This window comes from Halobacillus sp. B23F22_5 (genome assembly GCF_043497085.1).
Lineage (GTDB): Bacteria > Bacillota > Bacilli > Bacillales > Halobacillaceae > Thalassobacillus.
The window spans coordinates 1-57671 of sequence record NZ_JBIEKI010000017.1 but is presented as its reverse complement, the minus strand read 5'-3'; the positions used below and the strand labels follow the sequence as shown (position 1 = coordinate 57671).

General features: G+C 39.5%; 66 protein-coding genes and 1 pseudogene (1 of these 67 running past the window's edge). 23 read left to right on the top strand and 44 right to left on the bottom strand.

All coding sequences use genetic code 11. The features are described 5' to 3' along the window. From ACGTN9_RS17415 to ACGTN9_RS17370, 10 genes and pseudogenes are all read right to left on the bottom strand, one after another. Positions 1–1077 (bottom strand): annotated as a pseudogene (locus ACGTN9_RS17415) (VirD4-like conjugal transfer protein, CD1115 family); its annotated part reaches 1102 nt to the left of the window's first position; the annotation flags it as partial. A 12-nt stretch (positions 1078–1089) separates the two neighbouring features. After that, positions 1090–2058 carry a hypothetical protein gene (locus tag ACGTN9_RS17410; RefSeq protein ID WP_499595147.1) on the bottom strand — a complete coding sequence of 323 codons (969 nt, stop codon included), beginning with the start codon at positions 2056–2058 and terminating at the stop codon, positions 1090–1092. 152 nt (positions 2059–2210) lie between these two features. Continuing rightward, positions 2211–2474 (bottom strand): hypothetical protein, encoded by a 264-nt coding sequence (locus ACGTN9_RS17405; RefSeq protein ID WP_499595144.1) that lies wholly within the window; start codon positions 2472–2474, stop codon positions 2211–2213. Beyond that, positions 2475–2681: a hypothetical protein gene (locus ACGTN9_RS17400; RefSeq protein WP_499595142.1), complete on the bottom strand. Its 207-nt coding sequence runs from the start codon at positions 2679–2681 to the stop codon at positions 2475–2477. A gap of 64 nt (positions 2682–2745) precedes the next feature. Next, positions 2746–3183, bottom strand: a complete 438-nt coding sequence (locus tag ACGTN9_RS17395; RefSeq protein ID WP_499595140.1) for a hypothetical protein — start codon at positions 3181–3183, stop codon at positions 2746–2748. A 428-nt stretch (positions 3184–3611) separates the two neighbouring features. Next, entirely contained in the window at positions 3612–3848 is a 237-nt protein-coding gene (locus tag ACGTN9_RS17390; protein WP_499595138.1) for a hypothetical protein, read from the bottom strand. 24 nt (positions 3849–3872) lie between these two features. Then, entirely contained in the window at positions 3873–4892 is a 1020-nt protein-coding gene (locus ACGTN9_RS17385) for a DnaD domain-containing protein (RefSeq protein ID WP_499595136.1), read from the bottom strand. A 36-nt stretch (positions 4893–4928) separates the two neighbouring features. Next, a complete protein-coding gene (locus ACGTN9_RS17380; RefSeq protein ID WP_499595134.1) occupies positions 4929–5441 on the bottom strand; it encodes a helix-turn-helix domain-containing protein in 513 nt (170 codons plus the stop codon). 64 nt (positions 5442–5505) lie between these two features. Next, positions 5506–5697 carry a helix-turn-helix domain-containing protein gene (locus ACGTN9_RS17375; protein WP_499595133.1) on the bottom strand — a complete coding sequence of 64 codons (192 nt, stop codon included), beginning with the start codon at positions 5695–5697 and terminating at the stop codon, positions 5506–5508. Beyond that, positions 5690–5935 carry a helix-turn-helix transcriptional regulator gene (locus ACGTN9_RS17370; protein ID WP_499595132.1) on the bottom strand — a complete coding sequence of 82 codons (246 nt, stop codon included), beginning with the start codon at positions 5933–5935 and terminating at the stop codon, positions 5690–5692. The genes ACGTN9_RS17375 and ACGTN9_RS17370 overlap by 8 nt, the downstream gene beginning before the upstream one ends. A 151-nt stretch (positions 5936–6086) precedes the next feature. Between ACGTN9_RS17370 and ACGTN9_RS17365 the strand changes: the two genes are divergently transcribed. After that, a complete protein-coding gene (locus ACGTN9_RS17365) occupies positions 6087–6494 on the top strand; it encodes a helix-turn-helix domain-containing protein (protein WP_499595131.1) in 408 nt (135 codons plus the stop codon). 391 nt (positions 6495–6885) lie between these two features. Here the strand turns inward: ACGTN9_RS17365 and ACGTN9_RS17360 are convergent, their stop codons facing one another. The 4 genes from ACGTN9_RS17360 to ACGTN9_RS17345 all read right to left on the bottom strand — a co-directional run bounded on the left by ACGTN9_RS17360 (position 6886) and on the right by ACGTN9_RS17345 (position 11428). Then, complete coding sequence (locus ACGTN9_RS17360; protein WP_499595129.1) at positions 6886–7167, bottom strand: glutaredoxin family protein; 282 nt, start codon at positions 7165–7167, stop codon at positions 6886–6888. 54 nt (positions 7168–7221) lie between these two features. After that, positions 7222–9678, bottom strand: coding sequence for a heavy metal translocating P-type ATPase (locus ACGTN9_RS17355; RefSeq protein WP_499595126.1), 2457 nt, complete (start codon positions 9676–9678; stop codon positions 7222–7224). A gap of 24 nt (positions 9679–9702) precedes the next feature. Then, the gene (locus tag ACGTN9_RS17350; RefSeq protein WP_499595123.1) at positions 9703–10158 is read right to left on the bottom strand and encodes a CopY/TcrY family copper transport repressor; all 456 of its coding nucleotides are present in this window, start codon (positions 10156–10158) and stop codon (positions 9703–9705) included. Positions 10159–10909: 751 nt separating this feature from the next. Continuing rightward, complete coding sequence (locus ACGTN9_RS17345) at positions 10910–11428, bottom strand: hypothetical protein (protein ID WP_499595120.1); 519 nt, start codon at positions 11426–11428, stop codon at positions 10910–10912. Between the two features lie 344 nt (positions 11429–11772). Between ACGTN9_RS17345 and spoIIP the strand changes: the two genes are divergently transcribed. Continuing rightward, positions 11773–12936: a stage II sporulation protein P gene (gene spoIIP, locus ACGTN9_RS17340; protein ID WP_499595118.1), complete on the top strand. Its 1164-nt coding sequence runs from the start codon at positions 11773–11775 to the stop codon at positions 12934–12936. 59 nt (positions 12937–12995) lie between these two features. On the opposite strand, the gene ACGTN9_RS17335 is transcribed toward spoIIP, so the two are convergent. Both ACGTN9_RS17335 and ACGTN9_RS17330 read right to left on the bottom strand, forming a co-directional pair. Beyond that, on the bottom strand, positions 12996–13253 hold the full coding sequence (locus tag ACGTN9_RS17335) for a hypothetical protein (RefSeq protein WP_499595115.1): 258 nt from the start codon (positions 13251–13253) through the stop codon (positions 12996–12998). A 354-nt stretch (positions 13254–13607) separates the two neighbouring features. After that, positions 13608–14732, bottom strand: a complete 1125-nt coding sequence (locus tag ACGTN9_RS17330; protein ID WP_499595112.1) for a cell wall-binding repeat-containing protein — start codon at positions 14730–14732, stop codon at positions 13608–13610. 141 nt (positions 14733–14873) lie between these two features. Here ACGTN9_RS17330 and ACGTN9_RS17325 point away from each other — a divergent pair, with 141 nt between their 5' ends. From ACGTN9_RS17325 to ACGTN9_RS17315, 3 genes are all read left to right on the top strand, one after another. Next, a complete protein-coding gene (locus ACGTN9_RS17325) occupies positions 14874–16319 on the top strand; it encodes an MATE family efflux transporter (protein WP_499595109.1) in 1446 nt (481 codons plus the stop codon). A 189-nt stretch (positions 16320–16508) separates the two neighbouring features. Beyond that, positions 16509–17063 (top strand): thiol-disulfide oxidoreductase ResA, encoded by a 555-nt coding sequence (gene resA / locus ACGTN9_RS17320; RefSeq protein WP_499595106.1) that lies wholly within the window; start codon positions 16509–16511, stop codon positions 17061–17063. Then, positions 17056–17766 carry a cytochrome c biogenesis CcdA family protein gene (locus ACGTN9_RS17315; RefSeq protein WP_499595103.1) on the top strand — a complete coding sequence of 237 codons (711 nt, stop codon included), beginning with the start codon at positions 17056–17058 and terminating at the stop codon, positions 17764–17766. The genes resA and ACGTN9_RS17315 overlap by 8 nt, the downstream gene beginning before the upstream one ends. A gap of 274 nt (positions 17767–18040) precedes the next feature. Here ACGTN9_RS17315 and ACGTN9_RS17310 read toward each other — a convergent pair whose 3' ends face one another. Further along, the gene (locus tag ACGTN9_RS17310) at positions 18041–18385 is read right to left on the bottom strand and encodes a four-helix bundle copper-binding protein (protein WP_499595101.1); all 345 of its coding nucleotides are present in this window, start codon (positions 18383–18385) and stop codon (positions 18041–18043) included. Positions 18386–18553: 168 nt separating this feature from the next. Here ACGTN9_RS17310 and ACGTN9_RS17305 point away from each other — a divergent pair, with 168 nt between their 5' ends. Together ACGTN9_RS17305 and ACGTN9_RS17300 are read left to right on the top strand one after the other, a co-directional pair. Beyond that, positions 18554–19213, top strand: a complete 660-nt coding sequence (locus ACGTN9_RS17305; RefSeq protein WP_499595098.1) for a DUF4396 domain-containing protein — start codon at positions 18554–18556, stop codon at positions 19211–19213. Between the two features lie 86 nt (positions 19214–19299). Beyond that, complete coding sequence (locus ACGTN9_RS17300; RefSeq protein WP_499595096.1) at positions 19300–19596, top strand: hypothetical protein; 297 nt, start codon at positions 19300–19302, stop codon at positions 19594–19596. A 98-nt stretch (positions 19597–19694) separates the two neighbouring features. On the opposite strand, the gene lgt is transcribed toward ACGTN9_RS17300, so the two are convergent. From lgt to ACGTN9_RS17270, 6 genes are all read right to left on the bottom strand, one after another. Then, positions 19695–20507 carry a prolipoprotein diacylglyceryl transferase gene (lgt, locus tag ACGTN9_RS17295; RefSeq protein ID WP_499595094.1) on the bottom strand — a complete coding sequence of 271 codons (813 nt, stop codon included), beginning with the start codon at positions 20505–20507 and terminating at the stop codon, positions 19695–19697. Positions 20508–20845: 338 nt separating this feature from the next. After that, positions 20846–21256 carry a potassium channel family protein gene (locus ACGTN9_RS17290; protein ID WP_499595093.1) on the bottom strand — a complete coding sequence of 137 codons (411 nt, stop codon included), beginning with the start codon at positions 21254–21256 and terminating at the stop codon, positions 20846–20848. 175 nt (positions 21257–21431) lie between these two features. Then, positions 21432–22532, bottom strand: a complete 1101-nt coding sequence (locus tag ACGTN9_RS17285; protein WP_499595091.1) for a multicopper oxidase family protein — start codon at positions 22530–22532, stop codon at positions 21432–21434. 339 nt (positions 22533–22871) lie between these two features. Beyond that, the gene (locus tag ACGTN9_RS17280; protein ID WP_028784583.1) at positions 22872–23549 is read right to left on the bottom strand and encodes a response regulator transcription factor; all 678 of its coding nucleotides are present in this window, start codon (positions 23547–23549) and stop codon (positions 22872–22874) included. After that, positions 23524–24933: a sensor histidine kinase gene (locus tag ACGTN9_RS17275; protein WP_499595089.1), complete on the bottom strand. Its 1410-nt coding sequence runs from the start codon at positions 24931–24933 to the stop codon at positions 23524–23526. Before ACGTN9_RS17275 ends, ACGTN9_RS17280 begins: the two co-directional genes overlap by 26 nt. A gap of 28 nt (positions 24934–24961) precedes the next feature. After that, positions 24962–25693 (bottom strand): urease accessory protein UreH domain-containing protein, encoded by a 732-nt coding sequence (locus tag ACGTN9_RS17270; protein WP_499595087.1) that lies wholly within the window; start codon positions 25691–25693, stop codon positions 24962–24964. A gap of 238 nt (positions 25694–25931) precedes the next feature. On the opposite strand from ACGTN9_RS17270, the gene ACGTN9_RS17265 reads away from it, so the two are divergent. Continuing rightward, complete coding sequence (locus tag ACGTN9_RS17265; protein WP_028784586.1) at positions 25932–26924, top strand: F510_1955 family glycosylhydrolase; 993 nt, start codon at positions 25932–25934, stop codon at positions 26922–26924. A gap of 45 nt (positions 26925–26969) precedes the next feature. Continuing rightward, positions 26970–27587, top strand: coding sequence for a class I SAM-dependent methyltransferase (locus ACGTN9_RS17260; RefSeq protein WP_499595085.1), 618 nt, complete (start codon positions 26970–26972; stop codon positions 27585–27587). A 160-nt stretch (positions 27588–27747) separates the two neighbouring features. Here the strand turns inward: ACGTN9_RS17260 and ACGTN9_RS17255 are convergent, their stop codons facing one another. Continuing rightward, positions 27748–29280: a multicopper oxidase family protein gene (locus ACGTN9_RS17255; RefSeq protein ID WP_499595083.1), complete on the bottom strand. Its 1533-nt coding sequence runs from the start codon at positions 29278–29280 to the stop codon at positions 27748–27750. A gap of 384 nt (positions 29281–29664) precedes the next feature. Between ACGTN9_RS17255 and ACGTN9_RS17250 the strand changes: the two genes are divergently transcribed. Next, on the top strand, positions 29665–30975 hold the full coding sequence (locus ACGTN9_RS17250; protein ID WP_499595081.1) for an APC family permease: 1311 nt from the start codon (positions 29665–29667) through the stop codon (positions 30973–30975). 168 nt (positions 30976–31143) lie between these two features. On the opposite strand, the gene ACGTN9_RS17245 is transcribed toward ACGTN9_RS17250, so the two are convergent. Beyond that, the gene (locus ACGTN9_RS17245; RefSeq protein ID WP_499595079.1) at positions 31144–32034 is read right to left on the bottom strand and encodes a plastocyanin/azurin family copper-binding protein; all 891 of its coding nucleotides are present in this window, start codon (positions 32032–32034) and stop codon (positions 31144–31146) included. Positions 32035–32310: 276 nt separating this feature from the next. Here ACGTN9_RS17245 and ACGTN9_RS17240 point away from each other — a divergent pair, with 276 nt between their 5' ends. Beyond that, entirely contained in the window at positions 32311–33435 is a 1125-nt protein-coding gene (locus tag ACGTN9_RS17240) for a YncE family protein (protein ID WP_499595077.1), read from the top strand. A 92-nt stretch (positions 33436–33527) separates the two neighbouring features. Continuing rightward, positions 33528–33857 carry a four-helix bundle copper-binding protein gene (locus ACGTN9_RS17235; RefSeq protein ID WP_499595075.1) on the top strand — a complete coding sequence of 110 codons (330 nt, stop codon included), beginning with the start codon at positions 33528–33530 and terminating at the stop codon, positions 33855–33857. A 268-nt stretch (positions 33858–34125) separates the two neighbouring features. On the opposite strand, the gene ACGTN9_RS17230 is transcribed toward ACGTN9_RS17235, so the two are convergent. From ACGTN9_RS17230 to ACGTN9_RS17215, 4 genes are all read right to left on the bottom strand, one after another. Further along, the gene (locus ACGTN9_RS17230) at positions 34126–36273 is read right to left on the bottom strand and encodes a heavy metal translocating P-type ATPase (RefSeq protein ID WP_499595073.1); all 2148 of its coding nucleotides are present in this window, start codon (positions 36271–36273) and stop codon (positions 34126–34128) included. Between the two features lie 20 nt (positions 36274–36293). Further along, positions 36294–36530, bottom strand: coding sequence for an SHOCT domain-containing protein (locus ACGTN9_RS17225; RefSeq protein ID WP_499595071.1), 237 nt, complete (start codon positions 36528–36530; stop codon positions 36294–36296). 163 nt (positions 36531–36693) lie between these two features. After that, on the bottom strand, positions 36694–37818 hold the full coding sequence (locus tag ACGTN9_RS17220) for an MBL fold metallo-hydrolase (protein WP_499595069.1): 1125 nt from the start codon (positions 37816–37818) through the stop codon (positions 36694–36696). Between the two features lie 358 nt (positions 37819–38176). Further along, a complete protein-coding gene (locus tag ACGTN9_RS17215; RefSeq protein ID WP_499595067.1) occupies positions 38177–38563 on the bottom strand; it encodes a DUF302 domain-containing protein in 387 nt (128 codons plus the stop codon). Positions 38564–38837: 274 nt separating this feature from the next. Here ACGTN9_RS17215 and ACGTN9_RS17210 point away from each other — a divergent pair, with 274 nt between their 5' ends. The 8 genes from ACGTN9_RS17210 (at position 38838) to ACGTN9_RS17175 (ending at position 43209) form a co-directional block, all read left to right on the top strand. Further along, complete coding sequence (locus ACGTN9_RS17210; protein WP_499595065.1) at positions 38838–40232, top strand: sensor histidine kinase; 1395 nt, start codon at positions 38838–38840, stop codon at positions 40230–40232. 3 nt (positions 40233–40235) lie between these two features. Beyond that, positions 40236–40907 (top strand): response regulator transcription factor, encoded by a 672-nt coding sequence (locus ACGTN9_RS17205; protein WP_499595063.1) that lies wholly within the window; start codon positions 40236–40238, stop codon positions 40905–40907. A gap of 81 nt (positions 40908–40988) precedes the next feature. Then, entirely contained in the window at positions 40989–41150 is a 162-nt protein-coding gene (locus ACGTN9_RS17200) for a hypothetical protein (RefSeq protein ID WP_499595061.1), read from the top strand. A 689-nt stretch (positions 41151–41839) separates the two neighbouring features. Further along, positions 41840–42034, top strand: coding sequence for an SHOCT domain-containing protein (locus ACGTN9_RS17195; protein ID WP_499595058.1), 195 nt, complete (start codon positions 41840–41842; stop codon positions 42032–42034). Positions 42035–42061: 27 nt separating this feature from the next. Beyond that, positions 42062–42433, top strand: a complete 372-nt coding sequence (locus tag ACGTN9_RS17190) for a hypothetical protein (protein WP_499595055.1) — start codon at positions 42062–42064, stop codon at positions 42431–42433. A 12-nt stretch (positions 42434–42445) separates the two neighbouring features. Further along, on the top strand, positions 42446–42640 hold the full coding sequence (locus ACGTN9_RS17185; RefSeq protein WP_499595052.1) for an SHOCT domain-containing protein: 195 nt from the start codon (positions 42446–42448) through the stop codon (positions 42638–42640). A gap of 31 nt (positions 42641–42671) precedes the next feature. After that, on the top strand, positions 42672–42968 hold the full coding sequence (locus ACGTN9_RS17180; RefSeq protein WP_499595049.1) for an SHOCT domain-containing protein: 297 nt from the start codon (positions 42672–42674) through the stop codon (positions 42966–42968). Then, positions 42907–43209, top strand: a complete 303-nt coding sequence (locus ACGTN9_RS17175; RefSeq protein WP_499595046.1) for an SHOCT domain-containing protein — start codon at positions 42907–42909, stop codon at positions 43207–43209. Before ACGTN9_RS17180 ends, ACGTN9_RS17175 begins: the two co-directional genes overlap by 62 nt. Before the next feature lie 237 nt (positions 43210–43446). On the opposite strand, the gene ACGTN9_RS17170 is transcribed toward ACGTN9_RS17175, so the two are convergent. The 4 genes from ACGTN9_RS17170 to ACGTN9_RS17155 all read right to left on the bottom strand — a co-directional run bounded on the left by ACGTN9_RS17170 (position 43447) and on the right by ACGTN9_RS17155 (position 44894). Further along, entirely contained in the window at positions 43447–43584 is a 138-nt protein-coding gene (locus tag ACGTN9_RS17170; RefSeq protein WP_499595220.1) for a putative glycolipid-binding domain-containing protein, read from the bottom strand. Then, on the bottom strand, positions 43571–43945 hold the full coding sequence (locus ACGTN9_RS17165; RefSeq protein ID WP_499595217.1) for a putative glycolipid-binding domain-containing protein: 375 nt from the start codon (positions 43943–43945) through the stop codon (positions 43571–43573). Before ACGTN9_RS17165 ends, ACGTN9_RS17170 begins: the two co-directional genes overlap by 14 nt. Before the next feature lie 158 nt (positions 43946–44103). Next, positions 44104–44424: a hypothetical protein gene (locus tag ACGTN9_RS17160; RefSeq protein ID WP_499595044.1), complete on the bottom strand. Its 321-nt coding sequence runs from the start codon at positions 44422–44424 to the stop codon at positions 44104–44106. Positions 44425–44534: 110 nt separating this feature from the next. Then, entirely contained in the window at positions 44535–44894 is a 360-nt protein-coding gene (locus ACGTN9_RS17155) for a hypothetical protein (protein WP_499595043.1), read from the bottom strand. 338 nt (positions 44895–45232) lie between these two features. Here ACGTN9_RS17155 and ACGTN9_RS17150 point away from each other — a divergent pair, with 338 nt between their 5' ends. Next, entirely contained in the window at positions 45233–46435 is a 1203-nt protein-coding gene (locus ACGTN9_RS17150) for an IS110 family RNA-guided transposase (protein ID WP_499595214.1), read from the top strand. Between the two features lie 179 nt (positions 46436–46614). Here the strand turns inward: ACGTN9_RS17150 and ACGTN9_RS17145 are convergent, their stop codons facing one another. From ACGTN9_RS17145 to ACGTN9_RS17095, 11 genes are all read right to left on the bottom strand, one after another. Next, positions 46615–46884, bottom strand: a complete 270-nt coding sequence (locus ACGTN9_RS17145; protein WP_499595041.1) for a hypothetical protein — start codon at positions 46882–46884, stop codon at positions 46615–46617. A gap of 695 nt (positions 46885–47579) precedes the next feature. Next, positions 47580–48089: a GNAT family N-acetyltransferase gene (locus tag ACGTN9_RS17140; protein ID WP_499595037.1), complete on the bottom strand. Its 510-nt coding sequence runs from the start codon at positions 48087–48089 to the stop codon at positions 47580–47582. A gap of 173 nt (positions 48090–48262) precedes the next feature. Further along, positions 48263–49045, bottom strand: coding sequence for an MBL fold metallo-hydrolase (locus ACGTN9_RS17135; RefSeq protein WP_499595034.1), 783 nt, complete (start codon positions 49043–49045; stop codon positions 48263–48265). A 173-nt stretch (positions 49046–49218) separates the two neighbouring features. Then, on the bottom strand, positions 49219–49410 hold the full coding sequence (locus tag ACGTN9_RS17130; protein WP_499595032.1) for a hypothetical protein: 192 nt from the start codon (positions 49408–49410) through the stop codon (positions 49219–49221). Positions 49411–49625: 215 nt separating this feature from the next. Then, positions 49626–49808, bottom strand: a complete 183-nt coding sequence (locus ACGTN9_RS17125; RefSeq protein ID WP_499595029.1) for a hypothetical protein — start codon at positions 49806–49808, stop codon at positions 49626–49628. Positions 49809–49969: 161 nt separating this feature from the next. Then, a complete protein-coding gene (locus ACGTN9_RS17120; protein WP_499595026.1) occupies positions 49970–50323 on the bottom strand; it encodes a hypothetical protein in 354 nt (117 codons plus the stop codon). 85 nt (positions 50324–50408) lie between these two features. Beyond that, the gene (locus tag ACGTN9_RS17115) at positions 50409–50735 is read right to left on the bottom strand and encodes a hypothetical protein (protein ID WP_499595024.1); all 327 of its coding nucleotides are present in this window, start codon (positions 50733–50735) and stop codon (positions 50409–50411) included. Positions 50736–50951: 216 nt separating this feature from the next. Continuing rightward, a complete protein-coding gene (locus tag ACGTN9_RS17110; RefSeq protein WP_499595022.1) occupies positions 50952–51329 on the bottom strand; it encodes a hypothetical protein in 378 nt (125 codons plus the stop codon). A 555-nt stretch (positions 51330–51884) separates the two neighbouring features. Continuing rightward, on the bottom strand, positions 51885–54041 hold the full coding sequence (locus ACGTN9_RS17105; protein WP_499595019.1) for a heavy metal translocating P-type ATPase: 2157 nt from the start codon (positions 54039–54041) through the stop codon (positions 51885–51887). 3 nt (positions 54042–54044) lie between these two features. Continuing rightward, positions 54045–54419, bottom strand: a complete 375-nt coding sequence (locus ACGTN9_RS17100) for an ArsR/SmtB family transcription factor (protein ID WP_153464098.1) — start codon at positions 54417–54419, stop codon at positions 54045–54047. A 175-nt stretch (positions 54420–54594) separates the two neighbouring features. Next, positions 54595–55452 (bottom strand): cation diffusion facilitator family transporter, encoded by an 858-nt coding sequence (locus tag ACGTN9_RS17095; RefSeq protein ID WP_161993087.1) that lies wholly within the window; start codon positions 55450–55452, stop codon positions 54595–54597. Between the two features lie 358 nt (positions 55453–55810). On the opposite strand from ACGTN9_RS17095, the gene ACGTN9_RS17090 reads away from it, so the two are divergent. Next, positions 55811–56308, top strand: coding sequence for an ImmA/IrrE family metallo-endopeptidase (locus ACGTN9_RS17090; protein ID WP_499595015.1), 498 nt, complete (start codon positions 55811–55813; stop codon positions 56306–56308). A 23-nt stretch (positions 56309–56331) separates the two neighbouring features. Continuing rightward, the gene (locus tag ACGTN9_RS17085; RefSeq protein WP_499595012.1) at positions 56332–57558 is read left to right on the top strand and encodes a tyrosine-type recombinase/integrase; all 1227 of its coding nucleotides are present in this window, start codon (positions 56332–56334) and stop codon (positions 57556–57558) included. The last annotated feature ends 113 nt before the right edge of the window (positions 57559–57671 follow it).

Below are 57671 nucleotides of genomic sequence, written 5' to 3'. Positions count from 1 at the left end.
TTCACTCATGGTAAATTTCGTCAATCCATTCATAGCAGTTGTAAAAATGCTTGACCTGGTGTTCCCTTTGGAGAAGTTACTCGTTGCATACTGTTCTTTAGCTACATGTGATTGAGGCAATGCCTGAAAATACTGATCCAACGTATTGTATTCTTGGCCGTTTTCATCCATTTCATTTTTTGTTCCCAGTTCAGATAACATATTCGCGACCGTATACATTGTAATCCTTTCTTCCGTTCCTTCTTTAATGCTTTTCTCCGTAATCGCCAGAATCATAGCATTTACTAGGGATTTGGCTGAATCATCCCACATCGGCTCCTTTGCTTGCGGGTTATGATAGAGCATGTGTGTAATTGTTTCGCATAATGTTTGGGCTGTGGAGTAATCGCCATCTTGATAGGCTTGTTTAACTAGTTCTAACAAGTTAAAGCTCATGCTTTGCATCGGATTCATTAAATTCAGCACTTCTACCTCATAACCTCTTTCTTCAAGGGTTTCACGACTTGAGGCAAACAGCTCCCCCTTGGGATCATTGATGATTAAAGAGGGCTGCTTCTCTGCACGGGAGTAGGCATCAATTGTAGGAATCACATAGGTTTGTCCTTTCCCACTTCGTGTTGTCCCTATGATTAAATTATTTACTGGGGAGGGATCAATATAGGCTTTCTCTCCCTTTCGTGCTAATACAGGGCCGCCCCGACCAGGGTATTTTTGCTCCCGATCAGGAATGGCCTTATATTGTTGATGAATTTCTTTCCGTGTAGCAAAACGCTGGGATCCTTTTTCGTCAGTCCCAACGGGTTTAAAGTTGCTTCTTAGTTTATAAATCATGTGGGCTATACCTAGAAAGCCAGTCAAAGCTACTAGCCCATAATAATATGGTTGTTCTTTAAGATGGAAATCCGTAAAGTATGATGCTTTTACAACAAGTGGTTGGCTAAACTCTGGAAAAGTTTGAATTGTCACCCACATAGCAAGACCTAAATTCCAAATAAATGTGGCCATAGTCATTGTCACTATAAAAAAACAGATGCTTAAGGGAATAAGCACCTGCTTCTTAGTGATGATCGACTTCAAATCCATCACCTCCTATATATTGTCTATTTGATTTTTGATGTCATTTTCTTGTTTCTTTAACGAGTCAATCTTATCTTGGTTTTTGTCTTTAGACTGTTTCTCCTTTTCGATTTCCTCTTGAAGGGTGTTCAACTGATCCTTAAGCTTTTCATAGTGATTAATTTTTTCATTCAATTCATCACTTTTAGCTTCGGAAGCCATTTTTTTCGCCTCTTCTACCTGGTCGAGTTTCAAATAAGAAAGTCCTTTTTCTTTATAACGTTCTGCGGACATCGGAACATCTTTTACAGCAATAACCTCGTCATAATTCCCGGAATGGTATGCTATTTCAAACTCGCCTACGGCACTCGGGTAAGAGTTTTGAAAGCTTTTAAGTTCTTCCATTCCGTGTATTTGCATAACTTGCCTAGCTAGTAGAGAAACATTATCTTCCCCGACACGTTTTAAAGCTTCTTCATAATTTTTATTCGTTACAAAGAGATGAATCAATGCATCTTGCTCAGATGCGTTAAGATTTTCTTTTCTCTTTATACGATCCACTGCCTCTTCGATGTCACCATTCAATGCTGTTTGGTATGCTTGTTTCATGGTTTTCGCATTTGCCAATTCTCCTTTCATTGTATTTAATGCCTGCGCCTGACTCGCTGCTATCATTGCTAGGGTAATGGATGAAGCTAAAGCAACCCCAAGTAAGCCAATAACCGAAATGAGAAAAGTTTTACCGCGCTTGCTTAATTTTTTCCATCCTGCAGATCTTTCTCTTTTCTGTTTCAATTGTTTTGTTATATCAACCTGATAAGAAGCCGGGGTATGAGAGGTTAATTTTTGTAAAAACCTATCTCTTTCTGTTTCTTGTTGTTGATCTTTAATTGGAGTTTGTAAGAGCTTCTGGCATATATGATCATAGATATTTGTGGTTTCTTTGGACCCTACAACGTACGTGCCATTATACAACTTATCGCCTTCCTCATTAAAAATCATGAAGTCTAGAGGCACCGGCTCTGCATTTTTCTTTTTCCATTTTGTATCTAGTTCCTCTGTCTTTTCTACAATGTCTTGGAAGGAATAAGGATGGAAACTTATGATTTCTCCATCGATTTTTGACGTGAACAGTACATTCATTTATACGCCCCCTAAAAAACTACCTGGCTGTCAATATATTCAGCAATGGCGGTAGCCCCCATCAGTACTACCAGCCCCACGGCTCCGCCAATAAACCATACTATAGAACTTTGGCGGCCTCGAACACCTCCCCATATGAGGTGATAAGCTCCTATTCCGAAAGCAATCGATGCGGAAATAATACCTAGTAATTGCATTGCCGTAAGAATAGAAGCACCTGTTGATTGGAGATTACTTATAGCAGACAGTAAAACAAAATCGGTTAGTTTCATCATTTACTCACTCCTCTTAAAAGTTTTATCTTCCTTCTCTTCACTCATCCCTTTGTAATGCAGCAATGATTTCATGACTACATCTTGATTCTCTTGAATATATTCTTGATGTTTGCCATGTAACCAATCATTGTAAGAAAGATCTTGAATAGTTAAAAGCGTTTGGACTAAATCTTTGGATTGTTTGATTTCACGATTCGTAGCTCCCATTTGGATCACCTCCTTCAATGATTTTAAACATAAAAAAAAGCGATCTTTTTTAAGATCACTTTTCTTAGGAAGCTGTTTCCTCTATAAATTCTTGCAATGCTTTCTCTTTTTCATCTTCTGAAGAATGGTCAACACTTCTTAAGGAAACGTATTCTGTTAAAGTTCCATTTTTATAAACGCCCAATGTTCCAAATTGAATATCTTTTAACCCCAAGTCCTTTAATTCCAAATTGTTCTCAAGCATCTCGGGTGATTGAGCATTAATTTCTTTCACTTTAATATTTTTAATATTTTTTTCTACCAAGTTAATACTAGCCTTTCGTTCTTCTTCATTTTCAGTACTATTAATCAAGATATAAGCTGAATCGTTATTCTCAATAAAAGTTTTCATTTCTTCTGGTGATAAAGACTCGACTTGACCAGTGGCTCCCTGAGCTCCGCAGCCTACAAGACCTATGGCCAATATTAATCCAGCCAAACCACCGATCCAATGTCTTTTCATCAGATCCTTCCCTTCTAGAGTGATTTGTATAACGATTCTAACACCTACTTAAACATAAATCCACATTGTGGAAAGAAATATAAGAGATTCATTCAATTGTTTTATAATAGATTGTTTATGGCTAGATACAATCAACCCTATGCAGAGACTTTATAGCGTTCTGCAATGCACAACGTTTCTAGCATATACGAAGAACTTTATGTATCTAGGTCATGCTATTCAAAGTTTCATCGACAATAGCCTCACAATAAATAGAAAAACCATTATTGATACAACGCTTTACCGGTCACTTGGTGCGTTTCACGTCACACGCACCGAACGCTCATCGACTATTAGGAAAGTTCTGTGACCTTTCTTTTCCTAACATAGATATGTAATTTTCAATGTTCAATAGGTGCTGTTCAAGCACGTATTAAAATCGTTATATTTTATCTTACTGGTTTCAATTCACTCATAGGGTTTTTCCGTTTAGCAATTGTCTTGAAATCTTCATTTTTCACGGTACGAATTCGATAATAGATACTGGATAGCTTTTCAGTAGCGCCATTTTTATCTATCGCCCAAATGCCATGAACATCATATACTTTTCCTTCAAAAGTTTTTATATTATCTGCTTGTGAAGCAATATCATAATAGGCGATACGGTGTGTACGGGATGTCTTCATATAACTTCCTCCCTTTAATTAATTTCATGTATCTACCACTACCCTCAAATTCGTTTTTTCTAATAATACATCTTTAGCAGAGTATTCATTTTGTCGAATGGATTCAATGTCGTTTTCAGAAAGGTTATATCTACCATTAATTGTTTCAATGATCTCTTTACTAGACTTATTTAGCTTAATTCCTAACTCAATAGTTCTTGCTGTATCTTCAAAGCTTGGTTGTTTTTTCTTTTGGCGTCCTTCGTGCTCATCCCGTTCTTTAAACCAATCAGGCAAAACTTCTTGTTTAGTCGAACCTTTAGATGATTGTTCTCTATATCGCGTTTTATTTTTATGTGCAATTTCTTCGGCTTCTGCTTGTTCTATTGTTCGTATACCTTTCTTAAGCCAGGATCTAAGAATGCTCTTTACGTATCCCCATGAAGCTTTATTACGGTACAGAGCGCGTTTCATAGCTTCCATTACCAATGGATCACCAAGTTCTTTGCCCCAGATCACTATTTCTTCAGAAATCTTAGGTGGAGTTACACCGAAGTTATTTTGATAAAATTGAATGGCCTCACCAACCGGTTCAGAAGTAGTTGTAGTAATAAATTCTTTTACATTCTTAACTTCTTTAAGTTCTTGTTCATTCTTGTATGTGTCTTTTTGCTGTCCTGCTGATGTCAGAGAGTTGTCGTTATGATGTTTATCTGTTGTGGTTTTGTTGTCGTATTCTTCATCATTCGATTGATAAATTGCCCAGTTATCAACGGTTATTACACTATATTTGTTGGTGGAATGAATAGATATTACTCCATCTTCCTCTAGAATTTTCAAGTAATCACGCACCGTAGATTCTTTCATATTTAATTCAGATGAAGCTTTTTTACGGCCAAATATAAATTGTCCAGGTTCAAGTTCTACCTTTTGCCTACCCACTCTGGAATTGGTATATTTATGACTTGATTTTGTAAGACAATAAATAAATATCTTTAACAACTTTTCATTTTCAAAAATTTCACTATGCAGAATTTTTCGATGAAGCTTTAGCCATCCATTCATTATTTCCACCACCTATTTAAGGAAAGATGATTAGCATTAGGTTAAATATCCCTGTGATTGTAACTCGGAGTGATGATCTTCCCATATTTGTCTCCAATTTATATTTTGCGTTTCACATATAATAGCTAAATATACAACTGACCAATGAACTACATCCACAAGCTTATTAGCAGAAGTTCGTATATCTTTTTGCTGCATCGATTGAGCCAACTCTGTATTAAAATTAACTTTTAAAACAGACTCAAGTGCTTCATTTAAAACCTCTTCTAATACTGATTTCACACTGCTTGGGTTGTTATCAGCAGCAGGACCATCCAATTGGGTTACACCCCACCCAATGTATTCATTTGCTGCTTCAAGTGCAATCCAAGGATCATTATAATTATCGATGAATCGTTTTGTTAAGCCTGGCTGTACCCTACGTTTTCCATTTTCTTGCTTACTTACAGATTCTCTAGATTGAAAAGTATCAATTGAAAGTTGCTCTTGTGATTTTCCTATTCGGGCTCTTGAATCCTGCAAAGTTTTTGCAACACGGCTTTTCTTCATATACTCAATCCTTTTTGTCCCTATTTGTGTACCTAACTTTTTAAAATTTTGTATTAAACTAAAGTCAAATTGCTTGATCTTGATAATTAGATTCTTGCTCTTTTATCCATGAATCTATTGTCTCTTGAGAAAAGAAAATTCTACGACGAAGTCGAAAATGTGGAATTTCATCTGTCCGAACCATTGTATAAATCGTATCTTTACAAACACCTAAATAGTCAGCAACTTCAATTACGTTCATTGTCCGCCTATTCACTCTTAACAACCTCCTTCACTTTTCCCTTGGACGATTCGTCCAAGTAATGATTAAAAAAAAGCTCATCTACTGTGTGGTTAAGGGTATTAGCTATTTTTTTTGCTAGATTAATTCCTGGTGTCCTTTTTTCTTGTTCAATCTTGTAGTAATAAGATGCAGAGATACCAACGATAGTTGCTAGATTTTCTACATCTGTATAACCTTGTTGTAACCTGACTTCCCTTAATTTTTCTCTCATTTTAACACCTCCCCACTTTGGACGAAATGTCCTGTTAACTATATTTTAGTGGACGATTTGTCCTAAGTCAACACTTAATTATCCATTATGTCCAATTTTGTTTTAGTAATTGGACAAATAGTATAAAATATAAATAGACGGAGGGGTTTATATGGCCTTTAGTGATAGATTAAAAAGCTTAAGAGAAAAACAAAAAGTAAGCAGAGAACAATTAGCACAAACCATTGGTGTGTCATATTCTACAATTGCAAAATACGAAAGTGGAACACGGGAACCAGACTTCAAAACGTTAGATAAAATGTCAGACTACTTTGAAGTTACAACCGATTATTTATTAGGGAAATCAGACTCCCCTTCTATAAAATACTCAAGTAAGCAGAAAAGCCATGATTCAATAAATGAAATAAATAGTCTCTTAGAAAAATACGAAATAGATGATATGGCTTTTTTTGATATAGAGAAATGGAAAGCTATGGGACCCGAGCAACTACGTGAATTAGAAAGTTACTTTCAGTATCTAGTTCAAAAATCCAAGGAACTTGATAAAAAAGATAAATAACATACTTTTAAACAAAGAGATAACTCCCTTGAGTTGGAAGTTATCTCTTTTCACATTAATTACCAATATAGGAATTTGAACTGCTTTTTTCAATATTCCTGCCCTTCTTATTTACCTAACAATTAAAATAAACAAAATAGTGAAGACCATTAAAACGTCCTTTGGTTATTGCCACGAAACAAATAAAAAGAAATCTTTGCCAACAGAAAGATTACTCCTAAAAAGATACTGGTTCGGCCACGTTAATTCGCGCCAGTTGAACAATCATGCACTACGAATGTAATGATTCAGCGCAAATCACCTGGCTTACTAAATCGACTTAATCTCTGGCAGTGAATATTGAAAATGAGACAACAATGCCCCCTCTGTCACTCAGAGGGGGCTATTCAGCTCATTTATTGTTTAACAAACTTTGTATTTCAGCTTTATTGTTTTCAAAACCGATGAAGTTTTTTACCAGTTTTTTATTTCCGAACAACCCTTTTTTATAAAAGGCAAATAAAGGCACAATCCTGTTACCTGATATTTGCCTCATTTCCTCTTCGAAACTCGGGTGTTCCCCGACATCTTTGTGCTGGTACGCAATACTCTTAGAAGCGAGATATTCTTTGGCTTCCTGACAGTCCGAGCACGTCGGGCGGGTATAAAGCTCAAGTTCCAAGTTGTTTTTCATTACTTTTCACACTCCTTCTGTTACTTATTGTCTATTTCCTTTTCACCTTATAACTCAAACAGTAGAAGGTTTGAATTTTTTCAAACGTAATGCGTTAAGCAGGACGGAGACGGAGCTGAAACTCATCGCTGCTGCTGCAATCATCGGGTTCAGCAATGGTCCTCCAAACAAGTATAGGGTTCCCATCGCAATTGGGATGCCTGACACGTTATAAGCGAATGCCCAGAAAAGGTTTTGTCTAATATTTTTAATCGTCGACTTACTCAAGTTGACGGCCGTGGGCACATCCATTAAGTCACTTCGCATCAGAACAATATCCGCAGATTCCATCGCAACATCGGTCCCAGAGCCAATGGCAATCCCGATATCTGCCTGGGCCAGTGCAGGCGCATCATTAATGCCATCTCCGACCATTGCGACTTTCTTTCCTTCTTCCTGCAGTTTCTTCACTTCAGCCGCTTTATCCTCCGGCAGCACTTCACTTAAGACACGGTCGATTCCTACTTGCTTGGCGATTGCGGCCGCTGTAAGTTTGTTATCCCCAGTAATCATAGCCACTTCCACACCCATGTCATGGAGTTTTTCAATTGCTTTGACACTTGTATCTTTGATGGTGTCTGCTACCGCGATAATTCCTGCCAACTGTCCATCAATCGCAACAAACATTGGTGTTTTCCCTTGATTGGCCAGTTGATCAGACTTCACAGCAAAGTCATCCAAAGCTATTTGGTTATCAATCATTAACTTCCTGTTTCCTAATAGGACGTTACTGTCTTCGATGGTCACTTTGATGCCATGTCCAGGAATGGCATTGAAGTTTTCGACCTTTTTAAAAGTAAGATTGCTTGCTTCTGCACCCTGCACGATTGCTTCACCAAGCGGGTGTTCTGATCCTTTTTCAGCCGATCCCGCCAGGGTCAATAACTCTTCTTCTGACATATCTTCCTTGGCGGGAATGATGTCCGTAACTTTCAGTTTGCCTTCTGTGATTGTACCCGTCTTATCAAATACAATGGTTTCGATTTCGTGGGTCGTCTCCAGGGCTCCACCACTTTTGATTAAAACACCATTTTCCGCACCTTTACCGGTACCAACCATAATTGCAGTGGGAGTTGCTAAACCAAGCGCACAAGGACAGGCAATGACTAACACGGAAATAGCGATGGTAAACGCGAACAATCCAGTCTGGCCGCCAACGTACCACGCTAACCCCGAAACGATTGATATAACAATAACAATCGGAACGAAATAGCCAGAAATAATATCAGCCATTTTAGCAATCGGTGCTTTAGATCCCTGAGCTTCTTCCACTAATTTAATGATTTGTGATAAGGCTGTATCCTTGCCTACTTTGGTAGCTTTATACTGGATGGTTCCATTTTTATTGATGCTCGCTCCGATGACATTGTCGCCTGCAGCTTTCTCGACCGGCATACTTTCTCCAGTCAGCATCGACTCATCCACGGATGTCGTTCCTTCGACAACAATACCGTCGACCGGCATCTTTTCACCAGGCTTAACTATCAGGATATCGCCTTCTGTCACTTCATCTACGGAGATTTCCACTTCTTTTCCGTCTCGCACAACGATCGCGGTTTTTGGAGCCATGCCCATCAATTTTTTTATGGCCTCTGAAGTTTTTCCTTTCGATAGTTCTTCAAAATACTTCCCTAACGTAATCAATGTCAAAATGACAGCTGCGGATTCGTAATATAAATTCATCGTATAGCTTGCATCTCCCATTAATACGAAAATCGTTGCGATCAAACTATACAAGTAAGCCGCATTTGTTCCTAATGCAATCAAAGAATCCATGTTCGGGTGACCTTTGAACAATGTCTTGAAGCCTACAGTGAAGAAGCTTTTCCCTAAAATCATCACCGGGGTGGTTAGTATCAACTGTGTGATGACAAAGTTGACCGGATTCACCTGTGGGTCCAGGAACCCTGGCAATGGCAGTCCGATCATATGCCCCATCGAAATCAGAAGTAATGGGATGGTAAATAATCCAGACAGCCAAAAGCGACTCCACATGTCTTTGATATGCTGCTCTTTTTTCTCTCGGTCTTTATCCACAGAGCTTGTTGCGTCAATCTCTTCATGCGCTTCATAGCCCACATCAGCTACTGCATCTTTAATATCTTTGACAGATACGAAAGCTGGATCGTACTGGATGACCATTTTTTCCGTTGCCATATTTACGTTGGATACGATGACGCCTTCGATCTTTCTCGTCGCTTTTTCTACCGATTGAACGCATGATGCACACGTCATCCCTTCGACGTTGAACGTCTTGGTTTCCGTATCTGTCAAGGCTTTGTATCCAGCTTGTTCCACGGCTCCATATATTTCTTCCAGAGAAACCGTGCTTTCATCATAATCCACTTTCAACTTTTCGGTAGCCAGGTTGACGCTTGCTTCGTTCACACCTTGCAGCTTGCCGGTCGATTTCTCAACGGATTGTGCGCATGATGCACACGTCATTCCTTCTATAGTCAATGTCTTTTCCATACGGTCTTCACTCCTTTTTTCCTGTTAGCAATTCATGTTGTGGTTTTCTCTACACTTACATTGACCTGGCACACAATTACAGGCCACTTCGTCGACTGCCTCATCTTTCTTCTTTTCTAAAGCAGTTTCCAGCAGTTCGATATCTTTATGACTTAATGTAACTTCTGCAATCATGTCGGCAATTGTTTTCCCTACACCTTTACTGCATATTTGATCGAAGAGACGATCTGTAACGCTTTTCACACTGTCTTCTTCACTGATGGCAGCCGAATAAATATACTTATTACCTTTCGGCTCCGTATTCAGGATGCCTTTTTTCACGAGCCGGCCAATAAATGTTTTGGCAGTCGCCGGCTTCCAATCTTTTTTTTCCTGTAAAACTTGAATGATATCTTTACTTGTAGCCTTTTCAAGCGTCCATACCACACGCATTACTTCCCATTCCGATTCCGTAATCTCTGTCTTTTCTTCTATGGCCATTGGAATACCTCCATTTTGTTTACAAATGTAATCGATTGACTTTAGTTTACAACTGTAATCGATTTTTGTCAATAGTTTATGCTCTTTTTAAATATTCAACCCTAGTTTTTGTCTGTTTCCATTAAAAAAGTGCCTGCCCTCGCTCGAGTAATGTGTGAACTCGTTGGAGGGCAGGCACTTAGCCAGTGCTATTATTTTGTTTCGTCTATAAAAAGCCGCCGTCTTTTTTATTTTCTTAACCTGTTCCATTTCTTTTATGGAGATCATACTAGCTTCACCCGGTTAGTCGGACTTTTTGGAGTTAAGGCAGTATGTCCATGAGTTAGGGAGGTATATGATTGAGGCAGGGCATTAAAAGGTCGGCATCAGTCACTCCCTCCTGCCAGTAACCGAGGGCAAAATAAAAAGCCCCTGACCGTTGCAGCATCAACAGCCAGAGACATTTAGAACTTAGTGATTCCGATTGGGCTCGAACCAACGACCTCCCCCCTGTCAAGGTGGACAACTGAATAATAATGGTTGTGATGAACTTAGATAAAAACCTATTTTATCAGTTCTTTCTCCGATTGAGTTAGGGTTAAATAGGATTGTTTTGTAGTTTTTTTAACCAATTTGGGCAACAACTCGGCGACAATTTGGCGACAATATATTCACTAGCCCACAAATTTTGTCCTATTAAATTAAAGGATGTATATCTCCCTTTTAGTAATAAAGTAAGCTTGGATAAATGGAAGTAAAAAAGTTTTACTTGTCACAAGTTAAACATGTTTTTAAATGTCTGATAAGTCTCTTCCTGCTCTATTCGTGAACTCTCTGGAGCTGTGTCTTTGATGAGTTTATCCATTAAGGCAAGATAACGATTGAGAATCATCATTTGCTGTAGGGCCATATGAATATGAATGTTACGGACATTTTCAGCTTTCATCCTTAGCCCTGAATTGAAATTTTTATTAGCCATCGTTTCGGCAGTAGTTGCAAGTTCTGTAAGCATATTCTCCTGACTTATGCCTATAGAGCTTTGTTGACAGTTTATTTCAACAGGCTCCCATTTATGTAAGTCATTGACTTCGATGGTTTCATTTTGAATCGGATTCATAAGAGCAACCATCACTTTCACATGGTTTTGCATGATCATGTATTGTTCTGTCGCTACTTGTTTGACCTCTGTGTTTTGAATGCTACATATATACGAGGCTAATTTATCCATTTCAGCTTTATGAACAGGCAGGTGTTCAGCCATTAAACTTAAGTCTATCATTTTAAGAATCATAAAAGTCATCCCTCCTTACCTTCATGTTTATTCCTTTTGAAATAGAATAATGACTGAGAAAGAGTTCACTGTTTGAAATAACGCATGTTCTTAGGACTATAGAGAAAAGATTAAAAACTTGCTGAAAATAAAGTAAACCTTCCCCTCCATATAAAAAGTGGAGGCGGGACCATATAAGTTCTATTGGCCACTATGATTTCTTCCATCGATCCTAGAAACCTTATATGAGCATATAAACTATTTATTCTTCTATGAATACAGGAAAATCTCTCTACCATTTAGTAATTTCTTTTAATAGATTTGCATAAGCTAGACTATTAAAGGTTATGGTGGGAGATGAAAAAATGCTGTCCAAAATTACTGGTCATTATGTCCGAGAGGGCGGGGAAATCTTATTATGGTTGTTATTATCATTTTTTATAACTGGTCTTCTTCTATCTGTTTTGGTCACAAACCATGGGCTGAAAGCATACTTATCCTCAACCATCGTACAATCGGTTTCCAAAGCTTTTCCCAGTGAGTCATTTCTTTTTCTGATGGCGCAGGAAATCACTCCGTTAAGGTCCCACACTCCCGATCAACTAGTTAGTGAATTTAATTTATTGAAAACAGCAACCAATGTGGAATTAGGGGATATCCGTACCTTGTTGGGGAGGGAAATCCCGGGTCTGGGAAACTATCATACGGAAATCGCGATTGCCGGCAAGGGAACAAATATCAGTAATCTACCGATAGAATCTCCTCCGCCTAGTGATACACAGTTGGACGGCCGAGAAGTGAACCAGGAAGAATTGGACGCTGCTAACGAAGAGAAAGAGGAGAAAAACAGGGAAGCGCCGGTGATTGAAAACAAGTCCGTCCTTATTTATCACTCACATAGCTGGGAGGCATTCAACCCCTTATTACAAGGAGACTCCAACGAAGGTGCAGCGAGCACGAATAAAAATGCTAACGTGATTGCTGTGGGCAGTAAGCTGAAAAAAGAGTTGGAAATGAGAGGTGTTGGGGTGGACCATGATACCACTGATGTGACAAAGGGCTTGAAAAAAAGAGGTTGGAATTATAATCATTCTTATGACTTCTCGCGGGAACTTGTACAGGAGGCTATTTCCCAGGAGGACCATATCACGTATTTGATTGATATTCATCGAGACTCTCAACCAAAAAAGATAACGACACAGACGATTAACGGTATTGATTATGCCCGTCTCTTTTTTATCGTAGGGAAAGAAAATGAGAACTTTGAAAAAAACCTTGCAATTGCAACAGAAATCAATGCAGAACTTGAACGGCATTATCCAGGAATCAGTCGCGGGGTATTTATTAAAACGAAGATGGAAGGCAACGGTGTTTACAATCAGGATTTAACCGAGCGGGCGATGCTGATGGAGTTTGGAGGAGTTGATAACAACCTCACCGAATTATATAATTCCATCGAAGCATTTGCTGAAGTATTTTCCGAGTACTATTATGGAGAAGCGGAACCAGTCGATGCAAGCTCCAATTGAAAAAATAGGAGGGTGTTTTTTCATAATACCCGATAATACCCTTCTATTTTTACTATTTATCAAGTAAAGTACTGCGCTGTTGTAACCATCACAGCAACTAAAAAGAATACTGTTCCAGCGAAAGTTATAAAAGCGTTCCGTGTTTCTTTATTTTGCAGTTTTTTATATTCTTTGTAGGTAATCTCCTTCTTGGCAAATTTTAAACCGTTCGGATTAAGGGCGACCTGATAAAAGGCACCATCCTCGCCCTTTAACGTTACTGTAGTTATTCGTGCATGGCCACCGTCTGCTTCCCTGGCATAATTACTTTCGGTCAAATTTGTTTTCACCAATTCATACAGGGAGTTTTCTTGTATTTTTTCATAGTATTCATATGCTTCCTGTTCGATAAAGTTTGTAGATATACAAATGATAATTCCCGCTTTCGCTAGTAATTTAATTAGTCAAGTTATAGGCAATTCCTTTTGTGTTGCACCATATCTTCTACCTTGCAGTATTTTTTGCACTAATGCAGCTTTATTCTATCATATGTATGCTTTTCATTATTGTTAATCTTATTGGAATAAAACAGGTTGTCTTTTTATACGTTGCCTCTAATGTAAATGCCATCAGCAAAAAGGGCTGTCCCAAAGCCTTCCATAAGACTTACTGGGTCAACCCTTTGTTACTGACTAATGATGACCTCCGCCATCCTCCTGCTCTATTTCTAATTTATTATCAATAATTCCCTGGGTTTCATAGGAAATATCATCAAGAATACCCACAATAAATCCATGATTATATGGTCCTTCCATGGGGCTCTCTTCAAAAGTAGGTTTTACTTTCGCGAGATATCTGTCCATGTTCTCTGTCATTTCACCTTTATCTAAAATCAGTAATGGTGCATGCTTGCCCAGGTGCGCTAGTGGTGCAGTGACTAGTGGGAAATTCGGCGTTTCTGATGATACAAACGCTAACCCATGGCCTGGATCAGTGATTCCCCAGCCGAATCCGCTTTCTTCATCTTTGAACTGGGTAAATGCCAGGGAAGCTTCACTTGCGTTCTTTCCATCGATTCTTGTCACATTCCCTAACTCCTTCAGTTCCTTTTCTACCTTTTCAGAAACGACTGAGGAAGGGCCTAAAATATACATATTAGGTTCTTTTCTCTTCATAATTGCTTTTTTTGTAGATTCAGGTATTTCGTCTTCTGTAACATATAGTACAGGTTCGGGCATGTGGGCGATCCAATACGTAGCTATCATTGAAAATTCCTTCGCTTTATCGTCAGAAGAAACGATAATGATGCTTTCCGGTAATTCTCCTGAAACCTCGGCATAGAATCGATCAATTTCTGCTGCAAAGCTTGCCGGGTTATCATCATTTATTTGATCGATAGAATAATCTTCGAGAGCATCCAATACATTTTCTGAGACATTCCCCATCACTTTCACCTGGGTTCCTTCACTGTTGCCTTTCGGCTGCAGACGTTGGATTTCATTCATCGTCGATTCAGGAATAGAATTGTCATTGATTAATAGAATCGGACCGTTGTTCGGATGATGGATTAAATCCGCACTTGCCAAAGTCAGTTGCCAGCTGTCAACTGCAGAAAGAATAATGGTCCCAGGGCGATTTTCTTCATGTGTTGCCGGCCATATCAACTGTGAGGTCATGACTGCTAATTCCACTGGGTCACTTTCATCCAATCTGGTAATGTTCTTAGTGCTTAAATATTTCAGGTTGTCCGTTGCTCGTTCATTATTTTTCTTTGGTATCCCTGCGAACTGTTCTTTTTGATGGTCTAGTTTTATCATTTTATCACCTCTTAAAATTGATAAGTTTATAGATTATATATAACCTCTTATAGAACAGGTAAACCTTAAGGCTTGTTTATATATCTTTTTTGTGGGAACGATTAGTTATAGATATTGACGGGGAGGAAGGAGAAGATTGGAATGTCGAACCATATAGAGAATCAGCGACTCGACGCAGCAGATACCAACAAGAAAAAAATAAAAATCATTCTGGTACTGGCACTTCCAGCTGTCGTTGAAAACTTCTTCCAAACGATCCTGGGTTTTGTCGATACGTATTTCGTATCCCAAATTGGATTGGCTGAGGTTTCAGCGGTAGGAGTCACCAATGCTGTGCTGGCAATTTATTTCGCTTTATTCATGGCCCTGGGGGTTGCAGCTAACGTTTATATTGCTAATTTTATCGGAGCAGAAAAGGTAGAAAAAGCAAGGCACATCGCCCAGCAGTCGATTGTGGTCGCAGCAATCCTTGGCCTATTAACAGGGGTAGTGACTTTATTGTTTGCTGAACCTCTCTTGCAGCTGATGGGTATAGAGGAAAACGTATTGGCGTCCGGGTCCCTATATTTCCGGATTGTCGCCATCCCATCGATTTTTATGTCATTTATGTTTGTCCTTAGTGCAATTTTGCGAGGAGCGGGAAATACGAAGGCACCCATGTATGTGGCTATAGTAGCGAACCTGGTTAACGCAGGGCTCGATTATTTACTTATATTTGGTATTTGGATATTTCCGGAATGGGGAATTGCCGGGGCAGCGGTTGCTACAGTCACTTCCCGAATTTTAGGTTCTATCGGTCTATTCTGGTATATTCAAAGGTCAGATCTGCTGAGGGTGCGGAAGGATTATTGGCATTTGGATAAAGACCATTTAAAGGAGCTGTTTGTCCTTGGAAGTCCTGCAGCGGGTGAAAGGTTGATTATGCGTGCAGGCCAGATCGTCTACTTCGGATTAGTGGTAGCATTAGGAACAAATGTATTTGCAGCTCATCAAATCGCTGGAAACATTGAAGTCTTTTCTTATATGCTCGGGTTTGGTTTTGCCACGGCTGTAACAATCCTAGTCGGACAACAGATTGGAGCCGGAAAGTATCAGGAAGCGAAGCTATATGCGAAGTTAGGAGTTTTTCTGGCTTTCGGAATCATGTCCTTATTCGGAGCCATTCTTTTCTTTTTCGGTGAGTGGGCCGGTTCCTTCTTTACGGAGGATGATACGGTAGTTAATAATATTGGCACAGCCTTGAAAGTTTCCGGTGTCTTCCAGCCGTTCTTGGCGGTTGTCATCGTCCTTACTGGAGCCTTTCAAGGGGCGAATAATACTAAATTCCCGATGTATTTGACAGGGGTCGGCATGTGGGCGGTTCGTACTTTATTTGTTTACCTGTTAGGTATCAAACTTGGCTGGGGATTGCTTGGTGTTTGGATTGCCATTGGAATGGATATCACATTCCGGGCGATCGTATTGGCCATCCAGTTTTCCAGGGATAAATGGGTCGCTCATAAGGATGAACCGGAAGAAGATCCGGAATCTGAGTGTCATCCTCAAACGACCAAAGATGACCTGCCATCATGCGTCAACAGTTATTAATATAGCGTTTTATTGACAAGACGGTTCTTCAACCGTCTTGTTTTTTTAAGTTAATAAGAACAGGTCTTGATAGATACGAAAATAAATTAACGTCCTGCACAAAATCCGCATATTTTCCTGTTATTATAACCATGTTTGTATTAGTTAGGAACGAATTGGAAGAGCATGCCTATAAGAAAGGGGATATAAATGAAGAAACATAAGAAACGATTCATTATGCGGTCAACCATTTTGGGACTATTTGTTCTTATTATCGGATTCATTGTTTATCAGAACGTCATGAAGGATGCTGATGTCGTTAATGCAGGCGACCAGGCACCTGACTTCCGTTTAGAAACCTTGTCTGGAGATACTGTTCAGCTTAGTGATTATCGCGGGCAAGGGGTATTTCTGAATGTATGGGCCACCTATTGCAAACCATGTGAAGAAGAAATGCCCTACATAGAAAGCCAATATCAAAAATTCAAAGATAAAGGTGTGGAAGTACTGGCAGTAGATGTCGGGGAACCGAAGCTTACTGTGCAAGCGTTTGTCGATCGAAAGGGAATGACTTTCCCCGTGTTATTAGATAAGGGTTCTCAATTATTGGATGCTTACGGAATCAGTCCTATCCCAGTCACTTTTCTGATTGATGAAAATGGAAAAGTAGTTGACCGGATTACCGCAGGCATGACGGAAGAAGAAATCAGAGGGTATATGAAGCGTATCCAGCCAGATGATGGGAATGGTGGTTCGAATGGCTGATATCAACATCTTCCTGGCATTCGGAGCAGGTTTCTTATCATTCATCTCTCCGTGCTGCCTGCCCCTCTACCCGGCGTTTCTCTCGTATATTACAGGTATATCCGTCGATGAATTCAAACAAAAGAATGCTATGATGCAAAAAGCTCCGTTGATGCACACATTATTTTTCTTACTTGGATTTTCAATTATATTTATTGCCATTGGATTTTCCACCTCCTGGATTGGGAATTGGTTCATGCGTTATGATGACTTGATCCGCCAGCTTGGAGCCGTATTAATTATTGTATTAGGCCTTATCACCATAGGTGTATTCAAGCCCGGTTTCTTGATGAAGGATTACAAGGTGACATTGAAAAATCGTCCCCCGGGTTATATTGGATCGAGTGCAGTGGGGATGGCGTTTGCTGCCGGGTGGACGCCTTGTACTGGCCCGATTTTGGCAGCGGTCATAGCGCTTGGAGTATCTGCCCCTGATCAGGCGGTAGTTTATATGATCGCTTATGTATTGGGGTTTTCTATTCCATTCTTTACGATGGCCTTTTTCATCGGCCGGATGAAGTGGATCAAGCGGCATAATCGGAAAATTGTTAAAATAGGCGGATATGCGATGATATTTATGGGGATTTTCCTGTTATTCGGCTGGATGACCCGTCTTACTTCTTTTATTACGAATCAGTTTTTTGGCGGATGGACAGGTTTTTAAATGATGGAGAAATAATTAGCTCAAAGGAAATCTTTCCTTTGGGCTTTTTTAGGAATAAATAAATTTCACTTGCAACTCGTATAAAAAAGTGCAGCGGAAAACATAATGTTTTCCGCTGCACCTGTGAGGACTCGTTGAGTCCTCAAGCATAAAGGGGGGTATTGCACTTTCCTGCATGGTTAGCGACTGTTCACTAGGTGAACATGTATAGAATAACAATCAAATGTTTAGATTTTATGCATTTTAACTACTTTTTCTCATTTTCACTTTTTATTTACCCAGCCATTTTTCGGCATTCGTCTGCGCATTGGCGGCAAATCTTCGCACACTCCTGACAATGATTATCCTGGAATTTCTCACATTCCATGGCGCATTGATCACAAATACTTGCACATAGGCCGCATAGTTGTACAGCAAATTGACTGTTGCGTGACATATATTGCGCCGCTTGCACACATATTTCTGCGCAGTCATTTAATGTTTGTATACACTTTGCCCTTGCTTGTACATCCTGCTCTTGTAAGCAAGCAGTAAGACATTCCTCACATGCTCGTAAACACCGAAGACACTCCTCAATACATTGATCCATATTTTTTGGTGAATTAGATAAAACTCCCATCAAAACTCCTCCTTTTGGATAGTCCACCGTATGTTACCCAAATGAGTGCATGTTATGCCCCACCTCTATCGAATCAGATCTGGAAATTGTTTATTGTCTATAGCACAAAGTTTATCTATATACGTCATCGGGGTATGGTGTTGTAGCATTACTATTGGAGGTGGATTTATGTTAACGACTATCTCATGGATAGCGTTAGGACTGGGGTTACTAAGTTTTCTTATCATACTCATCGACGTGATTAGGCACCCACAGCAAATGATGGTGATGAATCTGGTTTGGCCCATCAATGGCTTATTTTTTGGGCCGTTTAACTTATGGGCGTATTATAGATGGGGCCGTTTAAAGGCGAAAGGAATCGAGAAAGAGGACAACAGGAAGTGGCCTGCAAAAGTATTCGTTTCGACCAGCCATTGTTCGTCCGGATGTGCCATTGGGGATATTGTAGGTATTCCCATCGTGGTGATTACTGGAATGACGGTTGCAGGTGCCGCGATATTTGCAGACTTTACGATGGAATTTATCCTGGCATACTTATTTGGGATTTTCTTTCAATTTTATGCGATTTATCCTATGAATAAAGATAAAGGGGTTTTTCAAAACTTCAAGGATGCCATTAAGGCAGACTCACTCGCTTTGATCGCCTTCGAGGTAGGGATGTTCGGATGGATGGCACTTGTCCACTTTGTCATATTTGCCCCCAATCCACCTAAACCGCATGAACCGACTTATTGGTTTATGATGCAAATAGCCTTGATCCTGGGCTTCTTCACAAGTTACCCGGCCAATTGGTGGTTGGTGAAGCGGGGGATCAAAGAAGAAATGTGACTTGTCATTAAACCTTCATACTTTCTCGATGAATTCTTGATAGTTTAACTTTATGATGAAATCATCATGAAAAGGAGCTGATAGATATGAAATCATTCATTATTGGAGCATTGTCTATGGGGTTTATAGTAGCCGGCGGTGTTTCTGGTGTACAGGCTGCAAGCGACGAGATGGAAATGCCTGCAGAAGGAAGTGAACAAATGATGGAAATGGATGAGATGCATCAAGAGGTGCTTAATTCAAATGGTGTCATTAATTTTGGGCAGGCGAAGAAGTTGATGGAAAACATGCATCCGGAATGGACTAAGGAAGAAATCAAAAACATGTACCAATCCATGCACGGCACAAATGGAGCAGCACCTAGCGCGAATTTAAAGAAATGAATAAGAGTAACTAACGCTACTACAAAAGCTGGCTAGGATTCCGGGCCAGCTTTTTTCATGCAAATATCTTTATAAAAGGCTCATGCTTGCTGAAGCTATTACTCTCCGTATGGCGGCAAAGATTTGTAACGTTTTCTGCGGTACCACCATACAATCAAGCTCATCACAATGAGGAAAACGGATAATAACTGGGCAACACGAAGCGATGGGGCCAGCATCAGGCTATCCGTCCGCATCCCTTCAATGAAAAATCTCCCGAACGAATACCATATCACATAACTAAGAAACAATTCTCCGCGCTTCATCTTGACCTTTCGCCTTAGTACCAGCAACACGATTAACCCGATTATATTCCATAAAGATTCATATAGGAATGTCGGATGGTAATAGGTACCACTAATGTACATCTGGTTGATGATCCAATCCGGAAGCCAGAGATTCTCAAGGAAGCTTCTAGTCACAGGACCGCCATGTGCCTCCTGATTCATAAAGTTTCCCCATCTGCCAATCGCCTGTCCAACAAGCAGTCCAGGCGCTGCAACATCGGCCATTTTCCAGAAAGGGATCTTTTTCTTCTTCGTATAAAAGTAGGCCGTCAAAATGGCGCCGAGTAATGCGCCATGGATGGCGATTCCGCCTTCCCATATCGCAATGATATTTCCAGGCTGGTCTTTATATCGTTCCCATTCAAAAGCGACGTAATATATTCGTGCAGATAATATAGAAACCGGTATAGCGTATACCAGCAGGTCTGTGAAATGATCTTTATTGATCCCTACGCGTTCACATTCCTTAATGGTGATGAGATACCCCAATAGTGCACCAAGAGCAATGATGATACCATACCAATAAATGGTAATAGGGCCGAATTCAATCGCTATACGACTAAGTGGTTGTATTGAAGATTCCATGACGTCTATCCCTTCCATTGTAGAGTAGGGTGTTTCCCATGATTTATATTAGCAAGATTTTGTGAAGAAACCGTGCATATCTTTACGTCACATTTGACGGTTTTATGACAACCTTTGATTAAATATGTGCATTTGGAGCCTACCATCATACATTTAGCCATGTAATCTTTAAGTATTCTTGCCTGTTAGTTGCAGGTTATAAAGGAATGGATCAGGGAAGCTTGCATTAAGATAATACACAAGTATCGTAAGTCCAGCGTCCTGATGTGCATTCTCTTCGTATACCTCTACAAGATTGCTGAAGAAAAAGAGTACCAAGCATCGATTGAGTTGGCTCTTTACTGATCGTCGTTTGAGCAGTTTGAAGAAACGAGTGCTTTCATAAAATAGGCTGTAGGCAAAAGAACTCCAATACTTGATTCAAGCACAGCAAAGAAACGAGCTACTCCAATGGGTACTATATCTCCGTATCCGATTGTTAGCAGGGTAACCCCGCTAAAGTATAAAAGGTTTGGAAAGGTAGGGTCAACCGGCTTTCTCGACTTGATATTTTCCACCAGAACTACTTCATTTAAAGAAAGTACGTAATAGAGGAAGGCAAACCCTACCAGGACCCCCGTTAGTACAAAGAATAACTTTAAAAATAAAGCTGTACTGAACTTGCTTTTCCGGTAGGTTTTGTTCGTAAAGAAGTAGACACGATTGGCAGCGATAAATACAATAGTTGCACCGAATAAGAAATTAGCCATATTATCACCTTTCTATGTTTTTGTAGAGCATCTATCATTCATTACTTCCTCGGAGGTTATTTTGGTTTTTGGGGTTTTAGGGATATACTTCCGTCACGAATAGAGGTGCTTTATCTTCCTTTTAAATAAAATAAGCTGTTGAGAAAGCCTCAACAGCTTATTTAAGCTTAAGGGATTATTCTACAACTTCTATTACCGTAAACATGCCGCCCGTGTCACCATTTGCATTCATGGTGTGATGGGGTTTATGACAATGGATTGGCCATTTACCTACGTTTTCTGCAGTGAATTCAACATCCCAGGTTTCCCCTGCAGCCACATTGATGGTGTTCTTGGTAAGCTGTGCGGATGCATCAATACGGTTGCCATCAGCAGCCACCACTTTAAAGTCATCCCCATGCATGTGCATCGGATGAGAATTTCCGCTGAGGTTAGTAAATCTCAATCGTACAGTTTCCCCTCTTTTTACCTGAATCGGTTCTGTATCTGGATAAGATTTTCCGTTGATTGTGAATGTATTCGGTTCCATTCCCATCGGGTTAATTTCGTAGGCGTCTGAATCATCGCTTGCTTTTGCCGTCATTCCTTCCTTTTCTGAATGTTCTTCATCATTTGCTTCTTTATCGGAAGATGGCATAGCCATTTCCATATCGCCATGGCCTCCAGCACCTTCAAGTGTCCATTCCTGAAGCATCATGACGATGTCCCTGTCCACTTGTTGATTCTGTTTTTTCGGCTGGATGACGAAAGCTCCTCCTAGTCCCATTAATTCCTGTTTGGAAACATTGGTGTGCGAGTGATACATATAGGTGCCAGACTGTTCGAGTGTGAAGGTATAAGTAAAGGATTCGCCAGGTTCGATAGTCGGTGTATCCTGGATAGAGGTTACACCATCCATGTCATTCGGAACCTTCAAGCCATGCCAATGGACAGATGTTGCTTCTGGGAGGTTGTTCGTCACCGTAAGTTCAACCTTATCGCCCTCATCCGCGACCAGTGTCGGACCCGGCGTACTGCCATTGTATCCCCATGCCTTTCCCTGATAGTCACTGGTGAATGTCTGTGTCACCGGCTCAGCTGTCAATTCAAAACGTTTGACTCCATCTTCCTCTTCGCCGTGCAAAGTTTCTACTCCTGGCGATTCGATTGGAGCTGATTTGGATGCTGGTGCAGTTACACCGGTATCTGATGTCGAAGCCAGTGTCAATTGCTGGTATATAAATGTAGAACCTATCGCGGCTAAGGCAACTAAAGTTATGATCCATTTTCTTTTCATAGTACTCTCCCTTTAATAAGTTTTAGTTATTTAAAATTAGCAGGTATTTATTGAGAAATTGTGCATTAATTCCAGAATATATGTGATGATTTTGTGACATCATGACAAATTGGGCAATATATCAAAGAGGAGTTTTGTAATCGAATCCTTTTATAGGACAGCTACGGAATAGAATTCGTCGGTTGAGAATGGCACAGGGAGTACCAAAAATGAATGATATCATCCAATAGCTAACAGCTTACGTATGCAAAAAACGCTTAAATGTTATTTTCATCCAAGCGTTTCAACTAATTAAACTATATTTATTAAATGAACCAGATTACTATCAAGATTTCTATTTTATGATCGAGGCTGCACCCACTTGTAACCGATGCCCCACACCGTTTGAAAGTAATCATCGATCGGGAATCCGGACCCCCTGACTTTTTCCCGCATATTCCGCACATGGGAATCAATGGTACGTCCTTCTGTCTCCGAATCAAGTCCCCAAATCAACTCGATCAATTGATCGCGGTTATAGACACGATTAGGGCGCTTCATCACATAGCCGATGATGGCGAATTCTTTCGGGGTCAGTTTGATGGGTTCCTCATGGTAGGTAAGTTCATGGTTGACCCCATCCCAGGCAAGTCCATCGATTTCAATACGATCCCTCTTACCTGTTCTTCTTAACACCGCCTTTATTCGTGCTATCAGTTCATCCCCATCAAAAGGTTTTGTAACATAATCATCTGCTCCAAGCTTCAGCCCTTTGACGATATCCTCTTTTTGTTCCCGTGCGGTAATCATGATGACAGGTACCTCGGAGGTTTCCCGTATAGACTTACAAACCTCCCAGCCACTCATCTCCGGCATCATGATATCTAACAGGATGACGTCGTAAGTGGTGTGTCTTACCTGTTTGATCGCTTCCTTTCCGGATGTCGCTTGCTCACAGTGAAAGCCTTCCGGCTTTAGATATAAAGCTATCAAGTCAAGCATCCGTTGCTCGTCATCGACTATTAACGTTTTGATCATCTGTATCTCCTCCTGGAAAAGCAATGGTAAAAGTCGTCCCTTCATCGAGGCTGCTTTCCACGTGTATATGACCTTCATGCAGGCGAACGATTTCCTTAACAATTGCCAGTCCTAACCCGGACCCTCCACTTGATCTCGAACGAGATTTATCTACCCTGTAGAGACGATCAAAAATATACGGGAGTTCTTCTTCCGGGATCCCGCTTCCTTCATCGATAATCTTCACTTCTGCACCGGGATGCTGCGATCTGGCAACTACTTGTATCTTCGTCTCCGGTGGTGAGTGTTTCAATGCGTTATCAAGCAAATTGAGAATAATTTGCTGAAAACGCTCCGGATCCACATGGGCTGTTACATCCACCGGACAATCCAAATGCAGTTGGATTTGTTTCTCTTCGAAAACAGGGCTCAACCGGCTGACCACCTTCTCCAAATAACCACATAATTTTACTTGCTCTGGCATAATAGCAAATTGATTCTGATCCATCCTGGCTAATGCAAATAAATTCTTTACCAGCAACGTCAATTGTTCCGTTTCCTCTTTTAAAATCGTTAAATAATGGTACCGTTCTTCCTGCGATAAATTCGTGCGACCGGCTATGTCCGCATACCCTTTGATATAGGTGAGCGGGGTCCGTAATTCGTGGGCAATATTGGCGAGGAAATCGTTCCGTTCGCGCTTCAAATGGTCCAGGTCACGCGCAAGTGTCTGAATGGATATAGCCAGATTACCTAACTCATCTTTCCGGTTGATAGTTTCAAGCGAAATGTTCGTTTCTCCAGCGCTCATGCGTTCGGTCACTTGTTTCATATGGAGCAGCGGGAAAGTTAAGAAGCGCGACAATATAAATATCGTGATGATGGTTAATAAAATGGTGAACAGCCCTATAATGACAAACTGCCGGGTCAATTCTGTCACGACACGCTGGACGACATCAGATGGGGAGAACATATAGACATTTCCCATTCGTTGCCCGTCAATGACAATCGGTGATCGTGTCGCAATATAGGGGGCAATTCTCCACCGGTCCTCGATAATCCTGCCTTCATGGGCGATATCAGCAGTTCTGTTATTTTCAATCAGCCGAACAATTTCTTCACTAACAGTAGTCGATTTTGATAGCACTTCTCCATCGCTTCCGGTGATAACCACATCGGTGACTGCTTCTGTTTCCATGAGAGCTACATGCTGCAACGTGATATCATCAAAGTTTTTTTCAAGCACGTCCCGGTGACTGCTTCCACGTGCGAGTAACCCTTCTAAAACTTCATCGACCTGACTGGTCACCAGGTTGGTATACAGGACGGAAAAGAGTAAAATCTCCACAATCGCAATGAAAAGAAAAAATAAGGACGCTACTTTCCATGATAGTTTATTGAACATGATATCAAACCTCGATTTCTTTCTATATCTACCAATATGTCAACGTGTCCAGCACTCCGATAATAATCAAAAGCATACCTGCAGTACGCTGGACGATGGTCCCGGCGCGGCGTCCTTTCTTCATGAGGTTGCCACTCAGCCCGAAATAAGCAATCAGTCCGATGAATAACAACAAAGGAATCGACGTCCCAATCCCGAATACCATCGGCATGACTGCACCATAAGGGGTTGCTACGACAATTGGCATCAACGTAAGGAAAAACAAAACGAACATGGTGGGGCAAAATGCCAGTGTAAAACTAGATCCAAGAAAGAAACTGCCCCATGGGGATTGCTGGGAGGATAACCGCTCCGGTACTTTAAATAAAGTCACGGTCTTGTTAAACTTTATCACTCCCACCAAGTATGCCCCAATTATGACCAGCAATGGGCCGATGGCTTTTCTCAACCATGGGAACATCGATTGGAGCTGCTGGAAGACATCTTTACCTAACAGCCAGAATATCAACCCTAATAATGAAAATACGACCAGCTTGCCTATAATGAACATCCAGATATGCAGCCAAGGAATTTTTTCACGGAACGACCGGGCACCATAAAGTGTCATCGCTCCTATGTTCCCTGTCAACTGACAGGGAGCAGCAGCTCCTACAAGACCGAGAACCATGGCATAAAACAACGGCCATTCCTGTACGCTGTAGGAGAGTTGTATCACCGGCTCCATCACTACTCTGCTGAGCCAATTCAACATTTCGTACATAGTCTTTGCCTCCTTTTCATGACACTACTAGAGTAATAGTTATTTTTGCAGAAAACGTGCAGTTTTTCCGTTTCACCTTCCCACCAGGGGAGAATCGGTGGGGAAGGTGTATTTTCTCGTAGATGGAATATAAGTAGGAACCTTTATGCATTTATGAATAGATTGTGTAACCTTCACAAAATCTCCATAAAAATAGGATATAATGGTGAACAGACATTTTATAGAGGAGTTGCTTTAGATGAACAAGTTATTACTTATCACTTTGCTCAGTGTGGGCGTCATTATCGCTGGGTGTAGCCAAAATGAAGAGGAGACAAAGACAGAGGATAGCGGTCAATCGGAAACAACCAAATCAAACGAGTCAAGTGATTCGCCTTCTAATACTTCAGATTTCCTTCAGCCGTTTGAAGGGTCTACCGACCATATCCATGGTGTGGGATACTTGCAACAGGAAAACGGAATCGCATTCGCTTCCCATACCGGGCTTAAATTTTATAAAGATGGCAAGTGGATGGAGACAACAGGCCAAAACAACGACTACATGGGTTTTACAGCTGTAGATGAGGGTTTCTATACATCAGGCCATCCCGGAAAAGATTCCGATTTGCCGAATCCGTTAGGGCTTAAGAAAAGTACGGATGGTGGGAGGAGTCTGGAAAATTTGGGATTTGAAGGGGAAAGCGATTTTCATACGATAGGGGTTGGTTATGAAAACCACGCCATTTATCTATTGAATATGCAGCCGAACTCGGAGCTAGATGCCGGGTTTTACCGAAGTTTCGATGATGGAACATCATGGGATGCGGTGGAAGCAGAGGGATTGAACAATTCCCCATTTGCCATTGCCGTTCATCCGACCGATGAAAATATAGTTGCAGTATCAAACGAAACCGGGGTCTATCTAAGTGAAGATGCGGGAAAGACCTTTGAACCTGTCAAAGAGAACGTTCAAGGTACTGCTGTATATTTCGAAGGGGACAGGTTGTATTACGCTACGTATGATGGGGAATCCAATTTAGCAATCATGAATCTAGAAAACCGCTCCTCTGAAACGGTGGAGCTTCCTGAATTAACGAATCAAGCCATCTTGTATCTAGCGAAGAATCCTGCGAATGAAGCAGAAATTACGCTACTAGCCAGCGATGGGGAGAAGGAAGCTGCTTATATCACGAAAGATAACGGGGAAAACTGGCAGCAAATTATTAAGCAAGGAACAGCAGTCGCTGAGTAATTTTGGTTTTTCTCTCATCAGCTAATAAAATAAGGGGAGACCTCTATGGAGAAAAATAACCAGACCGAAACCATCAAGCAAAGGTATAACAGGATTTCCGGTGTATTCGACTTGATGGATCGGATGATCCGTGAAAAATGGCGGGAAGACCTGATGAAACATGTGAATGGAAACGTATTGGAAGTAGGTGTCGGAACAGGCTCAAACCTTAAGCACTACCCTCTTGATGTGGAGGTGACAGGAATTGATTTCAGCCCCGGAATGCTTCAAAAAGCGAGAGAAAAAGCTGACAAGCTGCCTCAGCATGTGGAGCTGATGGAAATGGATGCCCAACAGATGGACTTTCCTGATAATACGTTTGACACGGTTGTTTCTACCTGTGTTTTTTGTTCTGTACCTGACCCAGTACAGGGCTTCAAAGAAATCCGCCGGGTCACAAAACCGTCAGGGAGAATCATTATGTTGGAGCATATGCGGAGTGATCATGAACTTACAGGGAAAGTAATGGATTTTTTGAATCCAATCGGTTTGCATATTGTCGGGGCAAATATCAACCGCAAGACGATGGATAATATTAGGCAGGCAGGGATGAGAGTGGAAAATGAGGAATTCCTGATGTCTTCGATTATGAGAAGATTGATTCTTTCGCCTAAAAAAAAGTGAATGGATGAAGTACATGAGTGGAAACCGTGCGCTGTTTCACCAAAAATCAAAAGTCAAAGTAAACTAGTTGTTTTCAAAAACTTATACTATAGGTAATGGTTGATCAATAAAAGCTGAGCCGTTCACACCCACTGTGAACGGCTCAGCTTTTTGTTAACGATCAAGGCTGGTTGTCATATTTTCCGCCGATTTCAAACGGGGAATATACACCCTGATAATCGACGATCGTTACCATGCCGCGATCTGCATGGTTATTATCATGACAGTGGAACAGCCATTCTCCCTTGTTGTTTGCTTCAAAATAAACCGTATATTCTTCTCCAGGCTTCACATGAATCAAGTCTTTGACGATCGGGTTCTCATAAGCACTGCCATTTTTAGAAGCAACCTGGAATCGGTGGCCATGCAGGTGCATCGGGTGATTCATGCGCCCGGAATTCGTAATGTTCACCTTTACGATATCCCCTTCTTTTACTTGAATGGGAGGGGTGTCGGGAAAAATCTCATTATTGATTTGAAAGGCCATTCCCTGTCCCATATTCATTCCCATGCTCAAATCCATATTGTAGGTAACATCAGGATCCGGCGTTTCTTCAAAAAGTAATTTTTCACTGCCATAAGAAACCCCGTTCGCTATATCCGTGCTTGCCGCGACATCCATATCAGACGTCGTATTATCTGCATTTTCTTTTGTAACTACTGGAATTCTCATATCTTCTGCATTTTCTACATCTGTTTTTTGTGCGATGACTGCTGCATCACTTGTCTGTTTGGTAAATTCTACGTCAATCCGTTCTCCTGGTGCAATTTCCATTACATTCGTGGAACCTTGTTCGCCATTGACTTTTTCGGCATCATTGGCGATCACTTTCATGGAACCTTTCGGGAAAACCAATTGGTGTTGCTGGAAACCCGCGTTCACGAAACGTAGTCGAGCTGTTTCCCCTTCTTCCATCACAAGCGGTTCAATAGCTTCGCCAGTCTTTCCATTTACGGTGAAGGTATCGTACATTTGCTTCGTATCTGCTTCACCGTCACCAGACATGCCTCCCATCATCATCCCCCCCATATTGGATAGGTCTCTTTTCTCTTGATTGACAGCCCATTCGTCGAGGATGAAGAATTCATCCTGTTCATACTCTTTTTCTTTTTCTTCAATAATCAGAGATCCGTACAAACCTTTATCTACCTGTTTGGAGCTGTGCTGGTGGGAATGATACCAGTACGTACCTGCATCATCAGCGATATACTCGTAGGTGAATGACTCACCTGGCTGGACCGAATTCTGCGTCAGCCCTGGCACCCCATCCATTTTATTAGGTAGCAATACACCATGCCAGTGAATGGTAACGGGGACTTCCAACTCATTTTTTAAATTAATTCGCACGTAATCCCCTTCAGTTACGCGCAACGGTTCCCCAGGTACTGTCCCGTTATAGGTCCATGCATTCACAGTCTCTCCATTGCCAATTTCCCATTCTGTCTCCTGGGCTGTGAGGTCGAATGTTTTGACCGGTCGGTCTCCCGCTTCCTGATTCCCCACTTCCATAATGCTCGTTCCTTTCCCTTCGGTCACCCCGCCTGGTAAGGATTGGGTGGTACTGTTGTTATAAAGAGGAGAGTTAAAAAACATAACTACCCCGATTCCTAAAAGAATGATGATCATGATTGATCCGATAATTTTTCTGTTCATTTTTGCTTCACCTCATAATTTTTTATACCCTGTTATGTATACCCCAAAATATTGCAGGTATTGTGCAGATGATGTAAAGAAATTATGAAAGTGTAGCAGAATAAGGTCATTTTTCACTCCCCGTATCGTTGTAAGCGAAAAGTTCTTTAATGATTCCAACTATCCCAAAAACACTCGTAGAATAAGGCTGATCGTTTTAGTTTAGACTAGGATTGAACAAAAGACGTTGAATATTTCTTACTTGCAGCATTCTCTCTTATGATGTAGGTACATATAGAAAACTTCGCCTATTTGTGTGTTTTAATAGTAATTCTTTTCAATTGCATAAAAACTGCACAATTAAAGGGGAAAAGGATAAGAAATATAACTTTTGGGGTGAGAACAATGGGGCAATACAAAAAGAACAGCCTCTCCCTTATAGGTGCAATAGGCCTGGGGACAGGTGTTATGATCAGTGCAGGGATATTTGCATTGTTGGGACAAGTTGCTGAGCTGGCAGGAACATGGTTTCCTGTTATGTTTATTATTGGCGGGATTGTTACAGGGTTTAGTGCTTATTCCTATGTAAAGATGAGTAACGAATACCCTTCTGCAGGCGGAATAGGAATGTTCCTTGTAAAAGCTTATGGCAAAGGAACCATAACAGCCTCAGCAGCGATGCTGATGGCCGTATCGATGGTAATAAATCAGAGCCTGGTAGCTCGTACTTTCGGGACCTATACCCTTCAGATTTTTAACATTGATGATTCCAGTTACCTTGTACCTGTGTTAGGTGTCGGTTTATTAGTTTTCGCTTTCCTCGTAAACATATCAGGCAACAGTTTTATTCAAACGTTCACTTCTATTGTGTCCCTTCTCAAGATACTAGGGTTAGTCATTTTTGCTCTGGGAGGACTATGGGTTGCCGGGTTTTCCATTACACCTGCTGAAGGGGGGAGCGGGACGGCGGATTCTACCATCCCCAGCATGGTAGCTGCGGTCGCTTTAACGATTTTATCTTTTAAAGGGTTCACGACGATTACCAATAGTGGTTCTGAGATTGTCAAGCCTAAGAAAAATGTAGGCAGAGCTATAGTTGCTTCCATATCCATCAGCTTGATTGTTTATTTATTGGTAGCCTGGGCCGTTTCCAGCAACCTCCCATTATACGACATCATTGAAGCGAAGGATTATTCTTTGGCTGAAGCAGCTAGACCGGCGTTCGGCAGTTATGGCCTGTGGTTTACCGTAGGTATTGCCATCATAGCAACGATTTCTGGCATTATCGCAAGTGTTTTCGCTGTTTCTCGAATGCTTGCCATGTTGACAGATATGAAGCTTATCCCGCATAGCCATTTTGGAATGCCGGGGCGTATCCAAAGGCATACATTGGTTTACACCGTCGTACTAGCGATGGTACTGGCTGTTGTTTTCGATTTGAGCAGAATTGCTTCTGTCGGGGCGATTTTATATCTTGTGATGGATATGATCGTCCATTGGGGAGTGTTCAAACATTTACGTAACAAAGTTCAAGCGAACAATGGTATTGTGTTGACAGCTATTATTCTCGATGCCATTGTTTTGGTGGCGTTCATCTGGGTAAAGATTGTTCATGACTGGTTGATAGTAGCAGTTTCCCTTTTGTTTATCATTGTCATTTTTATTGGCGAGCATGTTTTCCTTCAAAATGTTAATGACGAAGAAAAACATCATTGATTTATGTTACGGGATCTTATCCATATGAGCTTACTACTGAATAAGCTGAAGGCTTTTATGCCTTCAGCTTATTTTTGATAAATTAAATGAAAAGTGAGCGAGTGCTTTGAGAGATTGGTATTAAGTTGAATGGCATTCGAGCTTCGTAAAATTTGTTTCCTTTATTGTTTATGAAATGGTGAAAGTACCAACCATTCCCGCCTCTTCGTGTCCAGGCAATGTACATACAAACTGATATATGCCGCTTTCAGCAGGTATGAATGCAATTGTTGCTTGTTCCCCCGGTGAGGCATGCAAATGGAGATTTTCGGTTCCGTGGTCATGCGCCGGGTCATTAGCATGGGACTCGGTTGTAGTAAGGCCTATAATTTCCAGGTCATGATCAACTTCACCTTGGTTTTCTAACGTCAGGATCACTTTCTCTCCCGAACGAAGGGTGACGTTAGAAGGGCCAAAACTGAAATCTTTTGTTTGGATGGTTACCTTGTTTTCCTCTTTAGCAGGAAGGGAATGTTCCTGATCTAACAGAAGAGGGTCAGGAAACATTGGCCCGAACTGGTGGAAAATGACAGAAAACAACACAAACAGACCCATGGCTAGCAGCGGATAGTTGGGAAGGGGTTCATTTTCCTGACGCCGTTCCAAATGAATAAGCTGGAGAAGCAAGGAGAAGACTGCCACAAAGAAAAGAAAAAGGATTTTCACCATGGCCTCCCGATAATCACTTGGTATCATTTCTCCAAGCATGGCTCCCATCATCCCTCCCATTAGCCCCGACAGCATCCCGTCTAATATGGCTACTACACTTAATGGCAAACCAGCAAATAAGCCGATTATGATCCCTGCACCCATTCCCCATATTGTGGATGAGAACAGGTTACCGACCAGAAGTATGCCGAAAACCACACCAGCAATCAGCCCTACTCCCATCCCTAGTGTCATGGCTGTCATCATTCCGGTCATTCGGGAAATATCCTCTTTATTATGATGAATCTTCTTAATCGTTAACAAGCATAGTGACAGCAACGCAAATAACAACATGTACAACGAAATCCCCATCTTCATACCCCTTTCGCCTTGTCCTGTTACAACACTATATGTCTACTTGTAGTAAATAAGTATAAATAGATAGACATACCCCAGTGGGGGATAAACACAGAGGCGATGGATAATTAAACAGAAGAAATTATTATAAATAGAATTTATGCACATAGTGTGCAGGTTCACGAAATTGTACGTATTTACTATTGAAATTTTGCAGTAGTGCGATTTCTCACACCCAAATGAGCGTGTGTTCTTTTATGATGAATTCAAATTAGCAAGGAGGAATCAGTCATGAAAAAAAACATGCTTGGAATACTTTCGGGTTTGGTTCTATTCATCATTATTTTAGGAGGCTGTGGTACTTCCACACCGAGTGATGAAGCAAGCGAACAGAATACAGTGAAAGCAAGTGAAAACCAGGAGGAAGCAGGAAAGGGAAAGAGACGTTTTTACTTTACAGCTGACGAGGGAGGGAGTGTCACAAAAATTGATGCTACTGACAATACGGTAGTGGATTCGCTATCCGTAGACGGAACGGTCCACAATGTGCAAGTTTCTCCGGATGGCAAAACCCTTGGTATGACGGTTATTCCTGGCGGGGAGGGCCATGACAATACAACTGAGGGAGAAGATAAACATTCGGATACGGAGGCTGATACTCACGAGAATGATGGGATGAACGGGGTGGCTATGTTTTATGATTTGGAGGAGGATCGTTGGATTGAAAAAGTAGAGGTTGGCAGCCACCCGGCTCATATTGATTTCACAGGGGATCAACGATATGCTTTGGTAACCAATAATGAAAGCAATACAGTATCTATAATTGACACATCTAATTATCAAGTAGTCGACACGGTTGACACGGGGAAAGGACCGCACGGATTCCGTATTGCAAGCGAAGGTTCTATTGCGTATGTAGCTAACATGGGAGAGAACAATATCAGTATCATAGATTTGAAAACCATGAAGGAGGAAAAGCGGATCCAAGTAGGGGGTGCCCCGGTTACGACAGCTATAACTTCCGATGGTAAGACACTTGTCACCACCCTTCATACAGAAAATAAAGTTGCTATTGTGGACCTGGAAACTGATGAAATCATTAAGACGGAAGTCGGTGAGGGGCCGGCCCAGGTGTACATCCAATCCAATGATCAATACGCTTTTATCGCGAATCAGGGTTCGGAAGATGCTCCAGCTGATTCAGTGACAAAAATCGACCTCTCCACAGGAGAAGCAATAGCAACCATACAGACAGGAAAAGGAACGCATGGTGTCGTGATAAGCCCGGATGACCGATATATCTATGTGACAAACATGTTCGAGGATACGGTTTCTGTTATCCAAAACGAAAAAAATAAAGTCATTAAAACTATTGAAGTTGGCTCTATTCCGAATGGAATCAGTATCATGCCTTAAAAAATAGGTTCATTCTATATCACTGAACTAGTTTCATTCATCACCTTAAAGGTTATGTAGTCTATGTAAGATAATAAAAGGAGGTATTATTAATGAGTCATGAAAAGTATGCCAGTGTAATTGAGGCCTTACATGAATGTATGGAGGCATGTAATCATTGTTTTATTTCGTGTCTGCAGGAAGATAACGTGAAGGAGATGTCCGAGTGTATCCGATTGGATCGAGAGTGTGCTGACATTTGTGCCTTTTTTGAGCAATCCCTGACTCGTGATACTCCGTTTATAAATGAACTTGCCCAATTATGCGCAAAAGCATGCCGTGATTGTGGAGAAGAATGCGGGAAGCATAATCATGACCATTGCCAGAAATGCGCAGAAGCTTGCCGCAAATGTGCCGATGAATGTGAAAAATTAGTATCTTAATATTGTTCTTCACGAAAAAACTCGGGCTTTGCTAAGTTAAGTACATGATTCCTATAAAAAGGAACACTCCAATACATATTTGGGGTGTTCCTTTTTTGATAGAAAATATCAGGTCTGCTTATATCACTATTAACTCCATTAGAAATACTTGGCTTGTCGCCAAGAGCTTATGGCGAAAGCCTTAGTTTTTTTATACTTAATCATTTAACAAAGTTAAACTTTCTTAAAGTATAAAAAAAGAATAGAGGGTTCTTCCCCTCTATTCTAATCAAGCTTTTAGAAGTTTAGCATTAATAGCGACAATGACGGTACTAAGACTCATTAATATAGCACCGACAGCCGGACTTAACAATAAGCCCATAAATGCTAGTGCACCAGCGGCAAGCGGGATGGCGACTATGTTATAGCCTGCTGCCCACCATAGGTTTTGAATCATTTTACGGTACGTTTTCTTGGATAAATCCATGACACTGACAACATCCTGAGGATTGCTTTTCACTAATACGACATCCGCCGTTTCCATCGCTACATCGGTTCCACTTCCGATGGCGATCCCTAAGTCGGCGGTCGCAAGGGCCGGCGCGTCATTGACACCATCCCCTGTCATAGCCACTTTCCAGCCTTTCTGCTGGATTTTTTTTATTTGATCCGACTTATTATGAGGCAGAACTTCTGCATAGACCTCTTCGATTCCTATTTGCTCTGCTACCCAATCAGCGACCTTTTGATTATCCCCCGTCAGCATAATCGGGTGGATATCCATTTCCTTCAGTTTGGAAACCGCATCTTTCGCAGACTCACGGACCATATCCGCTAGTGCAATCATACCAACCAGTTCATCATTCACGAGCACAAAGACGACTGTTTTCCCTTTTTCGGAAAGAGCAGCGAACTCTTCTTTGTCATATTCAAAGGAACGCTCATTTACATAGCCAGGACTCACGACCAGCACTTCTTTTCCTTCCACCGTTCCTTTCAATCCTTTTCCTGTCATCGACTCAAAATCGGATACTTCTTTCAGCTTCAATTCCTTTTCCTCAGCTTTATGAAGAACACCTTCTGCAAGTGGGTGTTCCGAGTTTTGTTCGGCGCTCGCAGCCCAGAGTAAAACTTCCTCTTCATTATGAGAACCTTCCGGAATGATGTCAGTTACACCGAATTCCCCTTTGGTGAGGGTGCCAGTTTTATCAAATACTACCGCATTCAAGTTACGTGCACCCTCAAAATTGGTTCGGTTTCTGATCAGCAGTCCTTTCTTAGCGGAAATGGAAGTCGAAACAGCTACTACTAATGGCGCAGCCAGTCCCAGGGCGTGCGGACAAGTGATTACCATGACGGTTACCATCCGCTCTAATGCCACATCGAATGCGTAACCTAGTGAAAGCCAGATGAACAAGGTGCCAAATCCTGCGGTCAATGCGATATAGAACAACCATTTTGCCGCCCGGTTCGCCAGGTCCTGGGCTTTGGACTTGGACTCCTGAGCCTCTTTTACCAAGGTGATGACCTGGGAAAGATAGGTATCGTCACCCGTTTTCTTTACTTCAATAGTGAGAGAGCCTTCCTGGTTAACCGCACCACCGATGACTTCTTCATCGACCTTTTTTTCGACCGGCATAGATTCCCCAGTGAGCATCGATTCATCGATGGCTGACTTTCCTTCGGTAATGATACCATCTACGGGAATTTTTTCCCCTGGTTTGACAAGAACACGGTCACCAGTATTCAACTCTGTTACTGGTACATCTTCGGTTTCACCATCCTTCTTGACCCGGTGAGCTTCATTGGGCATCAATTTGACCAGTTCTTCCAGCGCGTTGGAAGCTCCCATGATTGAACGCATTTCAATCCAGTGGCCCAGGAGCATGATGTCGATCAGGGTAGCCAATTCCCAGAAGAAATTCTTTCCGCTCCATCCAAAGACGACAAGCGAGCTGTAACCATAAGCTACAAAGATCGCTAATCCAATTAACGTCATCATGCCCGGGTTCTTTTGTTTTAGTTCACTGATACCGCCAGTTAGGAATGGCCAACCACCATAGAAAAAAACAATGGTGGAAAGACCGAATAAGATCCATTGATCAAACGGAAATCTCCAATCCACTCCTAAAAAACCTTGTATCATAGGAGATAGTATCAAAATGGGGATCGTCAGTAATAATGAAATGTAAAAGCGTTTTTTGAAATCAGCTACCATATCCCCATGGTCGTGTCCTTCATGGCCATGATGTTCATGGCCACCATGATTACCATGCTCATGACCGTGATGTTCATGGTTGCCATGGTTATTTTGATCATGGTCTTCATGATGTTCATGCTCTTGGCTGTGGTCGATTTGATTATAATCTTCATGATGACCCTTATTATGGCCTTCATGATTACGATTGGTATTCTGGTCTTTCTTATCTTCAGCCATCATGATTCTCCTTTCGTCTTTTATTCATCCAGTTTACGTTTCAGCCGGTCATATTCTTCTTCAGAAATTTCACCTCTTGCTAATCTTTCCTTCAATGTATCGAATGACTTATTACTGGAAGGATTCTTTGGTTTACCATTTGAACTCGGCTTCATCATCCATACAATGATTGCAATAATCGCCAACATAATGATGATACCGATAAAACCGAAACCGAAAAATCCACCTCCCATTCCACCGCTCATGCCACCGTTCATACTTTCGTTCACCCCTTTTTAAGTTGCTTTAATCTCCTTATATTAAACCATCTTCTCCATTGTTCTCTTATAAAAGAAGAAATGCACACATGTGAGTACTAATAGAAGGAGGTCCAAACTGCATACGGATTGGACCCCGTTATTCTTCTTTTCAACCATAAAATTAGACGGCACACCGGTTTGGTCCTACTTCCATTTCTCTCCGTTCATCTTCTTCTGGGTTATTCTTTCCCATATTGGTCTTTCTGATTTCTTCGTGACTATTTGGCTGTGGTGGCAGGTTATCCGTCACAAGGTGCCTGAATTTTTTTTCATCCTCTACCTGCAAGCGGTCATTTTTTTGGTAGATGTTTTCCAGCTTGTCTTGTACGGTACCATCATCATTAATTTCTTTCATTTCTCCAAAATGAGCAGGTAGAACAATAAAGTTTTGCGATAAGTCTTCATAACGACCATATAAGGTCTGGCGAAGGTCATCTACCCAATCTTCTGCTTTCCCTGCAAGGTCTGGCCGTCCAATGGAATCAATGAATAAAATATCTCCTGTCATAAGATATGTGTTGTCTACGATAAAGCTTGTACTCCCGATCGTATGACCAGGAGAATAAAAGGCATTGATCTCCACAGACCCTCCAACGGTGATTGTTGTTCCGTCTTCCAGCTTACTATAGTTAAAGGTCAACCCTTCATCATCCTTAGGTGGAAACCAATATTCCGCATCCGTTTGTTCCGCTAATGTCTTACCACCTGAAATATGGTCTGCATGAAGGTGCGTATCTAAAACATATTTAATGGCTGTATCCTTTTCTTCTGCAAAGTTTTTATAGGCATCAGTCATCCTTACCGGATCGATAACAGCTGCTTCTCCATTTGCTATGACCATGTAAGAAAGACAACCTTTCCCAATCCGGATAAATTGATACAATTCCCCACCATCCGATAGATCGCCTATTTTCATTGGTTCAATGTGTTCGCTCCAGGCTGTCATTCCACCCTCCAGGTAAGTGATATCCTTAACTCCTGCCTCTTCTAAAATTTCTACACCTTTTTGAGAAGAGATTCCTTTTGCGCACACCACATAGATCGTTTGATTTTCGGGAAGCTGTTTTTTTATATCTTCCGTTTCGTTTTCCAACTGGTTAAATGGAATATTCATACTATTAACATTCCGCCCTTGGATAGACCAATCATTATAGTCTTCTTCTTTGCGAATATCCAACAGGAATACATCTTCGTTTGCGAGTACTTTCTGAGCTAATTCTTGCACAGTTATTGGTTGTAATGCCATGTTAATCCCTCCATATAATTTTTAATCATAGGTTTATATCATTGTAATTTCCTACGGTATAGTATTAGTTACTTCTTGCAGTTTAATTATCTGCTCCTTTTTAGCTTGCAGTGACATGTCCATGATAAGATTCTGGTGACATCCACATTCTTTCAAAAACCTAACTCCCGACCACACAAAAACGGTACCCCGATAAGGTATTTATGAAACATTATATGAATCAATTGAAAGTTGAGTAGCATCATATCCAATAATGACTTCCGAAAGGTACTTAGGAATGAGTGTACTCTGTTCAGCTTCAAAAAATTGGATTATAAAGAGCCGCCCTTTTTATTGAGCAGCTCTTTACAAAATTTCATTAAATGGCTTTTTCAATGGAAGTTTTCAGTCGTGCTTCCACATCCTCAGCAATTTCAGCCAGGTTTTTATCATCAGCTAAACCTATTAATGTCGTTGGTTTAGGCATGCCTACCTTCACCTTTCCTTCATCTTCATATACCACTATTTTACATGGAAGAAAATATCCAACCATTTTGTTCTCCTGCAGGACGCGATCCGCTTCTTTTGGATTGCAAACCTCTAAGACTTTGTACGGAGTATTAAATCCCATCCCTTTTTCCTGCAATTTCTCAGTTAAATCAAAGTTCCAAAGCACCCCGAACTTCTCTTCTTGTAAGGAATCCTCTAGAGAAGTAATAACTTCATCAACAGTTTTAGATGTTTCTCGTGTGAAATCAAATTCCATAATATCCACCTCTCTTTATTTATTATTTCATTCACGTATTATACACTTACCCCGTTATGTATAAACAAAACTTTAGAAATAATAGTTACCGTAACCTTGTTCAAAAGTTCATTTCCTCTTTATTATTTCACAAAACGAACATTCTATCGTATTGAGGATAAGAACAAGTTCATTAATAACTCCTTCTTCACATTTTCTCAACTTTTTTATGAAAAGATAGGATAGACATCCTGTATAATGCATACAACAAAAACAATTTACGAGAAGACAGTTGGTGAGACGCTTGATCAAATTCAAAAGTATATCTTTTAAACTTGGGTTGTTGTTCAGTTCCTTATTTATCACCTTGTTTATCATCTTGGGGGTAATTTTGTATGGGGGATTCACAAATGTATTAATTGATTACATTAAACAGGATTTAGTGTTAAGAGGAAACAACCACGCACGAATATTAAACGAGCAGTTCACAGAGTCTGCAATCAATCATGTGACAGAAATGGAAAAAGGCGTGGCGACGGAAGTGTTGATTACAGATGGCAATCAAAAAATCCTAGGCTCTTCAAGAGCACCTGACAAAGAGATGAAAGCAAGCCTCCTTGATAATTCCTTACCGCCTGGCGATAGTACTCTTGTAGATGATTGGTATAACGAACCCTATTTGGTTTCTGTATCTACGATTGGAGATGGAATAGGCTATGTCTATATGTATTATCCTTCAAGCAACTTAAGAGAAATAGTATTTGTGATAAGTGTACTGCTTATCCTTGCAGGAATTGGTATCCTATTGTTGGCATTCGGACTGATTGGTCTGGCATCAAAACGCATAACTAAGCCTCTAAAGTCCATGAAAAAGGCAACAGAGAAAATGGCCCAAGGGGAATACAAACAGCAGTTTACAATCAATAGTGAAGATGAGATTGCAGAGCTCAGCAAATCGATTCAGACACTTGGTGATCAGCTGCAATATTTCGAAGACAGTCGAAATGACTTTCTCGCAGCTGTTTCCCATGAACTTAGAACTCCACTTACCTATATAAAAGGCTATAGCGATATTTTAGGCAAAGGAAATATAGACAAAGAGGATCAGAAAGTTTATCTGGATATTATCAAAAAAGAGGTGCAACGGATCACATTCATGGTGAATGATTTATTCGAAATGAGCAAGCTGCAGGTTGGAGAGTTTGAACTGAATAAGGAAATTGCTGATATACGGGCAGTGATAGAAAAAGTCGTGAACAACTTGAAACCAGCAGCAACCAAGAAGGACATCAGTATCATCCTTGACTTTCAATCTGAGGTACCTCCAGTGGAAATCGATGTGAAGAGAATGGAACAAGTGTTTTACAATTTGATAGAAAACGGAATCAAATACTCCAATGAAGGTAAAATGTCAATTCGGGCTTTTTCCGAAGAAGATTTCATCACAATTGAAATAGAGGATACTGGAATCGGCATTCCTGAAAAGGACCTCCCTAAAATATGGGATAGATTTTATCGGGTCGAGCAATCCAGAACAAGAAAATCCGGCGGAACAGGCCTGGGACTTTATGTTTCCAAAAAGATAATCGAATCACATGATGGAACAGTCCATGTAACGAGCAAGGTAAATGCCGGGTCCGTTTTTAGAGTGATCTTGAAAAAAGCTAAAATAGAAGAAATAGGAGAATAAGAGATGAGAAAAATTTTAATTGTAGATGACGAAATGGAAATGAGACAATTATTACGGCTATACTTGATGCAAAATTATGAAACGAGTGAAGCAGAGGATGGATATCAAGCCCTTGAAAAGATTAGAAAAGACGATTATGATTTGATGATTCTGGATATCATGATGCCTCATATGGACGGATGGCAGACAATCGAAGAAGTGAGAAATATATCTAATCTACCAATTATCTTTCTGACAGCTAAGGGCTCCACTGAGGATAAGGTGAACGGATTTTCAACAGGAGCAGATGATTATCTTGTCAAACCATTTGAAGAAGCGGAATTAGTGGCACGAATCGAGGCGTTACTCAGACGAACAAAACCTTCATTATCTAAAGATGAAATCATCAGATACAATGGGCTCATTTTGGATGTATCAGCTCGTGAAGTAAACTATGATGGTCAGAAAATCAACCTGACACAAACAGAGTACGACCTTCTTGACATTCTCATCCACCACCGAGGGAAGGCTTTATCAAGAGAACAGCTGGTCGAACATATTTGGGGCATCGACTTCATAGGAGAGGATAGGACAGTCGACTCACATGTTAAGAATTTAAGGGAAAAATTGCAGAAAGCAGGATTTGACAAGACTCATCTCAAAACAGTTTGGGGCATCGGATATAAAGCGGAATAAGGTGATAATATGAAACGACTATGGCCAATAATTATACTCACCCTTTTGGTTTTGTTGGGAATATTTTTTCTTATATTTGTTGTGCAAATGATTTGGTTCCCGCCTAATTCGATGGGCATGATGATGGGAAGACAAATGATGTTCCATCATATGTCATTCTGGTTTGGGCAAATGATTTGGGTTTCCCTGATTATCTTCGGTATCATCTTCCTAGTGTGGCTTATTTGGTCGAAAATCAAATAAAATTGCAGATTTGAAAAACTTGGCTTCCGCCGTTAGGACCTGGCGACAAGCCAGTTTTTTTCTTATACTCTTTTCCTTTAACAAAACGGAATGCAATTAAAGAATATAAAATACTGATCGGTACTTTACCGGATCAGTATTTTTTTAACCGTCATTGGATAATGGATAAAAGATTATAAAAATCATTTGTAAACAGCTCCGTAAAAGCAGAATGATTTTCATGCACGGATATAAGAAGACTGAAAATCAGATAGCTGGAATAATCCTCCTACTCTCCCTTGTATGACTTCTCCCCCCCTCCATACTTTCTACATGATTCTTTTTTTATATTGAAGATATAGAAATTACAACAACTGGTAAGGAGGGAAAATGACATGTTAGGACCGGGGTATAGTTATGGTGTGGAGACTTGTGGTTTTATCGGATTGTTCCTTGGCATCTTGATTTTCGGCATCCTATTCTATGTGATGAAACGAAAGAACCATTCTGCTGGAAACACCATTAGCAATATCGATATTCAGATATTGCCTGTACTAAAGGAAAACTCGCAAAAGGAGAGATTACTACAGAAGAATTCAACCAAACCAAGGAAACGATCAACAAATAATTACACTTCATACTTTCTCCATATATACCCCTTATAGTATGAGTATAAGGAACACAACACAAGTGGAGGAGGTGAATAAACTATGATGATCATCTTGTTCCTTTTCATTGCATTTCTCATTTACACAGCAGCCAATAAAAATGGAAATGGACAACAATCGTTTGTCCCGCAACAGGCTTCAGGAAGTTCAGAAGCCATCGACATCGCAAAAAACCGTCTCTCAAAGGGCGAAATCACGGTAGAAGAATTTGAGCAACTCAAGAAAAACTTATTATAAAATGACAAATTAAAGGAGAGATCGAATATGAATAAAACATTGATTGCAGGAGCGTTGGCAGTAGGTTTGATTGGAACTGGCATTACAGGTATCTACAATGCATCGGCACATGGCACAACGGAGAATCCGGAATTCAATTTTGGTGACATGGGGAACTTCATGGAAGATATTGATGTGAACGTGGAAAAAATGAACGAAGTTATGCAAAAAGGTGACTTTGAAGACATGCAACAATTCATGAACGAGCAAAACATCAATTTCGGACAGATGAAACCTTATATGGAGGAGATGCACCCTGATTTATCCACTAAAGAACTCGAGGAATTTTATAAAGGAATGCATGGTACAGGAGGATCATCCAACAGCAACAACTTTCAAGGTATGATGAACAATTATTAGGAGGGGAAACATATGTTTTTACTACTGTTACTCATTGGAATCGGAATTTATTTTTACTCAACCGGCGACCTGCAAAGGGTGCTTGGAAACGTGAATGCTAACAATAATAGTGATCAAGGAGCAGAAGCCAGAAAATCATTGGACATGCGTTATGCTTCTGGAGAAATCACATCAGAAGAATATACCAAAATTAAAAACTTATTATAGCTAGGAGGTCTTGCAAATGATGCACGGATATATGGGACCAGGTAATTTTGGAGGGTTTGGTAATTTCGGTGGAATGTCACCGAACGGTTTCGGTAACGCAGGTTGGATGGCAGGTCCGGACCTGACTTGGATCTTGCTCTTCGGATTGCTTGCATTTGCAGCTTATGCCGTATTCAAAAAGAAACAGACTGAAAAGGGAGCGGATAAAAAAGAGCCGGAACTATTCCACTCTGATTCTGAAGCAGAAGAGCTTGTGAAGTTAAGATATGCAAGAGGCGAAATTACGAACGAACAATATCAATCAATCATCGCCACAATACGGTCCTAAAAAAGGTGGTAGAAAACATGCTAAATCTCGTTTTATCAGCCATTGTCTTTTATTACCTGGTGAAAACAGGAGACTTATTCAAGCTCATGAGGATGGCAAAAAAATTGTCGGTGATCTTTTACTTGCCTTTAAAAAAGAAACAAAGGAAAACGATGACAATCCATTGGAAATCTTGAAGCTGCGATATGTAAAAGGAGAAATAAGCAAACACGATTATGAGCAAATCGCAAAAAATTTATAATTAAAAATGACCAGACAACTGTGTTCTATTCAGGTGTTTGGTCTTTTCACTGTGTTGCTTTATAAGAGATTGGCAGAATTATTTGAGATTGATGATGAAGACTAAGACCGACTTAATATTCCAAGCGAATATGGGAATGATATACTCTTTCATTTGTTTAGGAGAATGAAAGTGGTTAGAAGACACTCTCCATCCCCTCTGTCTATAGGTTGATTTCCTCTGAAATGAAGATAATCCTCAATATTTCCGAATAAATGCATCAGGATATTCAATGATTAATCCATCCTGATCCACAGTAATCACAGTTTCATAATCTCTACACTTGTATTGAAAATTTCTAGATCCGTCCTCCGCACTTCCTTTAAACTTGTATATTTATTCTAAACTTCATAAGCTCCAGAGATGGAACCTCAATGTATAGCATATTAAAGTTTCTTTCTTGCTCTTGCTCCCATTTGAAACGGTTAATTGGAAGCGTATTTGAAAATGGGGTCACAGATATGTCTATATCAATCACTCCATCCATATCACTTAGTTCATTGTTATTTAAATACCACTTCCCTTTAAGATTTGAATGCAAGCAAAATTTTTCATTAAGCTTCAAATTAATTATTTCAATACTCTTAGTAAACCACCTACTGTCTGTTACAACCTTATATGCAAATTTATACGCCTCTCCTTCGGATGTAAAAAGGAATAATCCTTCTGCTATTATGTTTGAACCATTTTGGGTAATACTTAAGATTCAGCCCTCGCCTGCTCTTTATGTTCCCAGCAGACTTTCTTATTCAATAAATCGCTCCTAACTGTATAACAATTGTCCCCTATTATGGAAGACTTGATATCGAGATATTGAAGCAGTTCTTTAACTAACGCACGCTTAAGTTAAAGATCTCAAACTATTTTTGTTTCTTCTTTCTTGAAAATACCAACCATTAACATAACGAGTCCGATTATGAAGATAAAGGGGAAAATATACCACATTATCAATCCTGCCCAAGCATTTTCTACAATGAATGCATAGGTTAACCCTATCGCAAAAGCTAAAGCTGGTGAAATCGGTACCATAAGAGCAATGCCCCATACCTTATATTTTTTATTTTTTGGTTTATCTACACTTAGCAGAAAAGCTACAAGCCCACCTATAAATGCAATTACATACCCTATAACAATCGCCATTTTATAAATCCTCTCTATTTTAATATCTTCTTTCACTAAACTGCTCCGTTAGTTCAATTCTTTAATCCACATAGTAAAAAGGAACACACCATTGTTTATGAATTTGCCCCCTTTTATGGAATAACCTTTCAACTAGATACATAATTTCACATTTGAGATAAACCGTTTAAGAATAGGGCAAAAACCAAACTAAGAAAAGTAAAGCCAGCAAGTGGCACTGCAAAGGCTATGTTATTTTTAAATTCTAATACCGTAAATATGGTACCTAAAGCACAAAGAACAAACCAAATTGGAATAAAAATTGAGTCTGCAACACTAACAGGAAGCAATACGTAAAATCCGGATATATATAGTATCCAATTGACAATTAATAGACCATAAATGACATAAGACCACTTATACGGCGAAGCACCTCTTCCGTATCTTTTTACTAACAGAACTGGAAAAATGATAATAATAATTATCAAAATCCCAAAAACTCCTATTAAAATCGAAGATAACCCCAAAACAAGCCCCCCTGTAATGTTCTACTTTACTTTTATGTAAAAATGAAAATCCTTTATGCAGCAATCGCCCCCTCGTATATTATTATTAACCAGATTATTTCTGGTTTTAAATCCATCATACCTTTAGCTGAAGGTATAATGGGGTTAAATCAGATGGAGGTTGTCGCTCTGCCCCCTTGAAGCATTGTCTTCGTGCTATAGACTGACACCTCTTTCTTTATAGAACTATTCGTATGAGCTGGATGGTACATCGTTGCCGTATATCTAACGAGGTTGAGTATCTATAAAGGTAAGAGGCTTCCTTTCATCTGATTAATATTATGTGGGTGGTATCGTTTATGATTTATCTTGGCATTGATATTGGAAAACGTCATCATGAAGCTGGATTAATCAATGAAAGTGGGAACCCTATTGGGAAAACCATTCGGTTTGCTAATTCCAAAAAGGGTAGTGAAAAGCTTCTGACTTTCTTAAACCAACACCAGGTGACACCTGAGAATTGTGCTTGTGGAATGGAAGCCACGGGTCACTATTGGTTATCTCTCTTTTCATTCCTTCATCAACTTGGATACAAAGTGACGTCTTTCAATCCGATGCAATCGGATGCACTCCGTAATTTTTATATTCGCAAAACCAAAACAGATATGAAAGATGCGTACTTAATTGCTCAAGTGATTCGCATTGACTCTCCAGAAGCGACCCCTTTCGTTCAAGAAGACCTCCTTCAACTCAGACACCTTGAGAGACTGCGTTATGCTTTGGTAGACCAAAGCTCAGACGTTAAGCGTAAAATTATTGCTTTACTAGATCAGGTTTTCCCTGAATATGAACAAGTGTTTTCTGATGTTTTCGGGCTATCTTCCACAGAAATTCTTTTAAACTATACACTACCCGAAGATCTTTTACAGATTGATACAGACAAACTAGCAGACGTCCTTTACCGTGTCAGTAAAGGACGGTATGGGGTTACAAGAGCTCGTTGGAAAGCTGAACAATTGAAAGAAAGTGCCCAAAATACCTTTGGTATTTCCATAGGTACAGAGGCATTTAAAATGCAGATCCATCTTCTCCTGGAACAAATCGCTCTGTTTGAAAAACAATTGGTTCAAATAGAGAAGGAATTAAAGGAACTCTCAGACCGTCAACATCATTATTTAACAACCATAACAGGCGTAAATGACGTCACGGCGGCAGTCATTTTAGGTGAAGTTGGTTCCATTGATCGCTTCGAACATCCAAAACAATTAGTTGCCTTTGCAGGCCTCGATGCTTCCGTGCACCAATCCGGTGAATTTAATGGATCTAAAACGAAGCTTTCCAAAAGAGGATCCCCATACCTTAGACGTGCGATATGGCAAGCAGCATTTGTGGCTAGCTTTAAAGATCCTGCGCTATCCCTTTATTATCAAAAGTTAAGAGAACGTGGAAAAGCTCACGGTACTGCCGTAGGAGCTGTAGCTCGTAAATTGACACACATTATATTTGCCATTTTGAGAGATCAAAAGCCCTATGTACCACGCCCTCAAACCAATGATAATTAAAAATGCTTATAGCAATTTTAATAAACATAAGTGAGGTTTATTTGGCATGCCAATTTTAATTTCAGTAAATGCAAAAAAAACATCTATTTTGTTGCTTGACATTTTATAGCTGGTCTATAACGGAAGACTTGATTTCGAGATATCTTTCACTAAGGCACCCGTTTGTTGAACAAGAATTTTCAAAAATATAACCAAAATGCAAAAATGGAAAAAACAATAGAAAAAATAACTTTACTTAGAACGAATGCTTTCTTACTAATACCTAACTTTTTTTCCATAAACCTTATATAAGCCATTACAAGTAAAAAACCAAAGAAAGCAAATGCCTGCCCTTGGGGGTCGTGGAAAACCGATATAAATCTCAAAGTTGCTAATCCAATGAGGAAAAGTCCTATATATCCAACTGTCATATAGAAATAGAGATTTTTGATTTTTTTATCTACACCCACAACAAATCCTCCTGCTTTTTATTTCCCTTAACAGCTCCGTTAGCACAATAATCATTAGCCACTATGCAGCTATTGCCCCCTTTTCCAGAAGACTTAATATCGAGATATCCTTAAGTAATTCTTTAGAATTTATTAAGTTGGTAGTTTAAAGCCAAAGTAATACAACATAAATACTCCTACAAAGACAGTTTCCGCAACTAGAACATATAAGTCAGTTTTCGATTCTTGGATTTCGATTAAACTATGAAACATAAGATAGATCCTCAAGGTAATTAATATCAAGGAGATTATTATTACTAAGAAACTCCCTGTAATTACAAAAGCAATGATATATATAAGCCATTTAAAAATAAATGCTCCTATTAACTTTGCCACAAACAACTTCCATTTACTTGGCAACATTAATTGACTTTCGCTGATACTTTTGAGGTTCTCTTTGTTTTTCTTATATTCAAGGATAGATGCGATATTGTTTAACATAAGAATTATCGTAAAAATAAATATGTATATATATTCTGTTGTCCATTCATTAATACCAATGAAGACAAACTCCTCCTTGCCCTGTTTTATTGTTGGTATAAAATTGGTCAGGAAAACTACACCTTGTTAAACAATCGCCCCCTATAACGGAAGACTTGATTTCGAGATATTGAAGCAGATCTTCAACTAACGCACCCGTTTGTTTAATAAGAATTTCAGTTATTTAAAAACAAAGCCATATATTCTTCATCATAATACTCATTGTTAATTTTTAATGCTTGCTTTTCTACTCCAAAGTTCTTAAAACCTAATTTTTCGTATAGTTTCTTTGCACCAACGTTAGACGTAACAACCGTTAAGTTAATCTTTTCTATCGTTTTTATAGCTTCAGCCTGCTGAATTGCATTAACGAGAAGGCTTTCCCCAATTCCTGTTCCACGCATTTGTGGAGTTACATACATTCCTAATATATTGCCTCTATGTCTTAGTTTCATAGCAGAATCTTGTAGTAAAGTAACAACTCCAACAAGCTCATTATCTTTGAATGCCCCAAACGTAAAGTTATCATCGTTGGATATATTTTTAGCTACTCCCTCTATTGGGTTTTCTCTATTTCTAGCTTCTTCATAACTTTGAGCGAAAGCCTCTGGATTCCCTTGTAGTGCTTCCAGTCTTAACTCCCAATATTTTTCGGCATCGAACGGGTTCAACAATCTAATATTCATAACATGTCTCCTTTATGTATAACTTTGTCATATTGTATATTACTGCTCCGTTAGCACAATAAGTGGATAGTAACTGTGTAGCTATCGCCCCCTTTTCTGGAAGACTCAAATTCAAGATATTTACAAGTTATTATTTCGTTTAGCATCCCTTTCTTGAATAAAAGTAGGTAAAACTAAAACTTTATACTAAAGCCCTTAAATTTATGAATTCCCGTCCCAAACTTTATGAGATCATTTCTTTTCAAAAACTCTACTGCATATTCCACTTCGGCAAAAATATTGGGATCCAGTCCTAATGTATTATGTGAACCATAAACCCTCGATACGTTTGGTATCGCTGCAATTTTTTCTAGTGAATTAACTAAATGTACAGGATTGGTTGAAGGATAGAAGGCATATATAGGGGTATCAGCATAGAGCAGATCACCTGTAAATAAATAACCATTTGTTTCATCAAAAACAGATATATGGCCCGGAGAGTGCCCTGGAGTGTGATAAATAATTATTCTTCTATTCCCTAACTCGACTATATCTCCATCCTGTAATAAACCGGTTGGTTCCCCTTGATAGGGTCTGTATGTATTTGGATTAAATGTTTTTGGAATAGGTAATGTAATATCTCTACTAATATCTTTTCTTATTTGTTCTATTGGTAGGCCTTGTATTCCATTCACAATCCAATCCTTATCATCTTGATGCACATATATTCTTTCAAATTCACCATGACTTCCAATGTGGTCAGCATGTACATGAGTCGTAATGACATCAATAGGTAGGTCTGTCAACTGATCTGTAACTCTTTTAATATTGTCTATTCCAAGCCCCGTATCAATTAATGCTGATTTTTTATCACCCAAAAGCAAAAAAGAGTGTACTTTTTCCCAATGGCCGTATTCACTAATGCCGTATGTATTTTCATCTATTTGTTGAATGGTAAACCACGGATCTTTAATCATAAGAACCCCCCCTTAAAAGATTGTTTCTTAATTAATTCTTTATAGTTACCAAATATCCTACTAGATACCTTTTTCCACAGAAAGAAGCATTCCTGATTATTACAGGAACGCCCCCTATTATGTAACACTCGAATTCGAGATATCTTTCAGTGGATCTTTAACTAACGTCCCTGTTAATCTTTATACAAATCATCATCAAGGAAGGAATTTTTCTTTTCACTAGTATCTTGAATCCCAGATTTATCTTCAAGATATTGAACGATTATAGAACTGTTAATCCCTCTTCTGACTGCCGTTTCAATAATTATATAAAGAATAAATAGACCGACTAGATAAAATATAATAGTTAAGCCAATTTCCCCCATTAAGTAAAACCCCCACATTCATATTTAATAAACAAACCTTATAAAAGTTTCTTTCTTAAAGTGAATTGTTCCGTCAGTTAAAAGATACATTCATGATGTCCCTATGCTTCTGTAATAAGCGCGGGTTTCTTTTAAGCAATCGCCCACTATAACGGAAGACTTGATTTCGAGATATTGAAGCAGATCTTCGAATAACGCATCCGTTAACACAACATCTATTCTTTATCTTTGTGCATTAAATTCAATTGGAAGAAAATCGCACTTAGTAAAGCTACTATCATTCCTAACATTGCTGCATATCCTGTAAATACTTCATTTCCTTCAAAAGCACTACTAATACCTATTCCGCCAATACCGCCGACAACCAATAATAATACCCATACAAATAAAGATGCCATATTCTCCCCCTAAAAAATATACCTTTCCATTAACATACTTCATCATTTCTAATTAAACTCTACTGCTCTGTTAGTTAAAAAGCGATCGCCTTTACTGGACAATCGCCCCAGTTTATGTAAGACTCGATTCGAGATATAGTACCCATAGCTAGTTATATTTCTTAATTTGAAAGTTCTTTTAACTTTGCTACTGCTTCTTCCATGTCATATGTTTTATACTCTAACTTTTTGAACTCTCCTCCCCCGGTTTCAAATATTAACACTGCTGGAACTTGTGCTATTTCAACTTGTGGGTGTTGTTCTTTAACATCTTCTAAACTCGTTAGGAATTTTATTTCATGGAATTTTTCTGATGCAACGTCTATTTCTTCTGTAATCATCTCGTCCGTTTTATCATCTCCATTCTGTACTACCAAAACGGAATATAATTTTTCATCTCCTCCATCAATATTACACCCAACTAGTAAGCTAAAAGTGATAGTAAGCATTAAGGAGATAACTATTTTACTTTTCACTGTTTATCCCTCCAAACTCATTTGTGTTTTAGTTAACACAATATGCGATAGCTATCCCCACTGCGCAGCTATCGCACCCGTTTGTTTAAGATGCACTATGCTTTCTCTCTTTCGAAAAGCTAAATAATGCTATTACTAAAGAAAGCATACTAGATGCCCAAACAACTCCAGAAATACCTATCTGGAGTGAAATCTCTTCTGAAGCCATCGGATGATTATAGTCAAATGCAATAGCCTTTAATACAAAATATGCTGCAACAGACACTAATAGCAAATGCAGTAATGTCCAGATATATCCTGAACTTTTACTTTTATTTTTCATCCAAAGGAACACAGTAACTAAAATTGCAATCACCATAACAATAGACAACCCACCAATTAACAAACCCATTACTTCCTGTTCTAATGGCATAAAATTACACCTCCATATTAAATTTCACATTCAACAATCCTGCTCCGTCAATTAAATAGTTAAATGCCACGGTATTCCTTGCGTTTATGTAATAAAGGGCTAATGCTCTATTGAACAATTGCCCCCAATAACGGAAGACTTGTTTTCGAGATATCCTTGAATTAGATCTTAAACTATCGCATCCAATATTTTAAGTAGAATACTTTACAAAAATATTTACTCTTTCCAGTACATCGGGGTTTTTACAATAACATAATTTCCTGTCCACATTTGCGTAGTTACAATTAATGTCTTGTCATCTTTTTCAAAAATAAAGCCACTACCCTCTTGTTTTTGGAATTGCCACCCATTCTTACTAATAAAGTTCTTTAAATTTTCATATGCTTTTCCTTGTTCAATTAGTGTAATATACCACCCATAGTTATTTTCTTCAGCTATTTTCACAATCTCTTCTGTGTTATCATTCAAAGATTCTAAAACTTCCTTTTTACTCACAGATTCAATAGGTAATGTAGGATAATAGATCTTACTATCGAAAGCAACTATACCTAAAAGCACAGCCAACACTCCAATAATTATTACCCATTTCTTCATTTTATCCCCCCAAAATTTTACTGATTATTGTATTAAACTGCCCATTTAGCTCAAGGTTTTCTAAACCAATCTTAACATAATATTCCAACAACTTAAGACAAAATTAAAAAGCGATCAACTTAATGACCGCCTTATTTAACTATTGCCCCCTATTCTTGAAGACTTGATTTCAAGATAATTAAAGACTATTCACCCTAAGGGATTACAGTTTGCCAAAGTCCAAAACATCGTTGTACAGGTTAAAAAAGGCCCCTAATAAGGGACCTTCTTATCTCTTATCTTATTACTCTTGGATATTGAAAGGTGGGTTAACTTTATGAGTTAATTTCTTCTCAGCGTGTAAACTCCAATAAGGATCATTAAGCATACCTCTTGCAATAGCTACAAGTTTTGTATCTCCTATTTGTAATGGTTACTTCCGCCAGTTCTGGGCTGCCTCACCACCCTAATTTAAGAGCCATTTAAGTAATGCTGTGGGCCCAATGAAAATAGAGGTTTATATAAGGAATGACGTCCCCCTTAGACCCTCCAAGCAATTTAGAAACTCCTACATCCTTATTCGTCTTCTTTCACACTCATAAGCCGTAAACCATTTAGAGCCACTACAATTGTTGCCCCCATATCCGAAAGAATGGCAATCCAAAGTGTTAGCCATCCCGGAATAACTAACAGAAGGGCAATAACCTTAATAGCAATCGCAAAGAAAATGTTAGCCTTAATAATATTTAACGTTTTACGGCTGATTTTAACAGTAAACGGAAGTTTCCTTAAATCGTCCCCCATTAAAGCAACATCTGCCGTTTCAAGTGCTGTATCTGTTCCAGCCCCACCCATTGCAATTCCAACGGTTGAGGCTGCTAGAGCCGGAGCATCGTTAACACCATCACCAACCATAGCTACGTTTCCGTACTTGGATTTCAATTGTTTAATCACGTCTAAATTATCTTGTGGAAGTAACTCTGATTGAATGTCTGTTACGCCGACTAGACTGCCGATTGCATCAGCAGTACTGTGGTTATCACCTGTAAGCATAACTGTTTTTTTAATTCCAGCTTTGTGTAAAGCTTCTATAACATCTTTGCTTGATTCACGCACTTCATCCGCAACGGCAATAATAGCTAGAATTTTTTCATTTGTACCTATAATCATAGCTGTTTTCCCTTGTTTTTGTAGGGATATAATATTTTGGTCTAATTCCTTATTATAATTAGACGATAATAATTCTTTAAATAATTTCGGACTACCAATATAATACGTATTTTCATGTACTTTTCCTTTAATTCCTTTACCCGTAATTGAAGTAAAGTCATCTACTGCTACCTCAGAATAAGAAATACCGTCCTCTTCAGCCTTTTTCATTATGGCCGATGCAAGAGGATGTTGAGAACGATATTCTAGGGCAGTAATAATCGAAAGTAGTTCTTGTTCATCTGTATGAGGGCTCAACACTTCATAGTCAGTTACCACAGGAACCCCTTTTGTTAAAGTCCCCGTTTTGTCAAACGCAATTGCTTTTAATGTACCAACTTCTTCTAGGTACACCCCGCCTTTGACAAGAACCCCTTGTTTCGCAGCATTACCAATGGCTGATACAATTGAAATTGGAGTGGAAATCACCAACGCACAAGGACAACCAACGACAAGAACAGCTAGACCTTGATAAATCCATGTTTCCCAACTTCCATCAAAAAATAAAGGAGGTAATGTAGCAACTAATGCTGCAATGGCCATAATGATAGGAGTATAATATTTAGCAAATTTATCGACAAAAGCTTGGGATGGTGCCCGTTCGCCCTGCGCTTCTTCTACTAGATGAATAATTTTAGATATTGTTGTATCTTCAACAAGCTTTGTTATTTTTACTTCAAGTAATCCTTCTTCATTAAGCGTACCAGCAAATACTTCATCTTCTACAGTTTTCTCAACAGGGACTGACTCCCCCGTAATCGCTGCTTGGTTAATGGCAGAATAGCCATTGACAATGACACCATCCATCGCAATTTTTTGACCCGGTTTAACTATCATAATATCCCCGATCGCAATATCATCTACGTGAATCGTCATCTCTTGTCCATTTCGTCTAACCAATGCTTCCTTTGGTGCAATGTCCATTAATGAACTGATTGATTGTCTCGCTTTATCCATAGAGAATCGTTCTAAAGCTTCACTAATGGCAAAAAGTAAAACGACAATTGCTACTTCTGCCCATTCCCCAATAATGACTCCACCAATGACAGCAACAGTCATAAGAGTCCTCATATCAAACTGAAGTCGAACTAAGTTTTGTAAACCGACTTTGAAGAGTGACGTCCCACCGACTATCATCGAAGTAATAAATAATAATGCTGTAACGATGTTATCATTTCCGTTTACAAACCGGGAAGTGAAACCGATAACCAAAAATAAAACTGAGTACAACAATGTACTGTGTTTTTTATAAAACGGTAACTTTTCTTCTGTACCAGGATCTTTATCCTTTTTTTCTGAACTGTCAGGAACTACTTTTAGGTTCTCAAAAGCCCCAGCTTTTTCAAGCTCCTCTGTTGTCGCTTCACCGTAAACAGAAATTTTCGATGCGCCAAAATTTACTTTTGCATCGCTTACACCAGCTAATCCTTTTACGTTATCCTCAAATTTTCCAGCACAATTTGCACACGTAAATCCTTGAACACGATATACATTTTTCTCATCTTGAGATGCTTCGTTACTCACAATTTACACCTCCTGACCGTGAACCATCGCCGTTACAATCATACTTGTAACATGGGGGTCATCAAGGGAATAAAAGACTAACTTACCTTGTTTTCGACTTTTAGCAATATGCATGTTTCGTAAATGACGTAGATGATGAGAAGCTGTAGCATTCGTTGTGCCAATAATGTTTGCAACATCACATACACATAGTTCAGTTTCCTGCGTTAATATATAGGCAATTTTAAGCCTTGTTTCATCAGATAATGCTTTAAAAATGTCCGCGGTTGAAGTGAATTTTTCATTTTCAATCTTCCGCGATAATCGGTTAACTATTTCCTCGTCGTAGCAAAAAACCTCACATTGATCATCGTTTATTTTAGTGTGTTTGGTTTCCATGATTTCACCCTCACATTCAAATGATTGTTTGATTATATATACAATCTTATAAGGAACCTGTATAGATTGTCAATAAAATAAACAAATGATTGTTTGAATATCTAATTGAATATGTGTTAAATAAGTTTAAAAAGAATCAAGATCTGACGGATCACTTTTGTAAGGTATTAAAAATTCACTTCACTGAGGGATTCAATTCAACAAATGTCATAAGGCTGTTATGTTGTTTGTGCATTAATTCTTTAATTTCTTCAGTTACATGGGTCATTTCCTTAATTGATAAATCCGGTTGAAGAGAAACAGAAACATCTAAAATGACCTTATTACCTGAGACTCTCGCTTTCACATCATTGACTTTCTCTATTTCTTGAATATCTGAAAGTGATTCTTTGTATTGGTGTATCTTTTCAGGATCGATCCCATCGGTTAAAATTAAGGCGGTTTCTTTAAAGATCCCCCATGCTGCCCAGAGAATGATTAGACCTACAATCGTACCAGTGACAGGATCAAGCCAGGATAGTCCAAATTGAGCGCCAGTGATACCAACAACAGTACCAAAACTTACAATCGAATCCGACAGATTATCTTTTGCGATTGACCTTAACCCTTGACTGTTTACTTTTGAGGCTATGGTTTTATTCAAAAAGTAGATTAAAATCATGAATAGACCACTTCCGAGGCCAACCCATATTGCAAGAGGATTCGGTGTAACGAAATTTTGATTTACCATTGTACGAACGGTATCAACTAAAATTTGTATCCCTATTGCAGCTATGACAAAGGCAGCCACCAACGAAGCAATATTTTCGGCTCGCCGATGTCCATAAGGGTGGTTCTCATCCTCCTCTTTTTTTGCAATTCTCAACCCAATGATTAGGGCAACAGATGTAATAATATCCGTAAAATTATTAAACCCATCGGCCATTAATGCCACGGAATTGACCTGCCAAGCAATAATGATTTTCACAAGTGATACTAATAAATAGGCAAATGTACTAATCCATGCACCAGTTTTAGCGTTCAAGAATCTCATTTTATTACCTCCCTTCTTCATTATTTCCAAGTAGTTTTTCATTAAAACGTTTATTTGAATGTATAACAATTCACATGGGAACACGTATAGATATTTTTAATAAATAAATGCAATATTATCTCGAAACTGAGTCTTCCACAATCCTGCCCTTTTCTGGAAGACTCAGTTTCAAAGTAACTGACCGATTGCTTAACACCAATTAATAATTTCCTAAAATTTTTATTAAAGAACTCGGTTCTGTAGTTATCTATCCATTTATATCAAAAGAGTAATTAATTCGCACTATACATTGTAGTGCTTTTTTTGGTTGCGTATCAGAACATACGTTCGTATAATATCGATAAGGAAGGTGACTAGCGTGAATTTTTCCCAGTATACTACATCATCTCTTGAAGATTGGATATCAAGTTGGTACATCGATCGCAATTTTCAATACCCTGGAGACTTGAATTTAAGAGTAATAGCTAAGAGACACAACATCTTTATTAACTACAAGCCTTTCGAATCGCATTTCACTAAATTTGGAAAGTACAAAGAAATTGTACTTAACTCCAATTTAAACAAGGTGACCCAAAGAGAACATTTCTTTCATGAACTTTGCCATGCTGTTCGACATGTAGGAAAACAAACCATGATGTCTAAAGCATTTAGAGAACTACAGGAACGCGATGCAAAATACTTTACTTTGTATGCAACAATGCCCTATCACATGATCAAAAGATACAATCTCAATGATCAAGATCTCTTATTAAAATGGGCTGAGGACTTTGAGGTGTCTTATGAACTATGTGCGGAACGATTGGAACAAATTAAACGACGTTCGGATTGTACCAAACTTTTTTACTCCATCAACTAATATTGAATCAGGAGGTGTCTAACATGCCTAGTTATCGAAGGCGAGGTAACAAAAACACATTTTTGTTGACGGTTGAAGCCGGCTTCAATGAACGTGGTAAGAGAACCCGGAGAACAAAAACAATAAAGGTAGATCCCTCATTGCTTAAAACCAAGCGCAAATTAGAGAATTACTTAAATCAAGAATTAGTAAAGTTTGAAATGGAAGTCCAAGCTGGGGAATACATTGCACCTGAGAAGCGCCAATTAAATGAGTTTATAGAAGATTGGAGAGAAAAACATGCAAAGAAGAATTATGCTTATCGAACACTTCAAGGATACGACGAGAAATTAAACAACTATATACTCCCTCGATTTGGCCACCAAAAAATTGAACAAATCAAACCGATGCAAATAGTGAATTTCTTAGACGATATTTCTAAGCCCGGTGCAGGACGAAATAAGCAGGGTAAACCTTTGTCACAAGCAACCCTTTACGAAATCGATAAGACCCTTCGCGTGGTCTTTAATAAAGCAGTAGAATGGCAAGTACTGAAACAGAGTCCACTTAAAGGTCTTAAAAGGCCCAAAATAAAGAAGAAGAAAATGCAGTATTTTGATGAAGATGATGTTATTGAATTCATTAAAGCACTGTACAAAGAACCTATAAATTGGCGAATATACTTTCTAACTGCAGCTGTTGCTGGAATGCGACGTGGGGAAACACTAGCTTTAGAATGGAGCGATTTTGATTTTGAGAATCAGGATATACTTTTAACAAAAAGCATTCCTGATTTCGATAATGGCCGCCCAATTATTAAGAGTACAAAAACGGATGAAGATATAAGAAAAATTTCAATGCCTAAATGGTATATGGAGGAAGCGAAAGTTTTTTACCGTCACTGGTTAAAGGAAAAAATGATGGTTGGGGAAAAATGGAGAGGTGGTGATAATACATTTCTCTTCCATGGTGGTGAAGGAATTCCTTACACGCCTAATTCGGTCAATAAAACGTGGCGAAACATTAAACACCGCCATTATTTAAAGGACATAAGAGTACACGATTTAAGGCATACTATGATCACATACCTCCTTCAAGAAGGAGAAAGTCTAAAAAATGTTCAAGAACGAGCAGGACATTCGAGTTCAAGAATAACTACAGATATTTATGGCCATGTAACCAAAAAAGGCCACCGATCTACTGCAGACAGGTTCGAAAAATTCAATCCGAAGCATTTCGGCAACAACTCGGCAACAAGTGGGAGCACCTAATAAGGTGCTCCCTTTTAAAATGCCTTCATATCAAAGGTTACTGGGCATAAAAAAACGAGACAGATGGTGTTTCACTCACCCTGCCCCGAAGATGGAATCGTTATGATATTATA

Coding starts and splice junctions, on each gene's coding strand:
- ACGTN9_RS17185 (WP_499595052.1), top strand. CDS start 42,446: ATGTTTTTACTACTGTTACTCATTGGAATCGGAATTTATTTTTACTCA.
- ACGTN9_RS17265 (WP_028784586.1), top strand. CDS start 25,932: ATGAACAAGTTATTACTTATCACTTTGCTCAGTGTGGGCGTCATTATC.
- ACGTN9_RS17215 (WP_499595067.1), bottom strand. CDS start 38,563: ATGGAATTTGATTTCACACGAGAAACATCTAAAACTGTTGATGAAGTT.
- ACGTN9_RS17095 (WP_161993087.1), bottom strand. CDS start 55,452: ATGAGATTCTTGAACGCTAAAACTGGTGCATGGATTAGTACATTTGCC.
- ACGTN9_RS17230 (WP_499595073.1), bottom strand. CDS start 36,273: ATGGCTGAAGATAAGAAAGACCAGAATACCAATCGTAATCATGAAGGC.
- ACGTN9_RS17085 (WP_499595012.1), top strand. CDS start 56,332: ATGCCTAGTTATCGAAGGCGAGGTAACAAAAACACATTTTTGTTGACG.
- ACGTN9_RS17270 (WP_499595087.1), bottom strand. CDS start 25,693: ATGTACGAAATGTTGAATTGGCTCAGCAGAGTAGTGATGGAGCCGGTG.
- ACGTN9_RS17405 (WP_499595144.1), bottom strand. CDS start 2,474: ATGATGAAACTAACCGATTTTGTTTTACTGTCTGCTATAAGTAATCTC.
- ACGTN9_RS17350 (WP_499595123.1), bottom strand. CDS start 10,158: ATGGCCATAGAAGAAAAGACAGAGATTACGGAATCGGAATGGGAAGTA.
- ACGTN9_RS17285 (WP_499595091.1), bottom strand. CDS start 22,532: ATGAAAAGAAAATGGATCATAACTTTAGTTGCCTTAGCCGCGATAGGT.
- ACGTN9_RS17280 (WP_028784583.1), bottom strand. CDS start 23,549: ATGATCAAAACGTTAATAGTCGATGACGAGCAACGGATGCTTGACTTG.
- resA (WP_499595106.1), top strand. CDS start 16,509: ATGAAGAAACATAAGAAACGATTCATTATGCGGTCAACCATTTTGGGA.
- ACGTN9_RS17175 (WP_499595046.1), top strand. CDS start 42,907: ATGCAAGAGGCGAAATTACGAACGAACAATATCAATCAATCATCGCCA.
- spoIIP (WP_499595118.1), top strand. CDS start 11,773: ATGCTGTCCAAAATTACTGGTCATTATGTCCGAGAGGGCGGGGAAATC.
- ACGTN9_RS17130 (WP_499595032.1), bottom strand. CDS start 49,410: ATGGGGGAAATTGGCTTAACTATTATATTTTATCTAGTCGGTCTATTT.
- ACGTN9_RS17300 (WP_499595096.1), top strand. CDS start 19,300: ATGAAATCATTCATTATTGGAGCATTGTCTATGGGGTTTATAGTAGCC.
- ACGTN9_RS17100 (WP_153464098.1), bottom strand. CDS start 54,419: ATGGAAACCAAACACACTAAAATAAACGATGATCAATGTGAGGTTTTT.
- ACGTN9_RS17245 (WP_499595079.1), bottom strand. CDS start 32,034: ATGGGGATTTCGTTGTACATGTTGTTATTTGCGTTGCTGTCACTATGC.
- ACGTN9_RS17290 (WP_499595093.1), bottom strand. CDS start 21,256: ATGGCTAATTTCTTATTCGGTGCAACTATTGTATTTATCGCTGCCAAT.
- ACGTN9_RS17390 (WP_499595138.1), bottom strand. CDS start 3,848: ATGAAGACATCCCGTACACACCGTATCGCCTATTATGATATTGCTTCA.
- ACGTN9_RS17250 (WP_499595081.1), top strand. CDS start 29,665: ATGGGGCAATACAAAAAGAACAGCCTCTCCCTTATAGGTGCAATAGGC.
- ACGTN9_RS17330 (WP_499595112.1), bottom strand. CDS start 14,732: ATGATAAAACTAGACCATCAAAAAGAACAGTTCGCAGGGATACCAAAG.
- ACGTN9_RS17325 (WP_499595109.1), top strand. CDS start 14,874: ATGTCGAACCATATAGAGAATCAGCGACTCGACGCAGCAGATACCAAC.
- ACGTN9_RS17140 (WP_499595037.1), bottom strand. CDS start 48,089: ATGAATATTAGATTGTTGAACCCGTTCGATGCCGAAAAATATTGGGAG.
- ACGTN9_RS17125 (WP_499595029.1), bottom strand. CDS start 49,808: ATGGCATCTTTATTTGTATGGGTATTATTATTGGTTGTCGGCGGTATT.
- ACGTN9_RS17315 (WP_499595103.1), top strand. CDS start 17,056: ATGGCTGATATCAACATCTTCCTGGCATTCGGAGCAGGTTTCTTATCA.
- ACGTN9_RS17190 (WP_499595055.1), top strand. CDS start 42,062: ATGAATAAAACATTGATTGCAGGAGCGTTGGCAGTAGGTTTGATTGGA.
- ACGTN9_RS17110 (WP_499595022.1), bottom strand. CDS start 51,329: ATGAAGAAATGGGTAATAATTATTGGAGTGTTGGCTGTGCTTTTAGGT.
- ACGTN9_RS17225 (WP_499595071.1), bottom strand. CDS start 36,530: ATGAACGGTGGCATGAGCGGTGGAATGGGAGGTGGATTTTTCGGTTTC.
- ACGTN9_RS17385 (WP_499595136.1), bottom strand. CDS start 4,892: ATGAATGGATGGCTAAAGCTTCATCGAAAAATTCTGCATAGTGAAATT.
- ACGTN9_RS17235 (WP_499595075.1), top strand. CDS start 33,528: ATGAGTCATGAAAAGTATGCCAGTGTAATTGAGGCCTTACATGAATGT.
- ACGTN9_RS17305 (WP_499595098.1), top strand. CDS start 18,554: ATGTTAACGACTATCTCATGGATAGCGTTAGGACTGGGGTTACTAAGT.
- ACGTN9_RS17395 (WP_499595140.1), bottom strand. CDS start 3,183: ATGAAAAGACATTGGATCGGTGGTTTGGCTGGATTAATATTGGCCATA.
- ACGTN9_RS17195 (WP_499595058.1), top strand. CDS start 41,840: ATGATGATCATCTTGTTCCTTTTCATTGCATTTCTCATTTACACAGCA.
- ACGTN9_RS17220 (WP_499595069.1), bottom strand. CDS start 37,818: ATGGCATTACAACCAATAACTGTGCAAGAATTAGCTCAGAAAGTACTC.
- ACGTN9_RS17275 (WP_499595089.1), bottom strand. CDS start 24,933: ATGTTCAATAAACTATCATGGAAAGTAGCGTCCTTATTTTTTCTTTTC.
- ACGTN9_RS17260 (WP_499595085.1), top strand. CDS start 26,970: ATGGAGAAAAATAACCAGACCGAAACCATCAAGCAAAGGTATAACAGG.
- ACGTN9_RS17255 (WP_499595083.1), bottom strand. CDS start 29,280: ATGAACAGAAAAATTATCGGATCAATCATGATCATCATTCTTTTAGGA.
- ACGTN9_RS17135 (WP_499595034.1), bottom strand. CDS start 49,045: ATGATTAAAGATCCGTGGTTTACCATTCAACAAATAGATGAAAATACA.
- ACGTN9_RS17345 (WP_499595120.1), bottom strand. CDS start 11,428: ATGATTCTTAAAATGATAGACTTAAGTTTAATGGCTGAACACCTGCCT.
- ACGTN9_RS17360 (WP_499595129.1), bottom strand. CDS start 7,167: ATGAAAAACAACTTGGAACTTGAGCTTTATACCCGCCCGACGTGCTCG.
- ACGTN9_RS17400 (WP_499595142.1), bottom strand. CDS start 2,681: ATGGGAGCTACGAATCGTGAAATCAAACAATCCAAAGATTTAGTCCAA.
- ACGTN9_RS17180 (WP_499595049.1), top strand. CDS start 42,672: ATGGGACCAGGTAATTTTGGAGGGTTTGGTAATTTCGGTGGAATGTCA.
- ACGTN9_RS17365 (WP_499595131.1), top strand. CDS start 6,087: ATGGCCTTTAGTGATAGATTAAAAAGCTTAAGAGAAAAACAAAAAGTA.
- ACGTN9_RS17370 (WP_499595132.1), bottom strand. CDS start 5,935: ATGAGAGAAAAATTAAGGGAAGTCAGGTTACAACAAGGTTATACAGAT.
- ACGTN9_RS17205 (WP_499595063.1), top strand. CDS start 40,236: ATGAGAAAAATTTTAATTGTAGATGACGAAATGGAAATGAGACAATTA.
- ACGTN9_RS17410 (WP_499595147.1), bottom strand. CDS start 2,058: ATGATTTTTAATGAGGAAGGCGATAAGTTGTATAATGGCACGTACGTT.
- ACGTN9_RS17115 (WP_499595024.1), bottom strand. CDS start 50,735: ATGCCATTAGAACAGGAAGTAATGGGTTTGTTAATTGGTGGGTTGTCT.
- ACGTN9_RS17380 (WP_499595134.1), bottom strand. CDS start 5,441: ATGAAGAAAAGCCGTGTTGCAAAAACTTTGCAGGATTCAAGAGCCCGA.
- lgt (WP_499595094.1), bottom strand. CDS start 20,507: ATGGAATCTTCAATACAACCACTTAGTCGTATAGCGATTGAATTCGGC.
- ACGTN9_RS17240 (WP_499595077.1), top strand. CDS start 32,311: ATGAAAAAAAACATGCTTGGAATACTTTCGGGTTTGGTTCTATTCATC.
- ACGTN9_RS17150 (WP_499595214.1), top strand. CDS start 45,233: ATGATTTATCTTGGCATTGATATTGGAAAACGTCATCATGAAGCTGGA.
- ACGTN9_RS17310 (WP_499595101.1), bottom strand. CDS start 18,385: ATGGGAGTTTTATCTAATTCACCAAAAAATATGGATCAATGTATTGAG.
- ACGTN9_RS17355 (WP_499595126.1), bottom strand. CDS start 9,678: ATGGAAAAGACATTGACTATAGAAGGAATGACGTGTGCATCATGCGCA.